This is a genomic window from Asaia sp. As-1742 (assembly GCF_011753235.1).
GTDB classification, from domain to species: Bacteria; Pseudomonadota; Alphaproteobacteria; order Acetobacterales; family Acetobacteraceae; genus Asaia; species Asaia bogorensis_B.
On record NZ_VWWA01000005.1, the window covers coordinates 228,932 to 269,449 of the forward strand.

The following is a 40,518-nucleotide window of genomic DNA, read 5'->3' on the forward strand; positions in this document are numbered from 1 at the left end:
TCGGGAAGTTGAGCGTCGTCTGTGACGGCAGGGACCAGCCCCGTGCCATCACCCGCACCGTGGCTCTCGAGAAACGACGCTATTGCGACGTGGATGAGGTTTTTGCAGCCAAGGAAGGGGAGGGCGACCGCAGCCTCGCCTATTGGCGGGGCGAGCATGAGCGTTATTTCCGTCGTCTGAGCCAATTCAGCGAGACGATGGAGCTATGGTGCGAGGAATTTGCTGTCGTGTTTGTGTTTCCTCACACGCACTGACCGGGCGTCTGTGACCAGTGCGGCGGCAGGGTGAACTTTCGTTGCGACATCGCGTTGACCCCGGACAGAACTAAAAAGGGTTTCGCTATGCTAAAGCTCGCCATCTTCTTTCTGATCATCTCCCTGATTGCAGGGCTCTTCGGATTCACCGGTATCTCGGCAGCTTCGGCGGGAATCGCGAAAATCCTGTTCTTCCTCTTCATCGCCCTGTTTGTGCTCTTCCTAGTCATTGCCGTCTTTGTCGGCAAGGCCGTGACCTGAGCCTGCCAGATACGACGCAGCAAAAAGGGGAGAGCCGAAAGGCTCTCCCCTTTTTTGTTTGCTGCCAGCGCCTCGCGGAAAAGGCCGGGTAAGGTCTATTGCTTCGTCTTGGACAGGAATTCCGGCAGCAGTGGATTGTTGGTCTGCAGCGAGGCCTTGCTGGGGAGCTGCGAGACATCCCAGCCACCGCCGAGGGCCACAATCAGATCGACATGCGCAATGGCCTGGCTCTGATGGATACCAAGAGCCTGGACTTCGTAATTCAGGGCATTCTGCTGGCTGGTCAGGACGGTCGTATAGGTTTGAGTGCCTGCGATGTATTCATTGAGCGAAACGCGAACAGCTTCCTGCGCCGACTGCACAGCGACGTTCTGCTGAGCCAGCTGCTCGTTGAGGATACGGAGATTTGACAGGTTATCCTCAACGCCCTGAAGGGCGGTCAGGACGGTCTGGCGATAGGTCGCCACCGAGGCGTCGTAGTCAGCGCGTGCCTCGCGTACGGCCGCGGTACGGGCGCCGCCATTGAACAGGGTCTCTGTCGATGACGCACCAAGCGACCAGAAGCGCGTGGCAGCCTGAATCAGTGTCTGGAGCGGGTTGCCACTATAGCCATAGGTCGCGCTGACCGAGATCTCCGGATAGAAGGCGGCGATATAATAGCCGATCTCGGCATTATACCCTTCCATGTTGCGTTCGGCAGCCGCGATATCGGGGCGGCGCTGCAACAGCACCGACGGCACGGCACTGGGGGCTGTTGGCAGGGTAAGAGGCAGAGCCCCAACCGGGATGGTCAGATCGGCGGGTGCACGGCCAACAAGAATAGCAATGGCATGTTCATATTGGGCCCGCGTGATCCCGGCCTGCGTGGCCTGCGCCTCGGTCTGCTGCAACTGATACCGCGCCTGCCAGAGCGAACTCGGGTCCGTTACGCCGGCATCGACCTGATTCTGAACGATGTTGAGAGCCTGACGGAAGTACCCCACGTTATCGAGGTAAAGCTTCCTCAGACTGTCCTGATAGCGCAGATTGAAATAGGCATTGGCCAGCTGGGACTGATAGGACAGCTGCGCATTGGCGAGATCGGCCGCGCTCGCCTGGGTGGCCGTCACCTGTTGCTGGATCTGGCGACGGATACGGCCCCAGACATCAAGCGTCCACGAAGCCGATGGCCCTGTGTTCCATGTATTGACTGTGGTCGTGGTGGAGTAATTGACCACCGACCCGGAACTGGCGCTTCGTGAGCCGCTACCCTGGGCGTTACGGCTGAAACTGAACGAGCCGGAAAGCGTGGGGAAGAGCTGGGCGCGAATGGAATCAATCGTTGCCTCGGCCTTGCGATACTGCGCCTCATATTGCTTGACGTTCTGGTTGGAGATCGCGACCTGCGACTCAAGCCAGTTCAGCTGGGGATCATGATAGACCTCCCACCACGCACCTTTCGGCGCTTCGGCCAGCTGGGGCTGGGCGACGCCCCAGCCCGCAGGCGGCTTGGGGGCTTCCTTGAACTTGGCCGAAATCACCGCATGGGGACGATGGTAGTCAGGCCCCACCATGAAGCATCCTGAAAGCAGGGGCGTGCAACATGCAGCAAGGAGGGACAGGCGTCGGGCTGAGCGAGACGGGAAGAGAGTCATCCTTGGGTCTGATCCTGATGGTGCCGGCGGAAAAGCATGGAGGTGGAATGGAAGAACCGTGAGATCCTGCGTCCCATCGCGTCGAGCGTCAGGAAAACTGCAGGCGTGCTGTAAAGGGTGAGGGCCTGACTGACGACCAGACCGCCGAGAATGGAAATACCCAGAGGGCGGCGCAATTCTGCACCATAGCCATTGGCAATGATCAACGGAACTGCACCCAGCGCTGCGGCGAGCGAGGTCATGATGATGGGGCGAAAGCGCAGGGCGCTGGCCTGACGAATGGCTTCTTCGGGGGTGGCGCCGTCGCGCTGGGCCTGCATGGCGAAATCGATCAGCATGATGGCGTTCTTCTTCACGATGCCAATCAGCAGGATCACGCCGATCATCGCGATCAGCGAGAACTCCTCGCCGAAGATCTGGAGCGCCAGAATGGCCCCGACCCCGGCGGAAGGCAGCGTGGAGAGAATGGTGAGCGGGTGCACGAGGCTCTCATAGAGCACGCCCAGCACAATATAGACCGCGGCCAGGGCCGCGAGGATGAGCAGGGGCTCGTCATTGACCGATTTCTGGAACAGGGCGGCATTACCCGCAAAGCCACCCTGAATGTCTGAGGGCACATGCAGCTTGATCAGTGCAGCATTGATGGCCGTCACCGCATCGCCCAGCGACACGCCCTGCTTGAGGTTGAACGAAATGGTGGTGGCCACCGATTGCCCCTGATGGTTCACGCTCAGGGCTGTGGTGCCCGGAATGATGTGCGAAGTCAGGCTGAGCGGCACCATGGTCTCGGCGCTGGTCGCCACAGCCGAACCCGAGGACGCATTGCTGCCGCCAGCCAGACTGTTGGCCATCTGGTTCTGGTAGTTGGAATCGGCGGTCGAGACGCTGCTTGAGGCCGTGCTGGTCGTGACAACGCGGATGCGGTTCGATGCAACACTGCCTGAGGCCGTACCGCCCGCGGTGCTGATCCAGACCTGCTGTAGCGTGTTGGGGTCCTGCCAGAAGCGTGGCGCTGCCTCCATGATCACACGATACTGGTTGATCGGCTTGTAGATGACCGAGGCAGCACGCTGGCCATAGGCGTCGAACAGGATGTTCGAGACGAGTTGTGGGGTGATCTGGAAACGTGACGACAGGTCGCGGTTGATCTTCACATCGAGCGCCGAGCCGCCTTCGCTCAGATCGGAGGAGACATCCATAAGCCCCGGAATTTTCTGGAAGGCTTCCACCACCTTCGGGGTGAGGGTGAAAAGCTCATCGGCATCGGGGCCTTGCAGGGCATACTGGTAGGAGGCATTGCCGCCACGGGCACCCGCTCTTACGGCACCGGGTGCCATGAAGAAAATCTCGGCGCCGACCATATGGCTGAACTTGCGGCCCAGCCGTTCGATGGTCTGGGTGACCGTGTCGCTACGAGCGGATTTGTCCTTGAGTGAGGCAAAGAGATTGGCCTGATTGGCCTGACGACCGCCCAGAAAACCGACGATGGCGGCGACATCGCGATCTTTCGAGACGGTTTTGGCCACCTCATAGGTCTTGCCGCTCATCTGGCTGAATGACGATGACTGATCGCCGATGATATGGCCCATCATCATGCCGGTATCTTCATCCGGGAAGAAGCCCTTGGGCATCTTCACGAAAAGCGCACCTGCGATGAACAGGGTGGCTGGCAGTGTCAGAAGCATCAGCCAGCGATGGCGCAGGGACCAGTCGAGCGAGGCGACATAGCCATCGGTAACACGGGTGATCTGCCGATCGAGGAAGATGGCGATACGTGCGCGCTGATGCCCTTCTTTTGCAGGGCGCAGCAGCAGGGCGCAGATCATGGGGGTGAGTGACAGCGACAGGATCATCGAGATCACAAGGGTGATCGAGATGGTCATGGCAAATTCGTGGAACAGTCGCCCGGCAATCCCACCCAGAAGGATGATCGGCACAAACACGGCAATAAGCGAGAGGGTGATGGAGACGACCGTAAAGGCCACTTCACCCGCGCCGATCAGCGCCGCCTTGAGTGGCGAGAGACCCTGCTCGAGATAACGCGTGATGTTCTCCAGCACCACGATGGCATCATCAACCACGAAGCCGGTGGAGATGGTGAGCGCCATGAGTGACATGTTGTCGAGCTGGTAGCCCAGCAGCTTCATGACAGCGAAGGTCGCGATGATGGAGGTGGGCACTACAATCGCCGGGACCAGAATGGCCGGGGCCGATTGCAGGAACACCAGCACGACCAGCACCACCAGCACCACGGCAAGGATGAGCGTCAGCTTGGTGTCATCCAGCGCGGCGCGAATGGTCTTGGAGCGATCAACGGCAATATGCAGGTCGATATCGGGGGGCAGAGCCGCCCGGATGAGAGGCAGGCGCGCCTTGATCTCGTCGGTGGTCTTGACCACGTTCGCCCCTGCCTGCGCAAAGACCAGCCCCACCACGGCACGCTGTCCGTTATAGACGCCGAGCGTACGCAGGTTTTCCACGCTGTCATTGACCTCGGCCACACTCGACAGGCGAACAGGGCGGGCATTGCGATAGGCGATGATCAGGTCGCGATAGGCCTGGGCCTTCTCAGCCTGGTCGTTGGTGTCCAGCGTAAAGCGATAGCCGCCCTGATCGATGAAGCCTTTGGGCGTATGGGCATTGGCCGAGGCCAGCGATGCGCGCACATCCTCGAAGCTGATTCCGAATTTGTAGAGCAGGAGCGGATTGACCTCGACGCGCACGGCAGGGAGTGCACCGCCACCGACTTCCACCTCGCCGACACCCTGAACCTGACTGAGTTGCTGCTGCAGAACGTTCGTGGCCTGATCGTACAGCATGGCCGGGGTCTTGGTGGGGGAGGTGAGCGCCATCACGAGGATGGGCGCGCCGTTCGGATTGGCCTTCTGATAGCTGGGGTTGGTGCGCAGCGTGGTAGGCAGGTCGGCACGGGCGGCCTGCAAGGCAGCCTCGACATCGCGCGCGGCGCCGTTGATGTCGCGTGACAGATCGAATTGCAGGATGATCCGGGCCTGATTGACCATGGATTGCGAGGTCATCTCGCTCAGCCCGGCAATAGCACCCAGATGACGCTCGAGTGGTGCTGCGATCGTGCTCGCGATCTCGGTAGGCGAGCCACCCGATTGCTGCGCCTGCACCATGATGACCGGCATGTCCACATTGGGCAGATCGGCCACCGGAAGCATGGTGTAGGCCAGCATTCCGGCAATGAGCATGGCGGCCGTCAGGAGCGAGGTCGCAACGGGCCGCAGAATGAAGGGGCGGGTGATATTCACTCGCCACCCTGTTCCGCAAGGCGCTCAGACATGGAGCGGAGCCCGAAACGACGACGCGTTGCGGCGGCGATGCGATCCATCATCAGGTAGATGACCGGTGTGGTGAAGAGGGTAAGCAACTGCGACAGCAGCAACCCGCCCACAATCGACACACCGAGTGGACGACGCAGCTCGGACCCTACGCCGTGGCCGAGCATCAGGGGCAGGGCACCGAAGAAGGCCGCCAGCGTGGTCATCAGGATCGGGCGAAAGCGCAGCAGCGCTGCACGACGGATGGCATCGAAAGGCGCCAGCCCGTCCAGTCGCTCGGCCTCGAGCGCGAAGTCGATCATCATGATGGCGTTTTTCTTCACGATGCCGATCAGTAGCACAATGCCGATGATCCCCATGACATCCAGATCCATGCCGCAAAGAGACAGCGCCAGCAGCGCGCCGATGGCGGCAGAGGGCAGGGTGGAAAGGATGGTGATCGGATGGATGAAGCTCTCATAGAGCACGCCCAGCACGATATAGACCGCCACAAGCGCCGCAATCACTAGATAAAGCTCATTACTCAGCGAGGAGCGGAACGCCGCCGCCGTGCCCTGGAACGCCGTCTGGAAAGCAGGAGGCAGGCCGATGCTCGACGCTGCGTGGTCGATGGCATTCGTCGCAGCGCCCAGCGAATAACCCTCGGCCACGTTGAAGGACACAGTGGTTGCCGGGAACTGGCCGAAATGCGTGATCAGCAGTGGGGCGAGGCCTTTGGTGATGGTGGTCACCTGATGCAGCGGCACCAGACCGGAGGTGGGCAGGCGGGTCGGGCCGGACGAGCTCTGGCCAGCCTCGCTGGAGATACCAGGCAGGTAGAGCTGGCCGAGGCTGGCCAGGTCATGCTGGAAACGCGGCTCTGTTTCGAGGATCACGCGATACTGGTTGGACTGGGTATAGATGGTCGAGATCTGGCGCTGGCCGTAGCTGTCATAAAGCAGGTTATCGATGGTCTGTGGCGTGATGGAGTAGCGTGCGCCATTGGTGCGATCGAGGTCGACATGCGCGACCAGCCCCTCGGCCTGCAGGTCGGAGGTGACATCGGCCAGAGCGGGTTCCTGCTGCAAGGCGGTAAGGAGCTTGGGCACCCAGGTCTTGAAGGTGTCGTAATCCGGGTTCTCGAGCAGGAACTGATACTGCGTGGCGGACACCGTGGAATCGAGAGACAGATCCTGCACGGGCTGGAGGAACAGCCGCGCACCGGGTGTCGAGCTTCCCCGTTCGGCCAGACGCTTGAGAATGGCAGAAAGCCCGCTGCTGCGCTGGTCCAGCGGCTTGAGGTTGATCAGCATACGCCCGACATTGAGCGTCATGTTCTGCCCGTCGATACCGACGAAGCTCGATACGCTGGCAACGTCAGGATCTTCAAGCACGGCGGCGATAACCGCCTCCTGATGCTTCTTCATGCTGTCGAATGAGATGGCCTGCGCCATCTGGGTAATGCCCTGCACCACGCCTGTGTCCTGACGGGGGAAGAACCCCTTGGGGATGATCACGGCAAGGAACACGGTCAGCACGAAGGTGCCCAGTGCTACGAGCAGGGTCGCTGTCTGGTGACGCAGCACGAAATCGAGCCAGCGCGCATAGGTGGCGATCAGGCGTTCGATGGCATTGCCTACCCGTGCGGCGACGCGCTGGAAGCGGGTAGTGGCATGCTCGTCATGGGCGCGCTCGCTGAGCAAACGGGCGCACATCATGGGCACGAGCGTGATGGAAACGATGGCCGAGATCACGATGGTGATCGCCAGCGTCATGGCAAATTCATGGAACAGGCGACCGACCACATCGCTCATGAAGAGCAGCGGGATGAGCACGGCAATGAGCGAGACCGTCAGCGAGATGATGGTAAACCCGATCTCCTGCGAGCCCTTGACGGCTGCGGTGTAACGGTCTTCGCCCATCTCGATGTAGCGCGCGATGTTCTCGATCACCACGATGGCGTCATCCACCACGAAGCCCGTCGCGATGGTCAGGGCCATAAGTGAGAGATTATCGAGCGAGAAATCGAGCAGATACATCACCGCCAGCGTGCCGATAAGCGAGAGCGGCACGCTCAGGCTTGGAATGATGGTGGCGGGCACGTTGAACAGAAACACGAAGATCACGGCCACCACGAGCAGCATGGCCATGCCGAGCTCGAACTCCACATCGGCCACCGAGGCGCGAATGGTGGTGGTGCGGTCGGTGAGCGGGCTGATCTCGATACCGGGCGGCAGTGTCTTGCGCAGCTGCGGCAGGACCGCCAGCACATTATCGACCACCGAAATCACATTGGCACCGGGCTGGCGCTGGACGTTCAGGATCAGCGCCGGTGTCTTGTCGGACCAGGCGGCAAGCTGGTCATTCTCGGGTCCCTGTACCACGGTGCCCACATCGCGCAGGCGGATCGGGCCGTTATCCTGATAGGCGATGATCTGGTTCATCAACTGGTCGACAGAGGAAATCTGCCCGTCGATACGCAGCGTGGTCGAGCGGTGTGGGCCGTCGAACGTGCCGGTTGGTGAGTTGATGTTGACCGTGCCGATGGTGGTGCGCACCGTATCGATGGCGATGCCATAGGAGGTCAGCTTGGGGATGTTGATCCGAACGCGTATGGCCTTGCGATTGCCACCCGAGAGCGTGACAAGACCCACACCCGAAATCTGGCTGACACGCTGCTGAAGCCGCGTATTCACATAATCCTGCACCTCGGTCAGGGGCATGGTACGCGAGGTGATGCCCAGCGTGAGGACGGGGGTGTCAGCCGGGTTGACCTTGGCATAGATCGGCGGGGCCGGAAGGTCGGTCGGCAGAAGCGAGTTGGACTGGTTGATGGCCGCCTGGACTTCCTGCTCGGCAATATCCATCGACATATCGAGCCCGAAGCGCAGCGTGATGACCGAAGCGCCGCCCGATGACTGCGAGGTCATCTGGTCGAGGCCGGGCATCTGACCAAGCTGCGTTTCGAGCGGGGCCGTGACCGATGTCGCCATCACATCCGGGCCTGCGCCCGGATAGAAGGTCGAGACCGTGATGGTCGGATATTCCACCTGGGGCAGGGCCGAGATCGGCAGGAAGTGATAGCCGAGCAGACCGGTCAGCATGATCGCCAGCATCAGGAGCGATGTGGCGACCGGGCGATCGATGAAGAGACGAGAAGGATTCATGGGCGGGCTTACTGCGCGGGCTTGGCGGCAGGAGCGGGAGTGGCGCTGGTGTCGCCCTTGTTCCCGGTATCCGACGCATTGGCATTGTCAGCAGGGATGCTCACCTTGGCGCCGGGGCGCAGATGATTGGTGCCATCGGTCACCACGCGCTCGCCCAGCTTGAGCCCGGTCTTGATGACCGTCACGTCGTTACTGGCAATGCCGGTCGTGACGTTGCGGACCTCAACCGTGTTGTCGTCTTTCACGACATAGACGAACTGGCCGTCCGGCCCAGTCTGGAGCGCGTTGGACGAGAGCAGGATGACGTTATGCAGCGTGTCGACCAGTAGACGGGCATTGACGAACTGGTTCGGAAACAGGTGCTCGTCTTCATTGCTGAAGATGGCGCGCATACGCACCGTGCCTGTGGCCGTGTCGATCTGGCTGTCCAGCGCCTTGACGGTGCCGGAGGCGATCTTGTTCAGGTTCGCGCTATCCCACGCATCGACAGGAAGCTGGCCCACAGCGCGCAGCCTGTCCATGACCTGCGGCAACTGGTCCTGCGGCAGGGTGAAGATCACGGAGATCGGTTGCATCTGCGTGAGGATAGTCAGACCGCCTGACTGTCCCGCCGTGAAGTAATTGCCCATATCGACAGCGCGGATACCGACGCGGCCATCAACAGGCGCAATGATGTGACAGTAATACAGGTTAAGACGGGCATTATCGACATTGGCCTGGTCGAGCTTTACGGTGCCTTCAAGCTGCTGGACCTTGTACTGCGCATCGATAGCCGTCATGGCGGCGATCGAGTTCTGCTTGATCAGCTTGTCGTAACGTCCGGCATTGATGCGGGCATCGGCCAGCTGGGCCTGATCCTGCTTCAGTGTGCCAAGCTGCTGTTCCAGCGCTACCTGATAGGGGCGCGGATCGATCAGCACCAGCTCGTCGCCGGCCTTGACGTGTTGTCCTTCCTTGAAAGCCACATTCATGATGTAGCCGCTCACGCGGGCCTGCACGGTCACGTTGGTGATCGGCACGACGGTACCGAGCTCCGTCAGGACCTCGGGCATGTCACCCGTCTTGACCACAGCCACGGCGACAGGTGTCGCCTCGCTGCTGCCCTGTGCAGTAGCCCCGGCGCGATGGCCACCGCGACCGGCATGATGCGTGCGTGAATGGGGGCGCAGGAAGGCGACGGCAAGAAGCAGGACAATCAGACCGCCGATAATGAAAAGCAGGCGCCGCTTGCGCCGGGGTCTTGCCGGCGCGGGCGAGGCGGAAGGGTGGGGCGCAGCATGGCGCGCAGGCTGGGTCCGGTCAGGGCCCGTCTGATCAGTCATCTCTTCTCGTCTTCCATCACCCAAACCAGAGGCGGACACATGCGCCTACTGGTGTCTGAGACATACGTTATTTGAGGCCGCCGTAACATGACGTCAGCTAAATTCTAGTTCAAACACGAAACAATCTACAATATCCCACGTTACATAAGATCGGTCGTGACAGCGGGATCCGGCGCAAGTATCGAGGAAACCGTTTTGCTCATGCGCCGTTCGTCCTAACGTCACGGATGTTTCGAGCACCGTTAAGTGAAAGGATTATGACAATGGCTGATGCAGTAGAAAAAAAGGGTGAAGGTCTGCTTGATGAAGCCAAGGGCCGTCTGAAGGACGCTGCCGGCGGTCTGACAGGCGATGCCAAGCTTCAGGCTGAAGGCAAGATCGATCAGCTCTCCGGCATGGCCCAGCAGGAATTTGCCGATCTTTACGACGATGCCGAGACCACTCTGGAAAAGGCGACTGCCTTCGTGCAGGACCGCCCGCTGATTTCACTCAGCGTTGCCATTCTGGTCGGCACCATTCTTGGCGCGATTTTCTTCGGACGCTCCAAGAAGAAGTAAGACCTCAGGGCAGACCTGATGGAGGAAGGGAGATCGCAGCGATGTGGTCTCCCTTTTGTCATTTTGCGGGCAAAAATGATTCACTCACGCATTACAGGGGTTTACAGCGCGATTCGGGTGATTCAAAAGCGATTCGCAGGACTGTGCGACTCGGGCAGTCTGTCTTGTTTTAAGCTGCCAGGGATCATGTAACTGCACCATGCCGGACTACACTCTCGAACTTGCCAATGGGGCACCGGAGAAGAGGGTCGCTGGCCTGGACGAAGTGGGCCGTGGCCCGCTTGCTGGACCTGTCATCGCGGCAGCTCTCATGTTTCTCGAGCCGCCCGATGCGGCGCTCTCTGTACTGATCGATGATTCAAAGAAGCTGAGCGCCCGTCGTCGCGAGGCAGCTTATGCGGCGCTGATCGATCATTCTTCAGTCCGGATTGGGCTTGGAGCGGCATCGGTGGCTGAAATCGAGCAGATCAATATCGGCAAAGCCTGCCACCTTGCCATGCAGCGCGCCCTGACGCATCTCGGTGCCGTTCCAGACCTCGCCCTTGTGGATGGCAATCGCCTGCCTGAGCTGGGTTGTCCTGCCATCGCTGTCATTGGCGGCGACCGCAAGAGCCTTTCCATTGCCGGGGCATCGATCATCGCCAAGGTCAAGCGAGATCGCCTCATGGCTCGCCTCTCGGAACGCCATAACGCTTATGGCTGGGAGAAAAATGCGGGCTATGGCACGGCTGTCCATATGGCCGGTCTGCGCGAAGCCGGTGTCACGCCGCATCACCGACGCGATTTTGCCCCTATACGTGCCCATATTGCGGGTGCCACCCATTCGGCCGGAGCCATCTAATGCAGGATTTTCCTCTTGATCAGATCCTGTGTGGCGAGTGCATCGACACGATGCGTGGCCTGCCTGATGCCAGCATTGACTGCATCTTTGCCGATCCGCCGTATAACCTGCAGCTGCGCGGCGAACTGCGCCGCCCGGATGAAAGCGTGGTCGATGGTGTAGACGACGCCTGGGACAAATTTGCCGATTACGCGACCTACGACAATTTCACGCGTGAATGGCTGACTGAAGCCCGTCGCCTCCTGACCAAGGACGGGACGATCTGGGTAATCGGGTCCTATCACAACGTGTTCCGGCTGGGCGCGATCATGCAGGATCTGGGGTTCTGGATCCTGAACGACATTGTCTGGCGCAAGGCCAATCCTATGCCCAATTTCAGGGGGCGTCGTTTCACCAATGCCCACGAGACCCTGATCTGGGCCGCGCGCGGGCCTGAAAGCAAATATCGCTTCAATTATCAGGCCATGAAGGCGCTGAATGATGACATGCAGATGCGAAGCGACTGGTATCTGCCGCTCTGCACCGGCAACGAGCGCCTGCGCAACGCGCACGGTCTGAAGCTGCACCCGACCCAGAAGCCGGAAAGCCTGCTTCATCGCGTCCTGATTGCGTCCACCATCGTGGATGATATTGTTCTTGATCCGTTCTCGGGTAGCGGGACGACAGCGGCGATGGCAAAGCGCCTCGGGCGCCGGTTTATCGGTATCGAGCGGCACCCCGACTATATTGAGGCGGCACGTGCCCGTGTCGAAGCCGAGGTGCGTCTTTCTGACGAGCAGCTGGCGATCACCCCGGCCAAGCGCGAGATGCCGCGCGTGCCGTTTGGCAGCTTCGTCGAGCAGGGAGCCTTGCCCGCCGGCACCGAACTCTTCGACCGCCAGCGTCGTGTCAGCGCGATTGTCATGCCCGATGGCAGCCTCGTTTCCGGCTCGCATCGCGGCTCCATTCACAAGATGGGCGCCTTGTTGACCAACGCCCCATCCTGCAACGGCTGGACGTTCTGGTATTTTGAGCGTCAGGGCGAAGTGCTTCAGATTGATATCCTGCGTACCGAAATGGCGCAGACGCCCCTGCGTAACGTCGGCTAGGTTCGCCCGTCCTGCCGTAAGGCTCTGTGTCCGTGGGGTCTGAGTTGTAAAGTCGGGCAAGATCACGCTGCCCGACACGCCGCTTGTGCTGCTGGCATTGCGGCACGTCCAAGGGCTTGGGAAGGTGTCGCATTTCGATTGTGCAGACAGTACCGGCATCAGGCCAGTACAATCCGATTATAGAGTATTACTCGGTATTATTGACAAATCATGTCGCGTTACTGTGACTTTGCATCCGTAACGTACTGGCGCGTTTATAGATCAGGCTCGCGGGCAAGCGTCTTTGAAGCGCAATGCCGATCCATCAGGGAGGGTGTGTGCGTTTTCCGTCCTGCGAGTATCCGCTGAAGATAATGAGGCAGATATCGATCATGGATACGACGACATCCCGCGCAAACATTCCGGGCACTGGCACGGGCACTGGCACGGGCACTGACACAGGCAAAGGGTCGAGAGAGAGCAGGCCATTGTGGCTCGACCCGACGCTGGACCCTGATACGCGGGCCTGCGCGGCCACCGAAGCCATGAGCCATGCGCAAAAGATGTCATGGATGGCCGGCCCGATGGCAATCCCGATTGGCGATGAAAGCAAGCCTGAAGGCGCTATCGGTTCCGCCGGTTATTTTCCGGCGATGCCAGAGCTGGGTATTCCGGCGCAGCAGCAGAGCGATGCGAGCCTCGGTATAGGCAACCTCAATAATGTCCGCCCCAATGACAACGCTACGGCGTTGCCATCGTCCCTTATGCTCGGTGCCTCTTTCGACCCTGAGCTTTCCCGCGAGACAGGCCGCGTGGTTGGGTGCGAAGGACGTGCGAAGGGATTCAATGTCGTACTCGGTGGGGGTGCCAATCTCGTGCGCGAACCACGTGGGGGGCGCATTTTCGAATATATATCTGAAGATCCCCTGCTGACCGGTCAAATCGCTGGTGCGTCCATTGAGGGAATCCAGTCACAAAAGGTGGTCTCGACCATCAAGCATTATGCGATCAACCCTGAGGAAACCGGCCGGGTGATGATCAGCTCGGATATCGATGAGGCAGCCCTGCGGGAAAGCGACCTTCTGGCGTTCGAGATTGCCATCGAGATCGGTAGCCCAGGCGCCGTCATGCCTGGCTATAATCTCGTCAACGGCCATTGGGCGTCAGAAAATACCTTTTTGCTCAGCGAGGTACTGCGTCGGGACTGGGGCTATCGTGGCTGGGTCATGTCGGACTGGGGAGCGACCCACACCACCGTCAAAGCCATTACGGCGGGGCTGGATGTGCAATCCGGCGCCAATATTGACCCCAAGCCGCTCTTTGGCGCGCATCTGGACGAGGCAATAGCGGCTGGTGAGGTGTCGCAGGCGCGTCTTGATCAGTCGGTCCAGAGACAGCTGCGCAGTCTCTTCGCCGTGGGAGCCATCGACGATCCTGCCGAGCCGGGTGGGAGCATTGATTTTGAGGCGCATAAGCGGATCGCCCAGCGTGCCGCCGAAGGCGGTATTGTCCTGCTGCGCAATGAAAACGCGCTATTGCCGCTCAAGGCGGCGTCCCAGAATATTCTGCTGATCGGTGCCCGCGCAGATCAGGGTGTTCTTTCAGGAGGTGGTTCGTCCTCGGTCACACCCAAGGGCAGCCTGCAGATGGAGGGCGCGACTTTTGCCGGTGTACCGCTGGAAAAAGTCTATCATCCTTCCTCTCCCATGCGGGCCATCGCCGCTGCAGCGCCGCAGGCGCATCTGAGTTATGATGACGGTCAGAATATCGACCGTGCTGCCGGTCTGGCGGCGACAGCGGATATCGTGGTCATTTTCGCGGAGTTGTGGCGCACCGAAGGGCAGGATGTGCAGGGGCTTTCGCTGCCCGGTGAGCAGGAACGCCTGATCGAGCGTGTGGCGGCAGCCAATGCCAACACGGTCGTGGTGCTTGAAACCGGCGGCCCGGTTCTCATGCCCTGGCGTGACAAGGTGCCTGCTATCCTGCATGCATTCTACGCAGGGTCTGGCGGGGGAGAGGCAATGGCGTCCATCCTGTTCGGGCATGTCAATCCCTCGGGACGTCTGCCCTTCACCATTCCCCTGAGTGAGAGCGATCTGCCGCGCCCCGGACAGATCGATCCGCAGACGGTCATCTCCAATCCCGGTGAGCCCGTATACAAACCGATTGTGCATCGCGACTACGCGATTGAGGGTGCCGATACAGGATATCGCTGGTTCTCACGAACCGGGAAGCCTGTCGCATATCCCTTCGGGTTCGGCCTGAGCTACACGCATTTCGACCACGGTAATGTGGCGATCGACCCACAGGCACTCGTGGCGCGCTTGCCCGTCACCAATACCGGACCCGTTTCCGGGGCAGAAGTCGTGCAGATCTATGCCGCCTTCGAAGGTGATTCCTCGTTCCAGCCCCGTCTCGTGGGATTTGCCAAAGTCGTGCTCGCACCGGGCGAGACGGAGGAAGTGCAGGTGTCGCTGGAACCGCCTTTGCTGGCGCGGGTCGAGGGTGAAAACTGGGTGCGCAAGGCGGGACGCTATCGTTTCGATCTGCGTCGTGACGCGATGACGCCTATTACCGGACAAAGCCTGACGCTCGGTGAATGGATCCGTCCCTTACGTCATGAAGCGGCGATCGATTGATGCTCAGGCGGGGGCGAGAGCCGGGTGAGATATCCGGCTCCGTTTTTCTGCTGGCATGAGGGCAGTCGCAAAAAAAAAGCATATCGGGAGACCGATACGCTTTTTGCAGTTCGTGCGCTCGACCAGAGGATCGTCTGGTGCAGAGGCTCGTCGAGGCGGGGGCAGGAAGCTTTTAGCGACCGCCGAAGCCGAGGAACCCGATATCCGGCTGGGCCTGGCCTCCGGAAAAATCGAAACGCGGCTTGGTGGATGCGGCCACAGCCGGAGTCCCCTTGCGACCCTTGCCCTTGATGGTCAGGTGCCCGTTGCCCTTGGCATCGGTTTCGATCTGCGAGTGGGTCGTTTCTGCAGCGAATCGGCTGTCATCGCCATAGGTCCGCATCGACAGCAGCAGGAACATGATATCCTTGCGGTTGAGGTCGATCGCCATGTCAAGCGGTGTCTGGAACAGGACGTTCTTGGCATTCATGTCCGCGCCGCGGTTGAGAGCCTCCTTCGCCGCATTGAGCGAGCCACGGTTGATGGCATCGAACAGGGCGTCGGTCGGGTTCAGGTCCACATTGGCGTGGCCCGCATCGGATTCCTGAGAGTCAGCGCCAGGCAGGGCGGAAGGCGGCGCTGCCGCCTTGGCGGCTCGACGGGCTTCAGCCTTCTTCTGCGCCTCTTCGGCCTCCTGTTCCGCTTCCGCATCATCTGCAGACTGCGCATGCGCAGCATGCCAGGGAACGAAGAGGACTGGCGTTGCCGCAAGGGCAGCCGTCAGCATCAGGGGAAAGAATCGTGGGACATTCATGTGAAGTCTCGAGTGGCGCATGGGTTGACTATAAATGATCGTTAACAAGCTGGCGACTCCCTATCAGCGGCGAAGCCGCCCTTCGCGCCACCAGCCCAGGAAAAGAAGCGCCAGAACCCCGCACAGCGCGAGCCAGGACGGGACAATCTCTGTCAGGCGGCTCGACGAGGCAACAGGCACCATCTGACGTGGAAAACCGATCCACCCCGCGCCAGACATGGCCGTACCGCGGCCAGCATCGGCAATCTGCCTGATCGCAGGGGTGGCGGTATCAGGGCCAAGCCAGAGGACAGCTCCATGCGACTGTTTCGCCGGAGGCGAGAGGCGCAGGGCAGTCGCGCGCAGATCGGCATCCTCGATCGGGTTGCGGCTGGCCTGCGCCGCAAAGGCGGTGAGACCATCCTGCCGGATGGTCCAGAGCCCATCCTGACCCGTGACGGGATAACGGGCCTCGAATACGCCATTGCCAGACGGCTTGAGCATCAGGGGGAAGGTGCGCCCATTGGGTGCCGTGATCATGGCAGGCCCCGACAGACGCTCGCTGTCACTGTGACGCTCGACGTGCAGGCTGTCCTCGCCAATTGTCGCACGCAGCTGGTTTTCCTCCAGGTCCGGTTCCTTCATGAGCCAGTGCGACAGACGCTTGAGCAATTCGGCCTGCGGGCCGCCGCCGCCCTCGCCACGTGACCAGAGCCAGAGTTGATCGGAAAGCAGCAGCGCAACGCGCCCTTTCTGAACCGTATCGAGCACCAGTAATGGCTGTTGCTCCGGCCCGGTCAGCAGGGGAGTGCCCTTGATGCGGTCGGAGGCCAGCGCCCGATACCAGGGTCCCCAATTGGTCGGCAGCCCTGCCGTCACCGGATGACGCTTGCCCGATGGGGTAAGCTGCGGAACGAAACGCTCCCTGATCACGCCATCGCCAGGCACATGGGCAGGCAGGATATCGGCAAGAGGCGTATCCTGAAGCGTGCCGTCCTCGGTGAATTCCGGTCCGGCAGTCAGCAGCAATCCGCCCCCTTCGCGCACGTAATCCGCAATATTGGCGAGATAATCCTGTGGCAGGATCCCGGCATTGTGGAACCCGTCCAGAATGATCAGGTCGAACTGTTTGATACGGTCCTGAAACAGCTCCTTGATCGGAAACGGAATCAGGGCGAGATCGGAAAGCGGGGTGCCGTCATCCTTGTCGGGCGGACGCAGAATGGTGAAATGCACCAGATCGACCGAGGGATCGGCCTTCAGCAGTCTGCGCCAGACGCGCTCACCCTGATTGGGTGTTCCCGAGACCAGAAGCACCTTCAGCCTGTCGCGCACGCCGTTGATGCGCACGATGGTGCTGTTGTTGCGCGTGCTGACTTCACCGGCAAGCGGCGCGGCATCGAGGGTGACCAGGGTCTCACCGGGACGTCTTACGGCCACGGCAATATCAATGGGCTCGCCCGACAGGGCGTCGATGTGGCGGGGCGGCTCATCGCCCTGATGCACGGTAAGGGTGACAGGCTGCCTGCCTGTTACACCGAGGTCATCCACAACGACGCGCAGCTGGGCTTCCTTGCCGACAAGAGCATAGGGCGGGGCCTGCAATACGCGCAGGCGCCTATCCGTTTCCTCACCCTTGCCCGTGAGGAGGACATGGAGCGGCAGGGTCTTGCCATCGCGCGTGAAAAGCGGAGGCAGTGCTGACGGGATGTCATGCACCATGCCATCAGTGACCATAATGGCACCGCTGAACCGTCCCGGCGGCAGATCGGCCTGGGCGATGGTATCGAACAGGCGTGTGCCATGGCCTGAACCACCTGGAACATCGACAACATGCAGCGTCAGGCCGGGAATGTCGTGGGCTGCCTGTTGCAGTGTGCGGGCGGCCTTGTCCGCGCTGTCAATGCGACCACGAAGGGCCATGGACGGTGAGTGATCCACCACCAGCAGCACATCCTGCGGGGCTGCCTCGAAAAATGGCCGGCTCAGCCGTGGGCCGCTCAGCCAGAACAGCACAAGGAGCAGTGCGAGCAGGCGTGGCACGCTACCCGGTGCGCCACGAAAAAGCGCATAGGCGCCGACCACCACAACCAGCGCGGCAGAACCTGTCAGCAGCCAGAAAGGCAGGAGCGGCATGAAGGTGAGATGGATCATTGCTCCATCCTCTTCAGGAGTTCAGGCACGCGCATCTGGTCGGCCTTGTAATTGCCGGTCAGGGCATAGAGCAGCAGATTGACGCCAAAGCGATAGGCCTGCGTGCGCTGCTCGTCACCACCGGGGATCACGGCGTAGGGGGTGTTGCCCTGGGCATCCATCGCCCAGGCATGAGCCCAGTCACCGGCACCGATAATGATGGGGCTGACATCGTCATTGCTGTCATCGCCGCTGCGGGCCACCCAAACAGGCAGGCCCTGAACGCGACCGGGAAAATCGTGCAGCAGGTAAAAGCTGTGGGCAAGAACGTGATGATCATCGAGCTTTGACAGTGGTGGGACCACAAGACCTGCCGTGGCGCGCCGCAGGGCCGAGCGCATCTGCCCTTCATCCTGCGTAGAGAGATCGGAGCCCGTGCCCTGTGTGTCGAGCATGAGAATACCGCCATGCGCCATGAAGCTGTTGAGGGCCGCCGAACGTCTGGAATCTTCCTGTACATCGTCGGTGATCGGCCAGTAGATCAGGGGATAATAGGCAAGATCATCCTTGCCGGGAACCAGCCCATCTGGATGGCCCATCACGGCGGAGGAGCGATCGGACGCGTAGTTGGACAGGCCCTGCAGACCCTCACGGGAGGCCTCGTCGATATCGTCATGACCCGTCAGCACATAGCCAAGCCGTGTTTCAAGCGCGGCACCGGGAACGACGCCGTGGGTCACCCCGGCATGTTTCGGGCTCTCGTCATCTTCCTGCGCGGTCGCCGGAGAGGCAGACACAGCGCCGAGCAGGATCAGGGCTGACAGGGTAATCCCTGCGCCTTTCGCGCCAGTGCGGTTTCTGCTTCCGGTATGGCCCTGACCCTGGCCCTGGCGGCCACCCAACAGCCCACGCAGCCACAATGCCACAAGGCAGTCAGCCAACAGCATCACCAGCGCCATGCCCAGAAGCCACGGCGCAAGAGGCCGATCGGGCGAAACATGGTCGGGGGTAAGGCTGCGCCCCATCAGAGGCGCCGCTGCGATCGGGGGCAGATGATCGCCCAGATTGAAGGCACGGCGCGACAGATGCGGACCATAATAACCCGGCGGGTGCTGGGCGTCAGGGCGCGTCGTGGCGAGTGTGCCCACATCGAGAGGGCGGGCAGCTTCGGGGGGTGGAACAAGCTGGCCATTGGCATCGAGCATGGTGAACGGAACAAGCTGGCGCAGGGCGGTCTCGTTCTGCTGGCCGAGCGAGCGCTCCACCAGACGTTCGAGCATGGCAGGAAACAGACCGGAAAGCGGCAGGCTCGACCAGTCTGCGGTGCCGGTAACATGGAAAAGGACCAGCTCTCCCTGTCCGAACGGACTGGCCGTCACCAGAGGTGTGCCGTCACTCAGTCGGGCCCAGACATGCGCACCGAGATCGGCGGTGGGTTCAGCCAGAACCTGTCGCGTCACCGTCACCTCATGCGGCAGGGGCAAGCCCTCGAAGGGGGAATGTTCGGCAAAGGCGGCAAGGACCTGTGGCTTGCCCCATGACATCGGGCCGCCAAGCTGGCGCATGCCGCTCATGAGCGCCACAGGCAGCAGGGTACGCGCCATGTCATGCACACTGGCCTGCGCATCGGCCGCCAGAACGGGCCCGGCGAAACGGATCAGCACCCCGCCGTGACGCACCCATTCCGCCACATGCTGGCGTGTCTGCTCATCGGCGAGGGTGCCATCTGTCGCGATCAGTACCGAGAGTTTCCCTCGCAGCAGGTCATCAGCAGCGCCACGGTGCAATTCACCTATCTGGCTGATGGCTTGGGACAGAAAGAAACCCTGTCCCGTCAGCGGGGTATCCTGCGTGCCGGGGGTGAGCAGACCGACCGGATGCCGGTGCTCACCTGCATCGAGCAGGGCAATTGCGGCGGGACCGGGGAGAGGCGTTGCATCGCGTTCAAGAACGAAGCGTGCGGCGCGATTGCGCAGAAGCGGGGGCAGCGGCAGGTCCAGCGGCGTGGTCTGACCGGTGGGCAGCGGAAAAATCCCGAGCGTACCACCATTTTCCGACCGTGCCCTGACTTGCAGTCCGCCCGATGCTGTGGCGGGGCAGGACAACCCGCTTGTGGTCGCAGTGAAATTATTGTCGGCCGCGCGATGAACGCTCAGCATCATCGTGTCGCAGCCCGGCCAGCGCATGTCACTCACCGTGCCGTTGAAGCTGGCGAGCGCCTTAGCAAAACTCGTATCGCCGCCTGTCGCCACGCCATCCGAGATGACGACGAGATCGGACTGCGTCAGCGCGGCGCTGTGGCTCAGGGCATCAATCTGGCTGGACGTATGGGCACGATCCGCAGGCCATGAATGCGGGGCGAGGGCAAGAAGGCGCTCTTCGAAACGCGGGCGATCACGTGTGGTGAAGGGAGCAGGGGACGACCCATCGGGGTCAGGGGCAGTCAGAACCAGCGTGACGGCGTGTCCTGCGCGAAAGCTGCGCTCGGCCAGACTACGCGCTGCGCGGATGCGCTCCTGCCAGTGCGGCACGGCGGCCCAGCCATTATCGAGCACCAGAACCAGATCATGCCCGCCGCCTGCGCTGATTTCGCGCCCCAGCCAGACGGGCTGCGCCAGACCGAGGATAAGCAGGGCAACAGCGAGCAGGCGCAGCAGGAGCAACCAGAGCGGTGAGCGCGCCGTATCGGTGTTTCTGGCTTGCAGGCGGCGCAGGATCTGGAGCGAGGGATAAGCCAGATCCTTCGGCGGCGGTGGGGTCGCCTTCACCAGCCAGTAGAGCAGGGGCAGAGCGATCAGCCCCGCCAGGGCAAGGGGGGTCAGGAAGATCATGGACGCAGGCTTCCCCCGCTCGTATGGCCCCCGCTCAACCTTACATGCAGGCCCAGAAGGGCGGGCATGAGCGGCTGGTCCGTATGATGAAGGGTAAAGCCGGCGCGATGCGCCTCGGCCAGGGTCGCCAGCTGATCGAGATGGGCCTGCATGGCACGTTCATAGGGCTCCGCCAGGGTTTGGACCGCTGGCAGAATAAGCTGTCCCTCATCCTCAAGGCTGTCAAAGCTGATACGGCCTGCGTAAGGCAGGCTTCGCTCGGCGGGGTCGAGGATGCAGAGAAGCTCCGTACGGGCTGGTCGGGCTGCAATATCGCGCAGGATCCGGTCCAGGGTCTCGGGGGGCATCAGGAAATCACTGACCAGAACGAGCTGTCCGTAGGCGCGCAGCGTGTCGAGCTGGGGCAGGGGCGTCGAGGCGGCAAACGCCAGATTCTGCCCGAGGCGGGAGAGGGAGTGCGGCCCACTGACGGAGCGTCCCTGCTCTGGCCCATTGAGCAGCGTCACGCGCTCGCCACCATGCAGCGCGGCGGAGGCCAGCGCCAGAGTGGCAAGCTGGGCCTGCGTGGTCTTGAGCGGCAATTCGGGGCGTGAGCGCCAGTTCATCGAGGGCGATGGGTCACACCAGAGGGAGAGGATCTGCGCTCCTTCGGCCTCACGCTCACGGACCCAGAGCTGGTCGCTGCGGGCGGACTGACGCCAGTCGATACGATGCGCCGGTTCATGGTCATGAGCGGGGCGGTATTGCCAGAAATCCTCCCCTGCGCCAGCGCGGTGCTGATGATGCACACCAGCGCGCAACTGACGCCCGATGCGCTCTGCCTCGATGACCAGGGACGGGAGGAGGGCTTCCGCCTCCGGGTATGACCCGGCCTGCGCAGCGGGAGATGGCTTTGCCTCGCTACGCCGCCATTTGCCGAAAAAACCGCTCACGATCAGAGAAGCGCCTCGACAGCCGAGGCAATCAGCGCTTCCACCTTCTGTCCCGCGGCGCGCGCGGGGAAGCTCAGCGCCATACGATGAGCAAGAACCGGTTCTGCCAGTTCCGCCACATCATCGAGGCTGGGTGTCAGACGCCCATCGAGAAGCGCCTGGGCACGGCAGGCAAGCATGAGCGCCTGCGCCGCGCGCGGGCCCGGCCCGTAGAGCAGCGACGTGCCGATTTCGGGCTTGTAGGCTGTCTCGGGGCGCAGACCACGCACAAGGGTCAGGATGGCTTCAAGGACTTTTTCCCCTACCGGCAGACGTCGTACCAGGGATTGCGCCTCGATCAGATCGGCCGGGGTGAGAAGTGTCGGGGCGCTCGCTGTTACGGCACCAGTCGTCTGGAGCAGCATGTCGCGCTCGGCATCGCGCTCAGGGAAGGTGAGCGCAATACGCAGCATGAAGCGGTCGAGCTGGGCCTCAGGCAGGGGGTAGGTGCCTTCCTGCTCGATGGGGTTCTGTGTTGCGAGAACGTGGAAAGGGCGAGGCAGAGGGTGATTTGTGCCTGCCTGGGCCACTTCATATTCCTGCATGGCCTGAAGCAGGGCGGATTGCGTCCGCGGGCTGGCACGGTTGATTTCATCGGCCAGGAGAAGCTGCGTGAAGATCGGCCCGCGGACGAAGCGGAAGAAACGACGGCCGTTTTCGTCCTCGTCGAGAATATCACTGCCCGTAATGTCCGATGGCATCAGATCCGGCGTGAACTGCACGCGGCGTGTATCGAGGCCCAGAACGCGGGCTGCGGTACTGACAAGAAGCGTCTTGCCGAGGCCCGGTGCGCCGATCAAAAGCGCGTGACCCCCGGAGAGGATCGTGACCAGCAGACGGTCGATGACATCGCGCTGACCCAGAACAACCTGGCCTATGGCCTGCCTGACGGCACCCAGCTGGGCGGTCAGTTGCTCGACATAAGCGAGATCAGCCGGGTTTTCATCCGGGCGGTATCCGGCGGGGAAGGAAGAGAGATCGTTCTGGCTCATATTTGCCAATCTGACAGTTCCGGGGGTTTCATCAAGCCATAAGACGACCCAACTTGCAGCAGGAGACCAGATTTTTTGGACCGTGAGCGGAGAGAACCTTGAAGGACGGCGTGGTTAAACAGGCGACAGACGGCGCAGAGCATTCTGCGACTCATGAAGCCGGGTTCCCGACCCGTGCTGGTTGCGAGGGCCGGTCATCCGCTGGTTCAGTTCCTTCCGGCGTGGATCGTGCAGGCGCGATGCGAGCGGAAGGGAGCGCAGATCAGGGCGCGTCCGATATCGGGCTTGCCCCGCTGGAAATGACAGGGGGCGAGCAGACACCCCGTGCCCTGCCTTTTGTCATCCGACGCGACGGGACGTGGCTGTATCGGGGCTCGCCCATACGCCGCAAGGAAATGCTGTGTCTGTTTGGCTCCATGCTGACACGTGACGCTCAAGGGCAGTTCTGGCTGAGGACGCCGACTGAGTCTGGTATCATACAGGTGGAAGATGCCCCGTTCATCGTGCGGGAACTCGATTTTCGTGGTGGCTGCGGCCGTCAGCAAAATCTGTGCCTGCGCACCAATATGGATGAGCTGCTTTGCGTTGGGCCCGCCCATCCCCTGATTGTCGATTGGGACCATCCGCCATCGGAAGATTGCGCGGCCATACCCTATGTTCAGGTCCGTCGCGGCGAGGGCGACCAGCCCGTGCTCGCCCGGCTGTCGCGCCCGGTCTATTATGAACTCGTGGCCCTTGCTGTGCCCGGTCATGTTGGCTGTCGCCCCTGCATGGGCGTATGGAGCCATAATCGCTTCTTCCCGCTGGCCCCCATGCCGTAACCGGGGTGGGTATGGGACAGCGGGCATCACAGCCGTTTTTTCTTCTGTTCCGGAATCTGATCAACAGCCGTGTCTCATCTGAGCCTTCTCGACAAACTGCCTGATCGTTCGGGCCTCGATCGCCTCTGGCATATTCTGCCGCAAGCGCGTCTCGTTGGTGGATCGGTGCGCGATCTGCTCATCGGGCGTGATGCGGTGCATGATCTCGATCTGGCAACCCCGGAGCCCCCCGAGACGGTTCAGGCCCTGTTTGAAGCGGCGGGGATCAAGACGATACCGACCGGGCTGGCTCATGGCACCGTCACAGCGGTGATCGATCATGTGCCCTATGAAATCACGACATTGCGGCGTGACGTGCAAACGAACGGACGTCATGCCGAGGTTGCCTGGACGACAGACTGGCAGGAGGACGCAGCGCGACGCGATTTCACGATCAATGCGCTCTTCTGTGACCGTCATGGTGACATTCATGATTATTTCGGCGGGCTTGAGGATCTTGCGGCGCATCATGTGCGCTTTGTAGGCGATGCCGCCCGCCGCATTGAGGAAGATGCGCTGCGTATCCTGCGGTTTTTCCGTTTTCAGGCGCGTTTCGGAGGCACCGGTCCGCAGGATCGACCCGATGGGGAAGCGATACGGGCAATCACCAGCCATGCTGCCCTGGTCGATGGGCTCTCCGCCGAGCGTGTGGCCAGCGAGATACTGCGTATCCTCACAGGGCCCAATCTCATGCGCAGCCTGCATCTGATGGCCGATACCGGTATCCTGCCTCGTCTCCTGCCTTCGGCAGACTTGCCGCGTCTGGCCCGTGCGCTCGATGCCGATGTCCCGCCCGATGACATCCTGCGTCTTGGACTGCTTGCTGATACGCCCGATCTGGCCCAGCGGCTTCGGCTGTCGGGCAAACAGGCGCAGCGCCTTGCCCGTATGAGCCCGTCCACCCCGCTGCATGGTTTCGATGCGCAAGGGTATGAAACGCAGAACCCGTTGATCCTCGCCCCCTCACTGGGCGACCACGCGCTTCGCACGCTGCTGTCCTGTCATGACCGGCAGACATTGATCGACCGTAGCTGGTTTGCACAGGCCGAGAGGATAGCCGATGTCTCGTCCAAGGCATGGAACACATTGAGAGACAGGCTCGCACAGCTTGAGCGCCCGGTTTTTCCGCTGGCTGGGCGTGATGTCATGGCCGCTGGTGTGCGACCGGGGCCGGCCATAGGAGAGAGTCTTGCCCATCTGGCTGCCTGGTGGCGCAGCCAAGGCTGTCTGCCCGACCGGATGGCCTGTCTTGCCGAACTGAAAACGCGCCTGCCCCTTTCGTCACAGGGCGCAGGGGGGTAAACCGCAGGAATGAAAACAGCGCAGCCTGCAGCCCAGACCCCTTTGCGACGCATCGACCCGCAGGGGGTGCAGGGACGCCAGATGATTTTTCGCATCTGGCGTGAGGAAGTCCGTCACCATGTCGGACGGCTGGCTGCCGTCGTGGTGCTTACGGTTCTGACCGCCGGGCTGACGGCTCTGTATCCGCTAGTTATCAAGCGCGCGGTGGATATGTTTGCGGTGCATGACCCGCGTATTCTTTATCAGGTGCCTGCTCTGGTGGTGCTCGTGACTGGGCTCAAGGCCGCCACACAGTATGGCCAGACCCTGTCCGTACAGGGGCTCGTTCTCGTGGTCATACGCGGCTTGCAGTCACGTATGTTCGCCCATGCCCTCACAGCCGATATCGCGCGTATCGAAAAGGAAGCACCCGCGCAGTGGGCTGCGCGCTTTACCACCGATGCGGTCTCGATACGTGAGGCCATGATCCGCGCCGTCAATGCGCTGGGAGATGTCGTGACCGTGGTCGGGCTTGTCGCCTCCATGATCTATACCGACTGGGAGCTGAGCCTGATCGCGCTCGTGCTCTATCCGGTGGCCGCGGTGCCGATACAGAAACTTGGCAAGCGTGTCCGTCGCGCCTCGGGGGGTATGCAGGAGCAGATCGGTGAGACGGCGACATTGCTCAATGAGAGCTTTGCGCTGGCCCGTCAGGTGCGCGTGTATCGTATGGAGGATAGCGAAGCACGGCGTGTGGATGGATCGCTGGACCTGCTGCACAACGCTTTCTGGCGGATTTCACGCGGGCGGGCGCGTGTCGATCCCGTGCTCGAGGTGCTGGGTGGCACGGCTATTGCTGCGGTGCTCGGTTTCGCTGGCTGGCGTGCCGCGATGGGTGGCGCGACGCTGGGCGATTTCACAGCCTTCATTGCCGCTCTTTTTGCGGCTTCGCGCCCCTTGCGCGCTCTTGGGTCGCTCAATGCGGCCCTGCAGGAAGGCCTTGGTGGGCTGGAGCGCGTTTTTTCGGTCATCGACGAGCCGCAAGCTGTGGCCGAACGCACGGATGCGCGTCTCCTGCCGCCGGGGCAAGGGCGCCTGGTGTTCGATCAGGCCGGGTTTGTCTATCCCGATGGCCGCACGGGTTTGCGTGGCCTGAGCTTTGATGTGCGGCCGGGCTGGACCGTGGCGCTGGTCGGGCCGTCAGGGGCCGGTAAATCAACAGCATTATCGCTCATTCCGAGGCTTCATGACGTCAGCGCTGGGCAGATTTTGCTCGACGGGGTGGATCTGCGTGATCTGAAGCTGTCCGAGCTGCGCGACGCCATTGCCTATGTCAGCCAGGACACCACACTTTTCGACATGTCCGTGCTTGAGAACATTCGCATCGGTCGCCCCACGGCCAGCCGTGCAGAAGTCGAGGCGGCTGCCCTTGCGGCGGCAGTCGATTTTGCCGACACCTTGCCGCAGGGGCTCGATACACGGGTTGGTCCGGGTGGTCAGCGTCTTTCGGGTGGGCAAAGGCAACGTGTGGCGCTGGCACGCGCGCTACTGCGTGATCCGCGTCTGCTTCTGCTGGATGAGGCGACAAGCGCGCTGGATTCAGAGAGCGAGGCCAAGGTTCAGGCAACATTGGCCGACCTGCGCCGTGACCGCACCACCATCATTGTGGCGCATCGTCTGTCGACGGTTAAGAGTGCTGACCTGATTATTGTCATGAGCGAAGGCGCGGCCGTCGAAATGGGTACCCATGCCGAGTTGCAGGCGCAGGGCGGACTCTATGCCCGCCTCGTGCGCAACCAGTCGCTCGATCTGGTTGAGGCCGCACCGGAGGTTGTGCTGGAAGCTGCCACGCTCGAGATCATCGACGCCCCCTGAGGCACTTGTCTCCTCTGAGGGGGCGGGTGTGAGCCGGGGGAGCTGTTTCCCCCGATGACTGCCTGAGGCGCTCAGGCTCTTTATTGTCCGCGCCGGGCTTTATTGAAGTTTCTAGACCGCTGGAGGCGCCAAAGCCGTCAAGGCGGGCAGGATCTGCTCGTAAAGCGGACGCTTGAAGCCAAGATTATAGGTCGTCACGTCCTGAGGGCGGACCCATTCCCAGCGATCGAATTCGGCTGGTTCCGTGCCATCTCCTGCCAGATTGATGGCGCTGTCGGGCTCGGCCATGCGCATGGCAAACCAGCGTTGCGTCTGACCGCGATATCGTCCCCCGAGTGCCTTGCCAATCAGATGGGGGGGCAGGTCATAGGGCAACCAGCCGGGATAGCTGCCCAGCAGGGTGGCATGACGAAGCCCAGTCTCCTCACGCAACTCACGATGGGCCGCTTCTTCCGGAGATTCGTTCTCGTCAATCCCGCCCTGAGGGCATTGCCAGACATCACGCAGATCGGTCCGTCTGGCGAGGAAGAGAGCGCCCTCGCGGTTGAACAGCATGATGCCCACATTGGGGCGATAGGGAAGCGTGGCCGGATCGATCATGGCGTAGGGCTCGGATGGAGTTGAAGCGTCAAGCGGAAGATATGAAACCGGCCCCTCGAAAGGGGCCGGTGCCAGAAAAAATCAGTGCTGCGTGGAAGAAGAAGCCGGAGCAGGGGGCTTCTGATCCTTGCCCGCCGCTTTTTCTCCAGCGGCCTTGTCGTCAGTCGCCTTTTCCGGGGCCTTCGCCTCTGCGGTTTTTGCAGCGGCCTTGTCAGCAGCCGGTTGCCCCAGCGGGAGCGCTTCGTCAGGCAGGGATGCCATGGCGCGGACTACACGCAACCCCTGTTGCAGCTGGAAGTCCGTCGCCGGCTTGGCCGGGTCGAAGCGGGGCCAGTTATCCGCAGGCGCGTGGGGGATGCTTGCCGAGATGGAAGGCAGGTCGGTCCGTGTCGGGGCCTTGTTCTTGTTGCCGCCCGTATTGGTGATGATATGGGCCAGATCGGCTTCACGATAGCCGTAGCCATCGTCATCCTTGCTTTCCTTGACCACGATATCGGGCGCGATGCCCAAAGCCTGAATGGAGCGGCCCGATGGCGTGTAGTAACGCGCCGTTGTTAGACGCACGGCACCATGGCCCGGCACGGGGATGAGCGACTGCACGGAGCCCTTGCCGAAGGATTTCTCGCCCACCAGAACGGCGCGGCGATGGTCCTGAAGCGCACCGGCCACGATTTCGGAGGCCGAGGCCGACCCGCCATCGATCAACACGACAATCGGCAGCTTGCCTGTGATATCGGTGCCTTTGGCATCCCAGCGACGGTTGTTTTCGGCGTGACGCCCGCGGATCGAGACAATCTCGCCTTCGGGGATGAAATCATCGCTGACAGCAATGGCCTGATCGAGCTTGCCGCCGGGGTTCAGACGCAGATCGAGCACAAGACCCTGCAGCTTGTTGCCCGACTTTGCCTTCAGCTTGTCATAGGCCTCATGCAGTGCGGTCTCGGTGTCGTCGTCGAATTCGGAAATGCGGATATAGCCGATATTGCCATAAAGCGACGAGCGGACGACCTGCACATGCACAACCTCGCGGGTCATGGTGACCTTGAGCGGCTTGGGCTCTTTTGCGCGAATGATGGTCAGGGTGATCTTGGTGCCCGGATCGCCGCGCATCTTGGTCACGGCCTGATCAAGGGTCAGACCCTCAAGCGACTTGCCATCGACTTCGGTGATGTAATCGCCCGGCTTGAGCCCTGCGCGCGAGGCAGGGGTGCCATCGATGGGCGAGACCACGCGGATATGGCCGTTCTGCTGCTGAACCTGTACGCCCAGACCGCCGAACTTGCCGCTGATCTGGATCTGCATCTCCTTGAACTGCTTCTCGTTCATGTAGGAGCTGTGGGGATCGAGACCGCCCACCATGCCATCGAGGGCGTTGTTGATCAGATCCTTGTCGCTGACAGGCTCGACATATTCGGCCCGAACGAGGTCGAGCACGGTTCCGAACAAGGTGAGCAGACGCAGGGTTTCGCTGTGGTTGTCGGGGTCGGCCGCGACTTCCTTGGCGAAGGCCTTGCTGCTGATCATCTGCCCAAGGCTCGGGGCCATGGCGGCTTCCAACGCCGGACCGGCGGTGATTCCGGCCAGGAATGCCGTTCCGAGCAGCAGACCAGTGCGGAGCTTCATGCAATTCATCCCTTGAATCCGGTACGGAGCCTGAGGTCCGGTGCCGATCCTGTTAGCGTCTGTCTTTCAGCGGAGCCTGAACACCAGAGCCTCCACCGCACTAAGATCTGAAATCTATAGCGATATTAACGCAGTCTGTCGAAACAACACAGAATCGCCAAGAGGGGTTCTAGCGTCGCGTGAGGTTACCCTTCAGAGATAGGGGCCGGGATCGATGATTTTACTTCCCGAGCGCAGTTGCACGAAGAGTGCCCCGCCGCCACCGCCCATGGTGCCGAGCGCAGCATGGCGGCTGATAGTCTGCCCCGTCGAGACGGAAAGCCCGCCCAATCTTGAGAGCACGAAACGGAAATGATGCCCGCAATCGAGAATGATCATGTTGCCGAATGACCGGAACGGGCCGGCAAAGTCGATCTGTCCTGCACAGGGCGCGCTGACCGAACTCCCGGCGCTTGCCTGATAGGTTATGCCACTCGCCGGGCCGCTCTCGGTTGTCTGGTGCCAGGCAGTGAGTACGCGACCGGCTACGGGGCCATGTCCGCCGCCCCGTGTCACGCCATTGCCCGAACTGCTCAGGGCGCGGGCCTGCGTGCTGAGCGCGCGCGCCTTTGCCTGCTGGTTCTGCCTTTCCAGCTCTCTGGCCTCGGCTTCCATTCGTGCCTTGATGCTGGCCTGCGCCTTGTCGATGGCTGTCAGCGCATCCTCGAGAGTCGCGGCCTTTGCTGTGGCCGCTGCGATTTCATCATGAGCCTGACGGGCTCTTGCCTCAGCCTCGGCCTGCTGATGAGCAGCGGTTTCCATCCGGCTGGCGTTGAGATCGCGCAGAGCGGCCAGTTTGCGTCTTGCGGCTTCCAGCGCCGTGTTCCGGTCTGCGAGTTCGTGAGCCGTCTGATCCAGGAGCGTTTTCTGGCTGCGCAGATCTTCCGCCTGCCGGGTGGTCAGGCGTGTCAGCCCCGCAATCACACTCAGGCCCTGGACCGCATCGTCGGCCTGCCCCGAGAGAGCCACGACAGACGTGCCGGGATAGCGGGCAAGGCGCAGGGCGACAGGCAGAATGGTCTGGAGGGCAGCGCGGCGTCGGGCAAGTGCCAGACGCTGATCGTTCTGTCTTGCCGTGAGTGAGGCGATATCGGTTGTCAGGGCGTCGATCTGCTTTTGCGTTGCGTCCAGTTCATTCTCGGCCTGATTGGTCAGGGCAGAGTAACGTCGGGCCTTCTGGGCCTGCAACGCCGCCTCCTGAGCAGCTCGCGCCTGATCCTTGCGTCGGGTTTCGATAAGGGCCGCCTCATTGGCCTGACGGGCCATCAGGGCCTTCTTGTCTGCAATGGCCTTGTCTAGCGCCTTCTGGTTGGCATTGCCCTGTTTCGTATGGGGGGTCGCCCCCGTTGCTGGCGATAACGCGGCCAGCGCGAACCCAAAGCCCAGCGTCACGCTACCAAGGCGAAACGCCCTTGCGAAACGTGTTGCGCACAGAGACGCAGCTTCAGGCGCGGCAGCGGCATGATGGGTATCGGCAGGAAAAGAGGCATCATCTCGTGAGGTATCTCGCCCTGAGGGATGCAGAGGCGCGAAGAGGGCGATGGTGCAGCGCCAATTGGAGGAAATCGGAACAGAGGGCGAGTGGGAGGTGTCCTGAGAGAAGCCCCCGCTCTGACCTGATGTCTCGCGGGGTTTTTCTCCCCAACGGGCTCTCAGACGGGCAGGATGAACCCACCCGCCTGCGAAGCGCATTTTACCGAGGGCTGAACAGCCGGTCAGGAAGAGGCTCGCGACCGGCATGGCGGATTCAGCCGTTGATCAGGCACTTGCCGGTCATCTCGGCTGGCTTGCTCAGGTTCATCAGGGTGAGCAGCGTGGGAGCCAGATCAGCCAGACGTCCATCATGGATGGCAGTGACACCCTTCGCACCGTGCAGCAGTACCGGCACCCGGTTGAGGGTGTGGGCCGTATGAGCGCCACCGGTAACCGGGTCGCGCATGGTCTCGCAATTGCCGTGATCGGCTGTGACGATCAGCGCGCCGCCCATCTTGTCGATGGCATCGACAATACGGCCGAGCCCGGTATCCACGGTCTCGCACGCCTTGATGGCGGCTGCCAGCACGCCAGTATGGCCCACCATGTCGGGATTGGCGAAGTTCAGAACGATAAGGTCGAACTTGCCGCTTTCGATGGCAGCTACGGCCTTGTCGGTCAGTTCCGGGGCAGACATTTCGGGTTGCAGGTCATAGGTGGCCACTTTGGGTGAGGGGACCAGAATACGCTCTTCACCGGGCAGAACAGCCTCGCGGCCACCATTGAGGAAGTAGGTGACGTGCGGATATTTCTCGGTCTCGGCCATGCGCAGCTGTGTGCGTCCAGCCTGTGAAACGACATCGCCCAGCAGGTGCTCCATCGATTCCTTGGGGAACATGACGCTCATGAACGGTGCCAGAGCCGAGCTATAGGCGGTCATGCCGCATACAGCGGCAAAATTGATGGTTTTCGAGCGCGCAAAGCCATCGAAATCGGGGAAAACCATCGCATCGAGCAATTCGCGGATGCGGTCGGCGCGGAAATTCGCGGATAGGATGCCATCGCCATCCTTCATGCCTGCGTAGGACCCGATTACGGTCGGCTCAACGAATTCATCCGTCACACCCTGGGCCTGGCTGGCTGGCAGAACGCTTAGTGCGTCATCCGCGTGCTTGCCGGCTGCGGAGACGATCGCATCATAGACGCGGCTGACGCGTTCCCAGCGGTTGTCGCGGTCCATGGCGTAATAGCGCCCGCTGACCGTGGCGATGCTTGCGCCAGCCGGGAGGGCGGCAGCAAGAGTGCGGATGAAGCCGTCGCCGGAATCGGGCGCCGTGTCACGCCCATCGGAGAACACATGCACGGCTACGGGAATACCGGCCTGCACCACGATTTGGGCGAGCGCAATGACGTGGTCCATATGGGCATGGACGCCGCCCGTGGAAACCAGCCCCATCAGATGGCAGGTGCCTTTGCTGACCTTGAGCGCGTCGATCAGGGCACACAGGGCAGGGTTGCTGGCCAGCGACCCATCGCGCGCGGCGCGGCTGATGCGCGGCAGGTTCTGCATGACGACGCGACCAGCGCCGATATTGAGGTGACCGACTTCCGAATTGCCCATCTGCCCTTCCGGCAGGCCGACATCCTCGCCGCACGCCTTCAGATAGGCATGAGGAGAGCCTGCCCAGAGACGGTCGAAATTCGGCGTATTGGCCAGAGCTACGGCGTTGTCCTCGCGGGTGGCGCTATCGCCGAAACCGTCGAGGATGACGAGCATGACCGGGCGCGGCACGCTGGAAGGGGATGCGGACATGAGTAGTCTCCTGCAATTTTGCGCCCATGATGCCGCATTTTGCGTGCTCTGCGAACTCTCCCCCGGCGGGTTCACGCCATTTTCTGGCTAAGAATGCTGTGAGTGGCGAATGGTGGCCACCCTGTCGGTATTCGCATGCTGATGCGTCAGGGCAGGGTGGCTCATCATGAGGCGCGTTCCGTCAGCGCCGGGGAACCAGAAAGACACCGGTTGTGGAGGATTGATGGCGCAGGATCACCGCCTCACCGCTCGCGATGTCAATACGACGTATGTTGCCGCCCAGATCACTGACAAAAGCCGTTTTCTCCTGCGGATCGATAGCCAGTCCGATTCCTTCATCCAGCCCACGGAAAATGACCCTGTGATTGCACAGGCCATCGGCAGTCACCTCGGCCACGTTGAGACTGTTCCCGTCTGGCGGCGCGCCACGATCGGTCCAGTAGAGACGGTTCGAAGCCGGGCAGAAATGCAGGTCGATAGGTTCAGGCAGGTGATCGGCCAGAAGGGTCACATCGTCACGTGAAGCAGGATCGGCCCCTTGGGGCAGGGCAAGTGCCATGCGGAAGATGCGGCCCTTGCCTCCCTTGGGTGGCCCCTTCTGGGTCCAGTAGAGGTGTTGGCGCTCAGGGTCGAGCGTAATGCCCACGCAGTGGCGTGTGATATCGCGTGTGTCTCTGGGGTAGGTCCCGTTCTGAAGCAGAACCTGCAAATCGGCACCATCGAAACGGCTGCGCATGATGCGCATGCCCTCGCGATCGCACCAGTAGAGCCAGCCCGCCTGCGGGTCTGCCGCGAGCTGTTTGGGCGTGACGACAAGCCCGTGTCCAACCAGAACTTCATGAGCGCTGCCATCATGACGGGCGCGTTCTATGGTGCCATCGGCGACATTGTAATCAGCGCCCATATTGGTCCAGTAGATATGTGTCCGGTCGAGCCAGATGCCGTCGGGTGTGCCCCATCGCGCATCGCACCGTGAGACGACAACACCTGTCTTCGTGAGAAGCGCCGTGATCTGGGGCGGATCGGTTTCCAGCGTGTAGAGCACGTTATAGGCATCGAGCGGGGTGGTCCCGGTTTCTCCGGCGCTGCCTGTGAAAGAGTGCGGGGTGTTGCGGCTCATGATGCCTGCTCCTTGCTGATGGCACCATTGAAACCCTGCATGGAGCGCCCGCCAAGACGCGTTTGCGCGATCACCGTTTGTGTCCCCGCTTCTGGGTCAAGGGGCAGGGACAGATTTCTGTATCGCCGTCGAAATGCGCATGTGTGGTCCCGGAGGATGGTGAATGAGGGTCTCATTTCACGGCGGCATCAAGACCGGCTGGCAAATGATACCGCGCATCCTCCAGCGCTCCCGCCCTGAGCCGGGAGGGCGATGATTGAAGCAACTGGCAGGATGGATGAAACACTCTGGAAGCGGCGCGTTGAGACGCCATATCCTGTGGGCCCGAGCGGGATTTCTCCCGCATGGCCGATGATTTGCGAAGGAAGCGTTTCCATGACCGACGACACCCGAGAGAGCAGCGCAATGCCCAGCTGTGGCCTGCCCCTGACCCCCGAACAACATCGCGTCTTGCGTGAGCATGGCACTGAACGCCCCGGCTCAAGCCCGTTGAATGATGAGAAGCGTGAGGGTGTCTATTATTGTGCAGGCTGCGGGGAGGCGCTGTTCGATTCAGATACCAAATATGAGAGCGGCAGCGGGTGGCCGTCCTTTTTCAAACCGCGCGATGGCATGACTGAAACGACGGTCGACAAAACGCATGGCATGACACGCATCGAGGTGCATTGCGCCAAGTGCAAGGGTCATCTTGGCCACGTGTTTCCAGACGGGCCAAAGCCGACGGGGCTGCGTTTTTGCATGAATGGTGTGGCGTTGCGCTTTGAACCAAGCTGACAGCGCAACGAATTCACGCTAAGGAACGCCTCATGACTGCCCTTCCTTCCTCCCTGGTCGTGCTTGACCACCCGCTCGTTCAACACAAGCTGACGCGCCTGCGTCAGGCGTCGACCTCGACTGCAGGCTTCAGGCGGCTGACGCGCGAGCTCAGCCTTCTGATGTGCTACGAGGCGACGCGCGACCTCAGCACCGAACCGGTCGAGATCGAGACGCCCCTGGAGCGCATGGAAGGCCGTCAGCTTTCCGGCAAGAAGCTTTGCTTCGTGTCCATCCTGCGTGCAGGCAATGGCATCCTCGACGGGATGCTGGACCTGATCCCGGCAGCCCGCGTTGGCCATGTCGGGCTTTATCGCGACCACGACACGCTCGAAGCCGTCGAATATTACATGAAGCTGCCCGAGGACGTGGCCGATCGCGAATGTATCGTGGTCGATCCGATGCTGGCGACGGGCCATAGCGCCGCAGCAGCCATCGATCGCATCAAGGCGAGCGGCGTGCGCAAGATCATCTTCGTGTGCCTTCTGGCCGCGCCCGAGGGGGTGATCTGCCTGAATGAACGCCACCCCGATGTGCGTATCGTGACCTGCGCCGTCGATCGTGGGCTGGATGAAAAAGGGTATATCCGCCCGGGGCTCGGTGATGCAGGCGATCGTCTCTTCGGGACACGCTGAGCATGACGGGCGAAGATATCGATGAATGGCTCGATAGCTGGATCGAAGCCCACCACCAGAACTGGGGTGAGCCCTCGCAGGCTGTCGCGGCTTGTCTGGCTGATGCCGAAAAAAGCGGCATCAGCCCGCGCGATCTGAACGACGCGGCCAATGGTGATCTGGAGACCTATCTTCAGGAAGAAGCCGAAGCGATTGCCGAAGCGTCAGATGAAGCGCCCGAAGGCTTCTGACAGCACCTTTATGGTGAGTTCCTGAACCTGCCCGAACCGGGCAGGTTTTTTTGTCTTCCGCCCCGCCGTATACAGGTAGAGCGAACGTGATGGTCCTCTCCCACCGGTGATGAGCGGGGGAAGAGGGCAAGGGACACAGGATGTTATTTCCCTGTGCTCTTGAGCGGTGCGGGGCCGCGGATCATCTGCACCATATCCTGCGGTCTCGCCCAGTGATGGAAGGCGTCCTGAACCTGGGCGGGCTTCATGTCATAAACGGCCTGAGCGCGCTTATCGGGCTCGTCCAGCGACAGATCCAGACCGATCAGCGAGAGATACTGCCCGGCAATGCCCCCGAAGCTGGCCCGTTCCATGGGGATGGCCCGCAGGATCGAGGCTTTGGCGTTCAGCAACTCATCATCGGTCACGGGATGGGTCTGCATATCGCGGACGTTACGCAGGGCAGCATCGCGTGCCCTGAGGGTCTTGTCAGGATCGGAGCCGTAGGTGATCACGAACGCGCCGCGATTGACTGACCAGCCGAAATCACTCCCGGTTGTATAGACCATACCGGTCCGCACGCGCAGATCCTGCATGAGACGCGAGGAGAAGCTGGAGCCGAGTATCTCGTTGCCGACCTCAAGCGCATAGCGGTCCGGGTTATGGATGCCGCCGGGAACGGTCTGGGCGAGATAGACAGAATCCTGCACGCGGCCCGGATCGTCAATGACGGCCTGAGACGGCTTGTTCAGCGGACGGTCCGGCAGGTCGACGGCAGGTTTCGGGCCGGTTGCCTTCCATCCTGCAAAGGCCTTCTCGACCGCATCGCGCGCCTTTTCAGGGGTGATGTCACCAATGACGAAGATACTCGTCAGATCGGGACGATAGGCCGCCTTGTAGAAATTCTGCACGTCAGCAAGCGTGATGGAGGACAGCGTCTGCGGGGTGGTTTCACGCAGTGATGGATCGTTTGCCGGTGCAAGGGCTCTGGTCAGGGCGCGCTGGAAGCGATAGCCGGGCGATTGCATCACCCCGGCCTGCGACGCTACCGCCTGCTGCTTGAGAATGGCAAAGGCCTGCGCCGGGAAAGCCGGATGAAGCTCCATCTCGGCAAGAAGCGACAGCGTCTTCTCGAAATTGGGTGTGAGCGCGCTGAGAGAGAAGGAGGTGCCACCATCGGCATCGGAGGCCAGATCGTCCAGCGCCGCTGCCATGGCAAGGCGATCATGGGTCTTGCTGCCATAAAGGAACAGATCGCCCGTCAGACCGGCCACACCGTCCTTGCCCTTGGGCTGTTGCAGGTCGTTGTTATGGCGGATGCTGCCATAAAGCACGATTGTATGGCTGACATGCTCGGGCTGGACCAGCAGGGTGATGCCGTTGCTGAGCGTGTATCGTGTAGGCTGGGCAAGCGGCTTGGGGGCTGGCAGATCGGCCAGTGCTGTCGCGGCCCAGTCGGGCAGGGCAATGTTCTTGCCCGGTGGCGGCAGGAGGGATTCGGGCCCCTTGTTGCTGCTGATATTCGGCGATTTTCCTCCCGACGGGGTCAGGATACCAGTTACGGCGTGGTCTGGGTCGAGGATCGTTGCCGCAAGCGCATTTACCATCTGGGGTGTGACGGCGTTATAGGCTTTCACCAGCTCGGCAGGGGATTCCAGGCCATTATAGGCGAGGGCGCTGGCCCAGCTCTGGGTCAGATCGGTGACGCTGTTGGCGTTGTATTCGAGCGCGGCGATTTCCTTGCGCTTGGCGGCTTCGACGAGTTCGGCAGGCACACCCTTGCTGCGCAGGGTTGAAAGGATCGCGCGTATCTCGCCCAGAAGGGCCTCGGGGTTCTGCCCTTTGGGGAAGGCGGCAAGCGCATTGCCGACCCCTGCCTGCTTGCGGGCATTATAGGAGAATTCGGTCGCCAGCGCCTTGCCTTGCGGCACAAGCGCAAAAAGCGCCCCGCGCTGGCTGCCAAGCACATCGGCCAGGATCTGTGCCGTTGCCGCATCGGGGCTGCCGGCACCGGGCATACGAAAACCGATGCTCAATATGCCCGTGGCATAATCGCTATCGAGCGTGATGGTGCGGGGCTTGACCGGGGCCGGGGTGATGACCGGGCGCGCAGGCAGCTTGCCTGCTGGAATGGCACCGAACTGGGCTTTTACCTTCTCGAGCGTGGTCTTGGGATCGACGTCCCCCACGATCAGCAGGATCGCGTTATTGGGCTGGTACCAGCTGTCATAGAAGCCGTGCAGCAGTTTGGCGTCGGTCTTGTCGAAAGACTCGCGTGTGCCAAGGGCGTCATGCTCGTAGGGCGTGCCTGCGAACAGGGCGAGGTTTTGCTGGATGGTAAAGCGCTCGAACGGCATCGATACATCACGCGCGACTTCCTGCTCGATGGCACCGCGTTCATGCGACCAGTCAGCGTCGCTCAGCAGGACGTTGCGCATACGATCGGCTTCGATCTTGAGCAGCACATCCAGATAATGAGACGGGGCCTGGAAGTAATACTGGGTTGTATCCTCGGTGGTGAAGGCGTTGCTCACATTGCCGATACGGGCGCTGACCGTTGAAAGCTGGTCACGACTCAGCCCTTTTGACCCGTTGAACATCATGTGCTCAAGCGCATGAGCGGTACCGGGGAAGCCTGCCGGGGCAGAAGCGGAGCCTGCGAGATAGATCACCTGTGTCTGAACGACAGGGGCCAGACGGTCGGGCACGATGACAACCCGCAGCCCGTTGGAGAGGGTCTCGCGCACTGCGCTGTCCATTGCCGTCGCGCCATGCGGGGTTGGTGTCCCCCCGGTGTGGCTCGCAGATGTCCCGCTCGGGGAGGTGCCGGTAGCAGCGCCCTGCTGGACCGTCGCTTCGGCAGCCATCGAGGGTGCTGAAACCGCGACAGACAGCGTCGGGGCAACAAGCAGGCTGGACGCCAGTAGCGCCTTACGCAGTGGGGGCAGCACGGACATTCATAACTCCCTTGGGGTCTCGTTCAGTCAGGCGGGTCGACATGGAATGATACTATGTAACGGACGCAGCGTAACAGCTTGGCATGATCTGTCCATGCCGTGTGCCTGTGTGGTGCCGCCCAGTGATGGGCGTCTGGCGGGCCGCCCGGTCAGTGCGGCGGTTCCAGTGGCCAGTCCTGCCGAGCCAGCGCATGCGGCGTTATGATGTAGAGCAGGGCCACGACAACGATGGCGCCCAGGGGCAGCAACCCACGCCACCAGAAAGCACTCTCGATCATTAGAGCTGTGCAGGCCTGAAGCACGATGACAACGCCGCTGATCGTGAGAACCATATTGACGGCAGGCCGGTTCAGGCGGGCGGAGAGCAGGCCAAGACATGGCACGCATACGGTCCCTACCAGAAGAATACCCGCGGCAAGTCCCCATGTCAGGCAATGGAAGAGAGGAAGGTTTTTGCCATACCAGCTCACCAGCCCAAGCCACAGGCCGGACACGCCTCCGGCAAAGACGGCCGTCATGAGATGAAGCTGAAGCAGCTTGCGGGTAAAGGCTGCCTTGTCGCCAAAGGGGCAAAGCGCAACGAGAAAGGGCCAGTCCGTGCGCTTCTGGAATTTCTGGCACAGACCAATGGCCACAAGGAGCGTAGCCTGCCGGGCATAGCCGGGCAGGCTGTGGCGGAATACGTCGATTGTCGGAAGATGACCGTCCATGACCAAAAGCATAATGGCGCTCAGCGCAGCGAAAATCAGGGTGCCGCCAATCTGGACGAGGGCGACGATCACAGGTCGTGTTGTCAGGAACTGATCCTGCAGCGGGATATGCGGCAGAAAGCCTGGCCGCCACATGAGGCAGGAAATGACAGGCTGCAGCAGCCTTGGGAAATGATCCCTGCCGACTAAGCCGGTTTCCGGCAGTGGGTCCAGGCGGTAATCGCGAAACCGGTATTCGTACAGGGCAATGCCCAGACCAGCCAGGAGCAACCCGAGCGCTACGGGCCAGGGGGCTGTAAAGATCAGAAGCTGGATTTTTGGGACCAGCAGCAGAATGAACCCGATACGCGAGACAATACGCCGCATGATGCGCGTGGCGCGCCGCATCGCTTTGGGGCCTGTCTGATCCGCGCCCGACCACAGGGCCAGAGCCAGTGCCTCAACGGAAAGCGTGTTGAGAAGAGGGGCCCCCATCAAAAGGGGCGGGGCGCAGAGAACGGTGAAGGCGATGGCGATAGTCGCGTGGACTGCGCAATACTCACCGTGTTGCAGGCGAGGCAGCATGAACGTGACGGGTGAGCGTATCTGGCGCCAGTAATGGGTGTTGACGGAACTGAACGCACTCAGCAGCAAGACCCACCATGCGGACATGACAAGGTTGACCAGCACCGGCAGGCCATCGACATGCGGTGGCGCCAGACGGAGCCAGACCGCTATACCATAGCATATGACGGCATAAAGCAGTCCGAGCAGAACCATGGGATTTTCGCGCAGGAAAATCGGTGAGGCGTAGAGCCTCATGGCACGCAGGGTATCCCTCATCGCGTCAGCGCCAGAAAGAAGGCTTCCAGATCGCCGGGTAGCACTGTCAGGCCAAGGGCCTCATGGGCGGGTGTCCAGCCCTCGACCCAGACACTTCCGTCAGGAAGATCGACAAGAACGCGAAGTCCGTGATGCGCGTCGGGCCATTGGGCGAGATGGCGGATATGGCTGTTGAATTGGCAGGAATCGACCGTGCTGATGATTTGGCCCTTGTTCAGTGTCACAAAGCGATCGCAGATCCGTTCCAGATCGGAGATGATATGCGAAGAGAGCAGCACTGTTGCGCCGCGCTGCTTCACGGTTTCTGCCAGCAGGGCGATGAAATCGTGGCGGGCGAGGGGATCGAGGCTGGCAACGGGTTCATCCAGCACGATAAGATCGGGTGAAAAGCGCAAGGCCAGCACGATGGCCAGACGCTGTCTTTCGCCCCCTGAGAGAGCCGAGATACGCGATTTCGGATCAAGGCTGGCCCATTGCGACCAACTTTTATCCTCGCATGACTGCGTTGCACTACCTGCCTCTGCTCGTGGTTGGCTGTCATGGAAGGCCGCCAGATAATCGAGCAATTCCTGAACGCGAAACCAGGTGAGGCCGGTCATTGTCTGCGGAACAAAACCAATTCGCTCACGGAGTGATGGGGTAAGCGCATCCGCTGACTGGCCCCAGACCCTGATCGAACCGGAATCCGGTTGCAGCAAGCCAAGCAGGCAACCAATCAGGGTGGTCTTGCCCGCTCCGTTGGGACCAAGCAGAGCTGTAATACTGCCTGGTTCCAGAGTGAGAGAGACCTGATCCAGCACGCGCTTGGCGCCGAAGTTTTTTGAAAGGTTCTCTACCTGTTTGGTCCCGGGTTTTGATGGTGCGGGTTTTGCGTGAATCTTGATGGCTCGTGCTGCCATTGCTGGCAAACGAATTCGTATGGCGTGAGGCCCCGGAGCGTCTTCAGTCGACGTGCGAAATTAT

29 protein-coding genes and 1 pseudogene (1 of these 30 running past the window's edge) are annotated in these 40,518 nt (G+C 61.5%); 12 read left to right on the forward strand and 18 right to left on the reverse strand.

Features of this window, described 5'->3' with window-relative positions:
• Together F3J08_RS10415 and F3J08_RS10420 are read left to right on the forward strand one after the other, a co-directional pair.
• Nucleotides 1–254 carry the 3' portion of an ASCH domain-containing protein gene (locus F3J08_RS10415; RefSeq protein ID WP_166929744.1) on the forward strand. The gene continues 160 nt to the left of window position 1, outside the view, so 254 of the gene's 414 nt are visible here — the last part of the coding sequence; its start codon lies off the left edge, out of view; the stop codon is at nucleotides 252–254.
• Nucleotides 255–341: 87 nt separating this feature from the next.
• A complete protein-coding gene (locus F3J08_RS10420) occupies nucleotides 342–515 on the forward strand; it encodes a DUF1328 domain-containing protein (RefSeq protein WP_023978976.1) in 174 nt (57 codons plus the stop codon).
• Nucleotides 516–610: 95 nt separating this feature from the next.
• On the opposite strand, the gene F3J08_RS10425 is transcribed toward F3J08_RS10420, so the two are convergent.
• The 4 genes from F3J08_RS10425 to F3J08_RS10440 are packed head-to-tail and all read right to left on the reverse strand — an operon-like array spanning nucleotide 611 to nucleotide 9,922.
• A complete protein-coding gene (locus F3J08_RS10425) occupies nucleotides 611–2,149 on the reverse strand; it encodes an efflux transporter outer membrane subunit (protein ID WP_166929746.1) in 1,539 nt (512 codons plus the stop codon).
• Nucleotides 2,146–5,424, reverse strand: a complete 3,279-nt coding sequence (locus F3J08_RS10430; RefSeq protein ID WP_166929748.1) for an efflux RND transporter permease subunit — start codon at nucleotides 5,422–5,424, stop codon at nucleotides 2,146–2,148. Before F3J08_RS10430 ends, F3J08_RS10425 begins: the two co-directional genes overlap by 4 nt.
• On the reverse strand, nucleotides 5,421–8,600 hold the full coding sequence (locus F3J08_RS10435) for an efflux RND transporter permease subunit (protein WP_166929750.1): 3,180 nt from the start codon (nucleotides 8,598–8,600) through the stop codon (nucleotides 5,421–5,423). Before F3J08_RS10435 ends, F3J08_RS10430 begins: the two co-directional genes overlap by 4 nt.
• A gap of 8 nt (nucleotides 8,601–8,608) precedes the next feature.
• A complete protein-coding gene (locus F3J08_RS10440) occupies nucleotides 8,609–9,922 on the reverse strand; it encodes an efflux RND transporter periplasmic adaptor subunit (protein WP_166929752.1) in 1,314 nt (437 codons plus the stop codon).
• Nucleotides 9,923–10,185: 263 nt separating this feature from the next.
• On the opposite strand from F3J08_RS10440, the gene F3J08_RS10445 reads away from it, so the two are divergent.
• The 4 genes from F3J08_RS10445 to F3J08_RS10460 all read left to right on the forward strand — a co-directional run bounded on the left by F3J08_RS10445 (nucleotide 10,186) and on the right by F3J08_RS10460 (nucleotide 15,026).
• Nucleotides 10,186–10,479 (forward strand): CsbD family protein, encoded by a 294-nt coding sequence (locus F3J08_RS10445; RefSeq protein ID WP_062164129.1) that lies wholly within the window; start codon nucleotides 10,186–10,188, stop codon nucleotides 10,477–10,479.
• Nucleotides 10,480–10,678: 199 nt separating this feature from the next.
• Nucleotides 10,679–11,320 (forward strand): ribonuclease HII, encoded by a 642-nt coding sequence (locus F3J08_RS10450; RefSeq protein ID WP_166929754.1) that lies wholly within the window; start codon nucleotides 10,679–10,681, stop codon nucleotides 11,318–11,320.
• Nucleotides 11,320–12,408 (forward strand): DNA methyltransferase, encoded by a 1,089-nt coding sequence (locus F3J08_RS10455; protein ID WP_023978969.1) that lies wholly within the window; start codon nucleotides 11,320–11,322, stop codon nucleotides 12,406–12,408. Before F3J08_RS10450 ends, F3J08_RS10455 begins: the two co-directional genes overlap by 1 nt.
• 371 nt (nucleotides 12,409–12,779) lie before the next feature.
• Nucleotides 12,780–15,026 carry a glycoside hydrolase family 3 protein gene (locus F3J08_RS10460; protein WP_205206902.1) on the forward strand — a complete coding sequence of 749 codons (2,247 nt, stop codon included), beginning with the start codon at nucleotides 12,780–12,782 and terminating at the stop codon, nucleotides 15,024–15,026.
• Nucleotides 15,027–15,198: 172 nt separating this feature from the next.
• Here the strand turns inward: F3J08_RS10460 and F3J08_RS10465 are convergent, their stop codons facing one another.
• The 5 genes from F3J08_RS10465 to F3J08_RS10485 all read right to left on the reverse strand — a co-directional run bounded on the left by F3J08_RS10465 (nucleotide 15,199) and on the right by F3J08_RS10485 (nucleotide 22,725).
• Nucleotides 15,199–15,792 (reverse strand): ankyrin repeat domain-containing protein, encoded by a 594-nt coding sequence (locus F3J08_RS10465; RefSeq protein WP_370458713.1) that lies wholly within the window; start codon nucleotides 15,790–15,792, stop codon nucleotides 15,199–15,201.
• Nucleotides 15,793–15,882: 90 nt separating this feature from the next.
• Entirely contained in the window at nucleotides 15,883–17,952 is a 2,070-nt protein-coding gene (locus F3J08_RS10470; protein ID WP_166929756.1) for a glutamine amidotransferase, read from the reverse strand.
• Nucleotides 17,949–20,762 (reverse strand): DUF4159 domain-containing protein, encoded by a 2,814-nt coding sequence (locus F3J08_RS10475; protein ID WP_166929758.1) that lies wholly within the window; start codon nucleotides 20,760–20,762, stop codon nucleotides 17,949–17,951. The genes F3J08_RS10470 and F3J08_RS10475 overlap by 4 nt, the downstream gene beginning before the upstream one ends.
• The gene (locus tag F3J08_RS10480; RefSeq protein WP_166929760.1) at nucleotides 20,759–21,694 is read right to left on the reverse strand and encodes a DUF58 domain-containing protein; all 936 of its coding nucleotides are present in this window, start codon (nucleotides 21,692–21,694) and stop codon (nucleotides 20,759–20,761) included. Before F3J08_RS10480 ends, F3J08_RS10475 begins: the two co-directional genes overlap by 4 nt.
• 2 nt (nucleotides 21,695–21,696) lie before the next feature.
• Nucleotides 21,697–22,725, reverse strand: a complete 1,029-nt coding sequence (locus F3J08_RS10485) for a MoxR family ATPase (protein ID WP_166929762.1) — start codon at nucleotides 22,723–22,725, stop codon at nucleotides 21,697–21,699.
• A gap of 299 nt (nucleotides 22,726–23,024) precedes the next feature.
• Here F3J08_RS10485 and F3J08_RS10490 point away from each other — a divergent pair, with 299 nt between their 5' ends.
• The 3 genes from F3J08_RS10490 (at nucleotide 23,025) to F3J08_RS10500 (ending at nucleotide 26,741) form a co-directional block, all read left to right on the forward strand.
• Nucleotides 23,025–23,546, forward strand: coding sequence for a DUF1285 domain-containing protein (locus F3J08_RS10490; protein WP_240149285.1), 522 nt, complete (start codon nucleotides 23,025–23,027; stop codon nucleotides 23,544–23,546).
• Nucleotides 23,547–23,615: 69 nt separating this feature from the next.
• Nucleotides 23,616–24,887: a CCA tRNA nucleotidyltransferase gene (locus F3J08_RS10495; RefSeq protein WP_166929764.1), complete on the forward strand. Its 1,272-nt coding sequence runs from the start codon at nucleotides 23,616–23,618 to the stop codon at nucleotides 24,885–24,887.
• 81 nt (nucleotides 24,888–24,968) lie between these two features.
• The gene (locus F3J08_RS10500) at nucleotides 24,969–26,741 is read left to right on the forward strand and encodes an ABC transporter ATP-binding protein (RefSeq protein ID WP_240149286.1); all 1,773 of its coding nucleotides are present in this window, start codon (nucleotides 24,969–24,971) and stop codon (nucleotides 26,739–26,741) included.
• A gap of 111 nt (nucleotides 26,742–26,852) precedes the next feature.
• Here F3J08_RS10500 and F3J08_RS10505 read toward each other — a convergent pair whose 3' ends face one another.
• The 5 genes from F3J08_RS10505 to F3J08_RS10525 all read right to left on the reverse strand — a co-directional run bounded on the left by F3J08_RS10505 (nucleotide 26,853) and on the right by F3J08_RS10525 (nucleotide 33,409).
• Complete coding sequence (locus tag F3J08_RS10505; protein ID WP_166929768.1) at nucleotides 26,853–27,341, reverse strand: RNA pyrophosphohydrolase; 489 nt, start codon at nucleotides 27,339–27,341, stop codon at nucleotides 26,853–26,855.
• 81 nt (nucleotides 27,342–27,422) lie between these two features.
• On the reverse strand, nucleotides 27,423–28,964 hold the full coding sequence (locus F3J08_RS10510) for a S41 family peptidase (RefSeq protein ID WP_166929770.1): 1,542 nt from the start codon (nucleotides 28,962–28,964) through the stop codon (nucleotides 27,423–27,425).
• Between the two features lie 192 nt (nucleotides 28,965–29,156).
• Nucleotides 29,157–30,743 carry a murein hydrolase activator EnvC gene (locus F3J08_RS10515; protein WP_166929772.1) on the reverse strand — a complete coding sequence of 529 codons (1,587 nt, stop codon included), beginning with the start codon at nucleotides 30,741–30,743 and terminating at the stop codon, nucleotides 29,157–29,159.
• 7 nt (nucleotides 30,744–30,750) lie between these two features.
• Nucleotides 30,751–32,289, reverse strand: coding sequence for a 2,3-bisphosphoglycerate-independent phosphoglycerate mutase (gene gpmI / locus F3J08_RS10520; protein WP_166929773.1), 1,539 nt, complete (start codon nucleotides 32,287–32,289; stop codon nucleotides 30,751–30,753).
• 181 nt (nucleotides 32,290–32,470) lie between these two features.
• Nucleotides 32,471–33,409 (reverse strand): YncE family protein, encoded by a 939-nt coding sequence (locus F3J08_RS10525; RefSeq protein ID WP_166929775.1) that lies wholly within the window; start codon nucleotides 33,407–33,409, stop codon nucleotides 32,471–32,473.
• A 375-nt stretch (nucleotides 33,410–33,784) separates the two neighbouring features.
• Between F3J08_RS10525 and msrB the strand changes: the two genes are divergently transcribed.
• From msrB to F3J08_RS10540, 3 genes are read left to right on the forward strand one after another with little or no spacing between them, the layout of a single operon-like run.
• Nucleotides 33,785–34,183 carry a peptide-methionine (R)-S-oxide reductase MsrB gene (gene msrB / locus F3J08_RS10530; protein ID WP_166929777.1) on the forward strand — a complete coding sequence of 133 codons (399 nt, stop codon included), beginning with the start codon at nucleotides 33,785–33,787 and terminating at the stop codon, nucleotides 34,181–34,183.
• A gap of 32 nt (nucleotides 34,184–34,215) precedes the next feature.
• Nucleotides 34,216–34,857, forward strand: coding sequence for a uracil phosphoribosyltransferase (gene upp, locus F3J08_RS10535; RefSeq protein WP_023978953.1), 642 nt, complete (start codon nucleotides 34,216–34,218; stop codon nucleotides 34,855–34,857).
• 2 nt (nucleotides 34,858–34,859) lie between these two features.
• Nucleotides 34,860–35,087: a hypothetical protein gene (locus F3J08_RS10540; RefSeq protein ID WP_062164139.1), complete on the forward strand. Its 228-nt coding sequence runs from the start codon at nucleotides 34,860–34,862 to the stop codon at nucleotides 35,085–35,087.
• A 143-nt stretch (nucleotides 35,088–35,230) separates the two neighbouring features.
• On the opposite strand, the gene F3J08_RS10545 is transcribed toward F3J08_RS10540, so the two are convergent.
• The 4 genes and pseudogenes from F3J08_RS10545 to F3J08_RS10560 form a co-directional block, all read right to left on the reverse strand.
• Entirely contained in the window at nucleotides 35,231–38,023 is a 2,793-nt protein-coding gene (locus F3J08_RS10545; protein WP_166929779.1) for a pitrilysin family protein, read from the reverse strand.
• A 149-nt stretch (nucleotides 38,024–38,172) separates the two neighbouring features.
• The gene (locus tag F3J08_RS10550; RefSeq protein WP_166929781.1) at nucleotides 38,173–39,555 is read right to left on the reverse strand and encodes a hypothetical protein; all 1,383 of its coding nucleotides are present in this window, start codon (nucleotides 39,553–39,555) and stop codon (nucleotides 38,173–38,175) included.
• Complete coding sequence (locus tag F3J08_RS10555; protein WP_166929554.1) at nucleotides 39,552–40,355, reverse strand: ABC transporter ATP-binding protein; 804 nt, start codon at nucleotides 40,353–40,355, stop codon at nucleotides 39,552–39,554. Before F3J08_RS10555 ends, F3J08_RS10550 begins: the two co-directional genes overlap by 4 nt.
• A 32-nt stretch (nucleotides 40,356–40,387) precedes the next feature.
• Nucleotides 40,388–40,518: pseudogene (locus F3J08_RS10560) on the reverse strand (IS481 family transposase); the annotation flags it as partial.

Excerpts from the sequence above, each read along its gene's own strand:
- F3J08_RS10420 (WP_023978976.1), top strand. The coding sequence starts at position 342 with ATGCTAAAGCTCGCCATCTTCTTTCTGATCATCTCCCTGATTGCAGGG.
- F3J08_RS10425 (WP_166929746.1), bottom strand. The coding sequence starts at position 2,149 with ATGACTCTCTTCCCGTCTCGCTCAGCCCGACGCCTGTCCCTCCTTGCT.
- F3J08_RS10435 (WP_166929750.1), bottom strand. The coding sequence starts at position 8,600 with ATGAATCCTTCTCGTCTCTTCATCGATCGCCCGGTCGCCACATCGCTC.
- F3J08_RS10440 (WP_166929752.1), bottom strand. The coding sequence starts at position 9,922 with ATGACTGATCAGACGGGCCCTGACCGGACCCAGCCTGCGCGCCATGCT.
- F3J08_RS10445 (WP_062164129.1), top strand. The coding sequence starts at position 10,186 with ATGGCTGATGCAGTAGAAAAAAAGGGTGAAGGTCTGCTTGATGAAGCC.
- F3J08_RS10450 (WP_166929754.1), top strand. The coding sequence starts at position 10,679 with ATGCCGGACTACACTCTCGAACTTGCCAATGGGGCACCGGAGAAGAGG.
- F3J08_RS10455 (WP_023978969.1), top strand. The coding sequence starts at position 11,320 with ATGCAGGATTTTCCTCTTGATCAGATCCTGTGTGGCGAGTGCATCGAC.
- F3J08_RS10460 (WP_205206902.1), top strand. The coding sequence starts at position 12,780 with ATGGATACGACGACATCCCGCGCAAACATTCCGGGCACTGGCACGGGC.
- F3J08_RS10465 (WP_370458713.1), bottom strand. The coding sequence starts at position 15,792 with ATGCTGACGGCTGCCCTTGCGGCAACGCCAGTCCTCTTCGTTCCCTGG.
- F3J08_RS10470 (WP_166929756.1), bottom strand. The coding sequence starts at position 17,952 with ATGATCCATCTCACCTTCATGCCGCTCCTGCCTTTCTGGCTGCTGACA.
- F3J08_RS10475 (WP_166929758.1), bottom strand. The coding sequence starts at position 20,762 with ATGATCTTCCTGACCCCCCTTGCCCTGGCGGGGCTGATCGCTCTGCCC.
- F3J08_RS10485 (WP_166929762.1), bottom strand. The coding sequence starts at position 22,725 with ATGAGCCAGAACGATCTCTCTTCCTTCCCCGCCGGATACCGCCCGGAT.
- F3J08_RS10490 (WP_240149285.1), top strand. The coding sequence starts at position 23,025 with ATGACAGGGGGCGAGCAGACACCCCGTGCCCTGCCTTTTGTCATCCGA.
- F3J08_RS10500 (WP_240149286.1), top strand. The coding sequence starts at position 24,969 with ATGATTTTTCGCATCTGGCGTGAGGAAGTCCGTCACCATGTCGGACGG.
- F3J08_RS10505 (WP_166929768.1), bottom strand. The coding sequence starts at position 27,341 with ATGATCGATCCGGCCACGCTTCCCTATCGCCCCAATGTGGGCATCATG.
- F3J08_RS10510 (WP_166929770.1), bottom strand. The coding sequence starts at position 28,964 with ATGAAGCTCCGCACTGGTCTGCTGCTCGGAACGGCATTCCTGGCCGGA.
- F3J08_RS10515 (WP_166929772.1), bottom strand. The coding sequence starts at position 30,743 with ATGCCGGTCGCGAGCCTCTTCCTGACCGGCTGTTCAGCCCTCGGTAAA.
- gpmI (WP_166929773.1), bottom strand. The coding sequence starts at position 32,289 with ATGTCCGCATCCCCTTCCAGCGTGCCGCGCCCGGTCATGCTCGTCATC.
- F3J08_RS10525 (WP_166929775.1), bottom strand. The coding sequence starts at position 33,409 with ATGAGCCGCAACACCCCGCACTCTTTCACAGGCAGCGCCGGAGAAACC.
- msrB (WP_166929777.1), top strand. The coding sequence starts at position 33,785 with ATGACCGACGACACCCGAGAGAGCAGCGCAATGCCCAGCTGTGGCCTG.
- upp (WP_023978953.1), top strand. The coding sequence starts at position 34,216 with ATGACTGCCCTTCCTTCCTCCCTGGTCGTGCTTGACCACCCGCTCGTT.
- F3J08_RS10540 (WP_062164139.1), top strand. The coding sequence starts at position 34,860 with ATGACGGGCGAAGATATCGATGAATGGCTCGATAGCTGGATCGAAGCC.
- F3J08_RS10545 (WP_166929779.1), bottom strand. The coding sequence starts at position 38,023 with ATGTCCGTGCTGCCCCCACTGCGTAAGGCGCTACTGGCGTCCAGCCTG.
- F3J08_RS10550 (WP_166929781.1), bottom strand. The coding sequence starts at position 39,555 with ATGAGGGATACCCTGCGTGCCATGAGGCTCTACGCCTCACCGATTTTC.